Below are 56856 nucleotides of genomic sequence, written 5' to 3'. Positions count from 1 at the left end.
GGCCCATCTGGCGCTACCTGCTCAACGGGCTGTGGGCCACCGTGCGCGCAGCCGCCGCGACCGCGGTGCTCAGCGCCGCATTCGGGCTGATCCTGGCGCTCGGCCGACTGTCGACGCGTCGACCGCTGCGCTGGCTGGCCGGCGCGTACGTGGAGATCTTCCGAACCGTACCCACCCTGCTGCTGATCTACGTGACGCTGTTCGCCCTGCCGCAGTACGGCCTGAACTTCCCGCTGTTCTGGAAGCTCGTGGTGCCGCTGGTGGTCTCCAACTCGGCGGCGTTCGCCGAGATCTTCCGGTCCGGCATCCTGGCGCTGGACCGGGGACAGACCGAGGCCGGCCTCGCCGTCGGGCTGCGCCGCGGGCAGGTGATGGCGCTCGTCGTCCTGCCACAGGCGTTGCTCCAGCTCGCCCCGTCCCTGGTCAGCCAGTTGGTCGGGCTACTCAAGGACACCTCGCTCGGCTTCGTGGTCAGCTACACCGAGCTGCTCTACAGCGGGCAGGTGCTCGCCTCGTACACCCACCTGCTGATCCAGACGTTCCTGGTGGTGGCACTGATCTACCTGGTGGTCAACGCCTCGCTGTCGAAGTTCGCCCGCGTACTCCAGGCCCGCAACGGCCGCTTCGGTGGCCGGCGCGGACGGCGGACCGCTGAGCTGCCCCCGCCACTTCTCGAAGGGAACACTCCCCGGTGACCATCTTCCGCTACGCCGAACTGGCCCGGGTCGTGCGCAACGGCTTCGTGGAGAGCCGGCACTACGGCAGCGTCGTCGTACTCGCCCCGGACGGGACCGTCGCCCTCGCCGCCGGCGTACCCGACGAGCCGGTCCTGCCCCGCTCGACCCTCAAGCCGGTGCAGGCGCTGGCCTGCCGGGTCGCGGCGGGTGACGAGCTGACCGGCCCGGCGCTGGCGCTCGCCGCCGGCAGCCACACCGGTGACGACCGGCACGTCGAGGTGGTGCGGGCGATGCTGGCCGGGGCCGGCCTGACCGAGGACGCGCTCGGCTGCCCGCAGGACTGGCCGGAGGACGAACCGACCCGGGACCGGCTGATCCGCGCCGGCGGACAGCGCGAGCGGATCCGGATGAACTGCTCCGGCAAGCACGCCGCGATGCTCGTCGCCTGCGTCGCCCGGTCCTGGAACACGCACGACTACCTCGACCCGGACCACCCGGTGCAGCGGGAGACCGCCGCCGCCGTCGCCCGGCTCGCCGGCACGCCGATCGCGCACCACGCTGTCGACGGATGCGGCGCACCGCTGTTCGGGCTGCCGCTGACCGGCCTGGCCCGCACCTTCCAGGCCCTGGTCAGCGCGCCCGCCGGCAGTGACGAGGCGCTGGTCGCGCAGGCCATGCGCCAACACCCGGAGTACGTCGGCGGCTGGAACGGGCACCCCAACACCGACCTGATGCGGGCGCTGCCCGGCGTTCTCGCAAAGGGCGGAGCTGAGGGTGTGCTCGGGGTGGCCGCACCGGACGGTCACGCCGTCGCGGTGAAGGTGGTCGACGGATCACCCCGAGCCACCACCGCGATCGCCCTCGCCGCCCTCGACGCCGTGGGCGTACCCGTGGGTGGGGCCGACGCGCTGCGCCAGGTGCCGGTGCTCGGCGGCGGCGCACCGGTCGGCGCCGTCACGGCCGTCATCGACTGGACCACGTCTCGGACCGAAGCGGCACCGCCACGCACGGAAAAGGAAGAATCATGAACACATTCGAGATCTGCATCGACAGCGTCGAGGGGGCGGTCGCCGCTGAGGAGGCCGGCGCCGACCGGGTGGAGCTGTGCTCCGCGCTCTTCGACGGCGGGCTGACCCCCAGCCTGGGCACCATCGAGACGACACTGCGCGCCGTCAACCGGATCCGGGTCCACGTGATCGTCCGGCCGAGGGCCGGCGACTTCATCTACTCGCCGTTCGAGATCGAGGCGATGGAGCGGGACGTGCGGGCCGCGGTGGCGGCCGGCGCGCACGGCATCGTGATCGGTGCGCTGACCGCCGAGGGTGACGTCGACGTGCCGACCACCCGCCGGCTGATCGCCGCCGCAGGCGACGTCAGCATCACCTTCCACCGGGCGTTCGACATGACCCGTGACCCGCACGCGGCGCTGGAGCAGCTGATCGAGCTGGGAGTGCACCGGGTGCTCACCTCGGGCCAGGAAGTCAGCGTCCTGGAGGGTGCCCCGCTCATCGCCGACCTGGTGCGCCGCGCCGCCGGCCGGATCGTCGTCATGCCGGGCGGTGGCATCACCCCGCGCAACATCGCCCGGATCGTCGAGGCGACCGGCGCTGACGAGTACCACTTCGCGGCACTGGTCAGCTCGGACAGCCCAGCCGTGCACCGCAACCCGGCCCCACTGATGGGCGGCAGCCTGAACCGGCCCGAGTACGAGCGTTCGGGCACCTCCGGCGCGCTGGTCGGCCAGGTGCTCGCCGCCGCCCGCGCCTGACCATCCGCTACCGCTGACGAGCGGTGGTCCCGGGGGACGTTTCGGTTTCCTCCGTGGCCACCGCTCGCGCCGTACCGGAGCCGGTTCGCCGGTCAGCCGGTGGCGAGGTTGATGGCGACGCCGATCGGGATGGACGCCGCCAGCCCGGCGACCAGCCACCACAGCTGTTCCCGCCTGGCGTTCCGCTGTGCCGACTGGAGCCCGCTCTGAATCTGGGTCAGGCTGTTCGCCACCATCGCCATGTCCTTGGCCCGGCGGGAGTCTTCGCCGCTGAGGGAACGCCGCAGCACAGAGCGGCGAAGCCGGCTCGTCGTCGACAACGTCAGCTGATGCCGACGAACCCGACGCGACGCGAGAATCGTCGACCCCGGGTCTGCGAAGTCCGGGCCGCCCTCGTCCGGATCCTCGTCGGCCTCGGGCCCGCGGTAGTAGCCGATCGGGAACAGGCGTGACCACAGCCGCGTCCACCGGTCCTTCCACCAGAGGCCACCGCCGACGCCGAGCAGCACGAGGTCCGCGACGATCGCGGCGATCGCCCACCCGTCGGTGACGAAGAAGCCGACGGCACCGACGGAGCCGGCCGTCAGGATGAGCGCCTTCGCCGCCGCCCTGCCGCTGATCCCCCGCATGCCCGCCATTGAACCGGCCCCACCCGCCCGACGTGATCCCTGCTATCCGGAAGACGACAGCAAAGTCCTCTCGGGACAGTTCGTGGCCCGAGAGGAGAGCGCGGTCCGACGGTCTGCTCGCGGGCCGCCCCGGTCACCCACCTCCGGCCGTCACGACCGATCGGCCGGGCTGCCGGCCACGGGAAGCGCGATCCCACGGGCGTACCGGATCGCAGCCGGGGTGTCCGGGAAGACCAGTTCCTCGCGGCGCAGGTCGTCGGCGACGCCGAGGGTGGCGAGGACCTGGTCGTGGGCGGGGGTGATGCCGGAGAGCAGGACGGTGATCCCGCGTCCGCGTAGCCGCCGGATCGCGTCGCCGAGGACGTGCGCACCGGTGGCGTCCATGGTGGTCACCCGGGACATCCGCAGGATGACCACACGGACGTCGCTGACCTCGGAGAGTTCGAGGAGGAAGGTGTGGGCGGCAGCGAAGAAGAGCGGCCCGTCGAGCCGGTACGCGACGATGTGTTCGGTGAGCAGCGCGTACTCCTCGGCGCTGTGTTCCCCCTGGTCGAGGGGCACCTGTTCCAGTCGGGCGCTGCGAGCCACCGCACGCAGGGCGAGCACCACGGCGACGCCGACGCCGACCGCGACGGCGGTGACGAGATCCCAGATCACGGTGACGGCGAAGGTGAGTACCAGCACGAGCGCATCGCCCCGGGTGGCCCGGGCCAACGCCCACAGCGAACCGGCCTCCACCATTCGGACGGTGGTGGCGAGCAGCACCCCGGCCAGGGCGGCGAGCGGGATCCGGCCGACCAGCGGCGCGGCGGCCAGCACGATCGCCGCGAGGGCGACGGCGTGGGTGAGGGCCGCCAACTTCGAGGCCGCGCCGGCGCGAACGTTGACCGCTGTCCGGGCGATGGCGGCGGTGGCCGGGATGCCGCCGAAGAGGGGGGCGGCCAGGTTGGCCAGCCCCTGACCGAACAGTTCCCGGTCCGGGTCATGTCGCTCACCGACGGTCATGCCGTCAGCGACGGTGGCGGAGAGCAGGCTCTCCAGGGCGGCGAGCGCGGCGACGGCGAGAGCGCTGGGCAGCAGCACACCGAGCGCGGCGAGGTCGAGGAAGCCGAGCGAGGGTGCGGGCAGGCCCTGCGGCAGCGCGCCGATCCGGGCCAGATCGACCGGAAGGACCTCGGCGAGGACGGTGGCGGCCCCCACGCCGAGCAGGGAGAACGGCAGGCCGGGTCGCCACCGCGCGCCGAGCAGCATCAGCGCCGCGACGGCGAGGGCCACCACGAGCGCGGCGGGCTTCGGGTGTACGAGGAAACGGGCGACCGCGTCGAAGGCGACGGCCCAGACCTTCTCCCCGTGCGCGTCGCTGACGCCGAGTGCGGCGGGCACCTGTTGCAGCGCGATGACCACGGCGATGCCGGCGGTGAAACCCTCCAGCACCGGGGTGGGCAGGTAGCGGACGTAGCGGCCCAGACGGGCCACGGCGAGCGCGATCAGCACCAGGCCGGCCATCGCCCCGACCATCAGCACGCCGGTGGCTCCGAACTGCTGCACCACCGGCACCAGCACCACTGTCATCGCCCCGGTCGGCCCGGAGACCTGGAGGTTGGAGCCGCCGAAGACAGCGGCCACCGCGCCGGCGACCACGGCGGTGATCAACCCGGCCTGGGCGCCCAGCCCGGAGGTGACGCCGAACGCCAGGGCCAGCGGCAGCGCCACCACCGCCACGGTGAGCCCGGCCAGCAGGTCCCGGCGCGGCGAGCGGTGGACCGCCGCCCAGTCGGCCCGGCCGGGTAGCAGCCCGAGGAACCGCGCTCGGGCCACCGGGATGACGCGGCTCACCGGTCCGCGCCGGTGGCGCGCAGCTCCCCGAGGAGGCCGTCCCGGTCGGTGAGGACCGCGCCGAGGATCCGACGCCCGGCAGCCAGCAGGTCGGCCACGTCCGGGGTGCTGAGCGCGTACACGACAAGGGGCCCGTCGCGGTGTGAGGTGACCATCCCGGCGCGGCGCAGCACGGCGAGCTGCTGGGAGAGGTTGGAGGCCTCGACCTCGATCGCGGTGAGCAGGTCACGGACCGGCTTCGGGCCGTCCTGGAGCAGTTCGAGGACCCGGATGCGCACCGGGTGCCCGAGGGTGCGGAAGAGTTCCGCCTTCGCCTGGTACAGCGGGACCGACATGAGCACCTCTCCCGATCGATGCGAAGACTTTATCACTTGAAGAAGTCTTCAATCGGCGGGTGTGCGGTGACACCGTCCCTCCACGTCGTCGGCGTTAAGCAGTCCGTCCGATGTCGTTGACGCAGCGCAGCACTGGTCGGTTGGTCAGCGCCCGGTCGTCCAGCGCGGTGTGCGCGCGCACGGTGAAAGTGGCCGACTCGCCCGGCAGCAGGGTGACCAGGGCCTTGTCCACGGTGGCGGTGCTGTCCAGCCGATCCGGGAAGAGGGTCAGGTCGCGCAACACCGTGCGGGCCGTGACCCGGACCCGCTGCCCGCCGCCGATCGGCTCGACCGTCGCGTCCCAGGCCGCCGCCGGCCAGTCCACGTCCCGGTCCTCGGCGAAGAACCACAGCGCGCGCTCCGCGGTGCCACCGGCCTCCGCGACCAGCAACTCCTGCCGGCCCTCGTCCGGCCGCGCCAGGTCCGCCGGCAACGCCAGCACCACCGAGGAGTACGCCGGGACGTCGAGGTCGACCGAGGTCTTCGCCCTCGGCTCCCCGGTGAGCGTGCACCGGGTGACCGCGCAGGATGCCGTCCAGGCCTCGGCGGTTTCGTTGACGGCGACCACTGCCAGACCGCCGTCCCGGGGCTGCACGGTGAGGAGCCGGTCGGCGTACGCGTGTCGCAGCGCGTACCACAGGGGTTTGCGGCGGCCGTCGCCGTCGACGGCCGACCAGGAGGTGACCGGCCAGCAGTCGTTGAGCTGCCAGACGATGGTGCCGGCGCAGACGTCCCGGTGGGAGCGGAAGTGCTCCACCCCGAGCTGGATCGCTCGGGCCTGGTTGAGCTGCGTCAGGTAGTGCCAGTCGTCGAAGTCCGCCGGGGCGGGCAGGTGCGCGTCGAGGCCCCGCTGGAGTTTGGCGTCACCGTCGGCCGCCTTCTGGTGGTGCGCCATGCCCGGTGAGTCGTGCGCCAGGGGTTCGTCGCTCAGCGCCCGGCGCAGCGTGGCGTAGGACGGTGGGGCCTGGTAACCGAACTCGGCGACGAAGCGCGGCACGTACTCTCGGTACCTGGTGTAGTCGTCGGTGTTCCACACGTCCCAGATGTGGGTGGTGCCGTGCGCCGGGTCGTTGGGGTGGATCGCCTCGGTGCCCGACCAGGGGCTGCCCGGCCAGTACGGGCGGGTCGGGTCCAGCTCGCCGACGATCCGGGGCAGCACGTCGAGGTAGTAGCCACGCCCCCAGGTGCGCCCGGCGAGGTCCTGCTGCCAGTCCCAGTCGTGCCAGCCCCAGATGTTCTCGTTGTTGCCGGTCCAGAGCACCAGCGACGGGTACGGCGCGAGCCGGGTCACCTGCTCGGCGGCCTCGGCGGCCACCTCGGTGCCGAACGGTTCCTCCTCCGGGTACGCGGCGCAGGCGAACAGGAAGTCCTGCTGGACGAGGAGGCCGCGCTCGTCGGCGAGGTCGTAGAAGTCGTCCGACTCGTACCGGCCGCCGCCCCAGACCCGCAGCAGGTTGACGTTGGCGGCGACCGCCTGGTCGAACCGCTCGGCCAGCCGGGACCGGGTGATCCGGGTGGGGAACGCGTCGTCCGGGATCCAGTTGACCCCGCGCACGAAGACCGGGACGTCGTTCACCGACAACGAGAACGGGGTGCCGTGCTCGTCGGGTGTGGTGTCCAGGCGGACCGAGCGGAAGCCGATCCGGTGCGACCAGTTGTCCAGCAGGTCGCTGTCCGGCGCGTGCAGTGTCACATCGATCGGGTGACGCGCCTGGTCGCCGTACCCCCGGGGCCACCACAGCGCGGGCTCGCGGACCGTGAGGGTCAGCACGGCCGTGCGCTGCCCGGCCGGGATGACCACCTCGGCGTGGACGCCGGCCACGGCGGCGCGGACGGTCAGCGGGACGTCAGCGACCCGCTCCACCTCGACGTGCACCTCGACCCGGCCGTCGCGACCGTCCATGGTGACGAGGGGACGGACGGTGGCCAGCCGGGCGGTCGACCAGGCGTGCAGGCTGATCTCCTGCCAGATGCCGGCGGTGACCAGTGTCGGCCCCCAGTCCCAGCCGAAGTTGCAGGCCATCTTGCGAATGAAGTGGAACGGCTCCGGGTAGGCGTTCGGGCGATCGCCGAGCCGTTCCTGGTGTGCCTCGGCATAGCGGTACGCGGAGCCGAAGGTGACGACCAGGTCGTTGTCACCGTCGCGGAGCAGCGGTCGGACGTCGAACCGGTAGCCGCGGTGCATGTTCGCGGTGCGGCCCACCTCGACGCCGTTGAGGGTCAGCGTGGCGACGGTGTCCAGGCCGGCGCAGACCAGATCGACACGGTCGTCGTCGCCCGTCCGGTGGACGATCGTGGACCGGTAGACCCAGTCGGTGCGCCCGATCCAGGCCAGCGCCCGCTCGTTGTCGTCGAGGTAGGGGTCTTCGATCAGCCCGGCGTCGAGCAGGTCGGTGTGCACGCAGCCCGGCACGGTCGCCGGCACGGACCGGTCGGTGACCTCCTCGGGCACCTGTGCTCCGGGAGCCGCTCGCACTGTCCAACCGTCGTAGAGTGCCTGTCGGCGCAAGACCTCACCGCACCTTCCGCATCGAAAGACGTTTACTGAACCGGATAAGCTAGGCAACCGTACGTTTCGGCCCCCGCACGCGTCAACGGCCGTTGACGCCCACGGCAGCACGTCCGGGGCAGCACTCTCTCGCAGCAGCAAAGGAGCCCGCCGGTGAAGCGGCCCACCATTGCCGACGTCGCCCGACGCGCCGGGGTGTCCAAGGGTGCCGTGTCGTACGCGTTGAACGGGCAGCCCGGCGTCTCCGAGGCCACCCGGCAGCGCATCCTGGCCATCGCCACGGAGATCGGGTTCAGCCGGAGCAGCGCGGCCCGCGCCCTCTCGGCCGCCACCGCCGGTGCGATCGGCCTGGCCCTGTGCCGACCGGCCCGGACCCTCGGCGTCGAGCCGTTCTTCATGGCGCTGATCAGCGGCGTCGAAGCCGAACTCTCCGCCCGCTCGTACGCGCTGACCCTGCAGGTGGTGGCCGACCACGACGACGAGATCGCGGTCTACCGCCGTTGGTGGGGTGAACGACGGGTGGACGGGGTGCTCGTCTGCGACCTGCGCACCGACGACCGTCGCATCCCCGCACTCGAACAGCTGCACCTGCCGGCGGTGGTGATCGGCGGCCCCGGCGGCACCGGTGGGCTGGCGAGTGTCTGGTCCGACGACGCCGCCGCGCTGACCGAGGCGGTGGAGTACCTGGTCGCGCTCGGGCACCGCCGGATCGCCCGGGTCGCCGGCCTGCCCGACCTGCGGCACACCGAGATCCGCACCGACGCCTTCGCGGCGGTCCGCCAGCGGCTCAACCTGGACGACGCGGTCACCGTGTGGTCCGACTACACCGGCGAGGAGGGCGGCCGGGCCACCCGTCGGCTGCTCAGCTCCGTCCACCGGCCCACAGCGGTCATCTACGACAACGACGTGATGGCCGTCGCCGGGCTCTCCGTCGCCCAGGAGATGGGCCTGACCGTGCCCGGCGACCTGTCCATCGTGGCCTGGGACGACTCACCGCTGTGCCGCCTGGTGCACCCGCCGCTGACCGCGCTGGGCCGGGACATCCCGGCGTACGGGGCCCACGCCGCCCGGCAGCTGCTCGCCGTCGTCGCCGGGCAGCCGGCCGGCCGGGTGCAGGACGAGACGCCCCACCTCACCCCGCGCGGCAGCACCGCCCCGCCCCGAGCCAGATGAACCGGTTCAGCGCGATGCTGACGGAAACTCCTCGAAGTACGCCTCGACCCGCTCAGCCGTCGCCGGGCGGGCCAGCGCGAACCCCTGCCCGTACCGGCAACCGCCCCGACGTGCCCCCTCGACCTGGGTCGACGACTCCAACTCCTCGGCGACGATCTCGACGCCCAGCCGCTCGCCCACGTTGACCACCACGTCGATGAGCGGTGGTTGCCCGTCCGGCCGTGCGCCCACCAGCTCCGGGCCCACCTTGAGCAGGTCGATCGGCAGTCGGCGGAGCTGCGCCAGGGAGGCGTGCTCGGCCCGGAAGTCGTCCAACGCGGTGCGCACGCCCAGCGACCGGAGCCCCGCCAACCGGGCCACCACTGTCGACAGGTCACCGGCCACCCTCGGCTCGCTGACCTCCACCACCAGCCGCTCCGGCGGCACCCCGTACGCGGCCAGCACGGCCGCGAGCCGCTGCACGAAGTCGGGAGTGGTCAGCTCCCGGGTCGTCACGTTGACCGCCATCCACAGCTCCCGGGCGCCCACCGACCAGTCGGACAACCGCCGGCAGGCCCGCTCCAGCACCCACCACTCCAACTCACCGACCAGGTCGAGGTCCTCGGCGACCGGCAGCAACTCGGCCGGCAGCACCGTGCCGAGCACGGGGCTGCGCCACCGCAGCAACGCCTCCGCGCCCACCGGCTGCCCGTCGGCCAGGTCGACCACCGGCTGGTAGACGAGATCCAGTTCGCCACGCGCCACCGCACCGGGCAGCTCGCGCTCCAGGTCGAGCCGGCGGACCAGTTGTTCCTCAAGGAACGCGTCGTACCACTCCACCCGGTCCCGACCCAGTTGCACGGCCCGCCGTCGGGCCAGTTCGGCCTGCCGGAGCACGTCCGCCGGCCCCACCCCGCTCACCTCGGCCAGGCCGATGCTCGTCTGCACCCGCAGCACCGCGCCGGCCAGCCGGTAGGGCGGACTGAGCGCGCTCAACAGTCGGGTGCCCAGCGCGTACGCCAGCACCGGGCCGGCGGCCGTGACCACCGCGAAGCCGGTACCCGCACACCCGGTGACCAGATCGCCGGGGGCGATCACCGCGCGCGCCCGGTGCACCGCCTCGGCCAGCACGTCCTCCCGGGCCGTCGGGCCGATCCCCTCGGTGCCGTGCAGGTCGACCAGGAGCAGCGCGCCGGCCGGCACCGGAACGTCGCCGATCGCGGCCAGGGCATCCAGCAGGGCCGCCCGGTCGCCGGGGATGCTGCTCGCGGCCGCGAACTGTCGCCGGTCGAGCCCCGACCACGCGGCGCTGGGCTCAGGCGACCAGGTCGAGCCGGCACCGGTCCCGGGGGCCTCGGCCGCCGGGGTGTCGGGGCCCCGTTCGGGCGGCGGCTCCGGCGTGCCCGGCCAGCGTTCCGGGACTGAGCGGCGGTGCCGCAGCGACCGACCGGCCGGCCGACGATGGGCGGCCCGCCGAACGGACGTGGCCGCGTCACCGGCACGCAGCAGCTCGCGCAGCACCAGGGGCGGCACCGCCGCCAGGGCCAACAACACGCTCGTCCGGTCCGGTGCGCGCCCGGCGCCCAGGTGCAGACCCGACGCCAGCAGCAGCACCGCCGCCGGGAGCACCGACCGCGGCCAGGCCGCCGCCACCGGCTCCGCCGACTGCGCGTCGTCCGCCGCATCCGCGGCACCGACCGCGACGAGCAACATCCCGAACACCAACGGGGGTACGGCCAGCAGGGCCCCCCGCCCGGCCGGCGCGGACGGCGACACGGCCAGCAGGACCAACCCGCAGAGGGTGAGCAGGACGCCGCCCCGACAGATCGCCGCACCCGAGCGCCGCCACGGCCCCGCGAACGCGTTCAACGCGGCCATCCCCAACCCGCCGAGCGTCAACGCGCAACCCAGCCGAACCGGAACCGACAGACCGTCCCACGGCAGCAGCAGCCAGCCGGCGAGTGCCAGACCGACGGCCGGGCCGGTCGACTCGACCAGCCCGCGCAACCGGACCGGGGCCGCCGGCCGTGGGCGGCCGGGGAGCCGGTACAGACCGCTCGTCGAGAGGGCCGCCACGACCAGCGACCCGATCAGCACGGCGCGGGTGTGCCCGATGTCCGCCAGGGGCGGCACGACGGCGGTGAGACCGGCCGCCACCACCGCCGCGTCGAGCAGCACGCCCGCCGCGCGCGGTGGCGGGTCGGTGCCACGCCGGCTGGCCAGCCGGGAGAGTCGCAGCCCGGCGAGTGTGGCGCCGGCGCCGGCGCCGAGCGCGATCACCACCGAGGTCGGGACAAGGCCGGCGGCACCGGCGAGGAGAAGCAGCGCCACCGCCACGGACGTGGCGGCCTCGGGTGCCGCACGGCGGGGGACGAGGACGCGGAACGGGTACGCGAGAAGCACGGCGGACGCCTTCGTGAGGGGGCACGGGGGCGGTGCGGCGGTGCGGGGCACCGGACGTCGCGAGTCCGCTACCCACGATTGACAACGATGGACGGCCGAAGTGGTTACTTGCCGGTTACTCAGGGAAAACAACGACCGGTGTCACTGTACGGGGTACCCCCGGCCGGTGGCACCGCCCGGCGCGAGCCGAAACAGCAGGGAGTGGGATCATCGGAGGGTGAGTAAGCCCGACACGGTCCGTTTCCGGTACAACCAAGCCATCCTGGTGGCCGCGATCATCGCCTTCGTCGGCGCCCTGCCGCTGGCCAACGCCCGGGGCTACCTGCTGCCGGTGCTGCTCGTCCCGCTCGCCGTCGCGGTGTGGGCCTGGCGGGCCGGCACCGACGCCGACGCGCGGGAGCTGCGCCTGCGGGCGTTGGTCGGGCAACGCCGGATCGGCTGGGAGCAGGTCCTGGAGCTGGCCACCGATCAGCGGGGGCGCGCGGTGGCCCGGCTCGACGACGGCCAGCAGGTCACCCTGCCGGCCGTCCGTGGCGCGGACCTGCCTCGGCTGGTCGCGGCAACCGGCCAGCCACTGCCGGGCGCCCCGGCGGACGCGCCCGGTCAGTAGCCGTCGACCACCGTGTTGATCAGCGGTTGCCCGGCGGCGAAGCGGCGCACCTGATCGCCCACCAGTCGGTAGGCACGCGGCAGCAACCCCCGTACCGACCCGCCCACGTGCGGGGTGAGCAGCACGTTCGGCATGGTCCAGAGCGGGGAGTCGGCGGGCAGCGGCTCCGGGTCGGTGACGTCCAGCGCCGCCGAGATCCGACCGGTGCCCAGCTCGGCGACGAGCGCATCGGTGTGCGCCACCGGCCCCCGGGCGGCGTTGACCAACAGCGACCCGTCCGGCATCGCGGCCAGGAACGCCTTGTCGATCAGGCCACGGGTCTGGTCGGTGAGCGGCACCAGCACCACCACCACGTCCGCGTCGGGCAGCAGCCGGGGCAGCTCCTCGACGGCGTACACCCCCTGCTCCGGCCGGGCCGTCCTGGCGACCAGGGTGAAGCTCACGTCGAAGGGGGCGAGCCGGTCGCGCACCGCGGTGCCGATCGAGCCGGCGCCGATGATCAGCACGCGCTTGCCGGTCAGCTCGTCGGTCGGGGTGTGCTCCGCGTACGTCCAACGCCGCTCGGCCTGGGCGCGGACGAACGCCGGGAACGCCCGCAGCTGGGCGAGGATCGCGGTGACGACCCACTCGGCGGTGGCGGGGTCGTGCACGCCCCGGGCGTCGCAGAGCGTGACAGCCGGTGGGGTCCGGCCGGCCCAGGCGTCGGCCCCGGCGGAGAGCAGCTGCACCACCGCCAGATCGGGCAGCTGACCCAGCACGGTCGTCCCGTCCGCGCCGCCCAGGAACGGCGGCACCCAGAAGCGGACGCCGGCCGCCGCGGACGGCATCCGGTCGGTGTGCTCGAAGACCTCCACCGTCACGTCCGGGGGCAGCTCACCCATGAGGTTCAGGCCGGCCTGGTGCGGAATCCATACCTTCACGTCCGCCGACGATAGTCCCCGGCGGCGCGGACGGTGCGGGCACGGCGGTGAACCGACGCCAGGGTGGTGGCGCACGAGGCCACGGCGGGCGAGACTCAGCACACCGAGGTTCGATCCGGGCCCTCGCGAGGTATAAGGAAGGATCGGAGGGCCGTCCGCCTCCGCCCGGCAGACAGGTGCACGATGACCGACGGCTCCCCCGCCTCCCCCCGGCGTCCGATCGCGCCACCGATGACGCTCGGCGACCCTTCGCGGTTGCGCGCGCTCGCCGACACCGGGCTGGACGCCGCTCCGGACGAAGCGTTCGACCGGTTCGCCCGGTTGGTCAGCGACCTGTTGGACGTGCCGGTGGCGCTGGTCTCGCTGGTCTCCGCCGACCGGCAGTTCTTCCCCGGCGCGGTCGGTCTGCCGGAGCCCTGGTCGCAGCGCCGGCAGACGCCCCTGAGTCACTCGTTCTGTCAGCACGTGGTGGACATCGAGGTGCCGATGGTGCTGCCGGACGCCCGGCTCTACCCGCGCGTCCGGGACAACCTGGCCATCGAGGACCTCGGCGTGGTCGCCTACGCCGGGATGCCGCTGACCGACCTCTCCGGTCGGGTGCTCGGCTCGCTCTGCGCCATCGACAGCAAACCGCGCGCCTGGACGGCCGCCCAACTGCGGACCCTGGCCGACCTCGCCGCCGCCTGCTCGTCGGAGCTGCGGCTGCGGATCGCGCTCGACGGCGCGCAGGAGGCGCGGCGGCGGGTCGTGCAGGCGCACGAACGGCTGGAGCTGCTGGCCGGGGTGAGCGAGACGTTGGCCGGCACCCTGGACGTGGGCGTCGCCCTGCGCCGGCTCGCCGCCACCATGGTGCCGTTGCTCGCCGACTGGTGCCTGCTCACCCTGATCGGGCCGACCGGCCTGCCCCGTGAGGTGGTCTCGGTGCACCGGGACCCGGCCCGCGCCGCGGACGTCGACCGCTTCGGTGAGCTGCTGCGCACCGGGCTGGGCCCCGATTCGATAATCCGGGCGGTGCTGCGCACCGGCCAGCCCCGGCTCGGCAGCGTGGCGTCCCTGACCGACGTGGAGCGGGGCACCATCCACCCGGAAATGGTCTCCATCGCCGGTCGGCTGGGCATCGCCTCCTACCTGAGCGTGCCGGTGCGGGGTGTCGGCGGCACGGTGCTGGGGGCGATCACTCTCGTCAACGACGGCCACCGTCAGCAGTTCGACGACCGGGACCTGCTGACCGCGATGGACATCGGCCGCCGGGCCGGCCAGGCCGTCGGCAACAGCTCGATGTACGGCGAGCAGCGGCACGTCGCCGAGGTGCTGCAACACAGCATGCTGCCCCGGCTGCCGGTGGTGGCGGAGCTGGAGCTGGCGGCCCGTTACCAGCCGGCGGCCGACCGGGTGGAGGTCGGCGGCGACTGGTACGACGCCTTCGTGCAGCCCGACGGCGACGTGATCGCGGCGATCGGGGACGTCGCCGGGCACGACATCGAGGCCGCGGCGACCATGGGCCAGCTGCGCAACCTGGTGCGGGGCAACGCCTTCGGCCGGCCGGACGCGGTCGGGTCGCTGATGAGCGACCTGGACGCCGCCATCCGTGGCCTTCGGCTGCCGATCGCCGCCACCGCGACGCTGGTGCGGATCTGTCCGCAGCGCGCCGGTGCGCACGAGGTGACCTGGTCCAACGCCGGGCATCCGCCGGCCCTGGTGGTCCGCGTCGGCGGGGCGGTCGAGGTCCTGGCGGCGATGCCGGAACCGCTGCTCGGCCTGGCCCGCCCGATGCGGCGGAGCAGCCACTCGACCAGCCTGGCCACCGGTGACACCCTGCTGCTCTACACCGACGGGCTGATCGAACGGCGGGACCGGTCCATCGACGACGGGTTGGCCGAGCTGATGGGCCGCCTGGCCGGCACTCACACGCTGCCCCTCGACGACCTCTGCGACCTGCTGCTCGCCTCGACCCGGCACCGCGAGGACGACACCGCGCTGCTGGCCGTACGGGCCCGCTGACCGGTCCACCGGCACCCGTCCGGTGGGTCCGTTTGGCACCCTTGGATCTCGACGGGCCCGGTCGGGCCGCGCGGCGGGCTACCCTGGGCCGGGTGAGCGCCCGTCCCCCGTACCCTCGCATCCGCCGCCTCCGGGCGGCCCTCGCGGCGTCCTGCGCGGCGTTGCTGTTCACCGCCGGTTGCAGCTTCGGTGAGCCGGAGCCCGACCCGGCCGGCGAACCGCCCAACCTGCCGACCCCGTCCGCGTCGGCGAACCCCGGCGGTGCCGGTCAGCAGGCGGTGGCGACAGTGCTCGCCAAGGGCCTGCGGGTGCCGTGGGCCATCGCCTTCCTCCCGGACGGCGGCGCGCTGGTCACCGAACGGGACAACGGCCGGATCCTCCAGGTCGGGCCCGAGTCCGGGCCGGACGGGCTGCGGGTCCGACCGGTGCAGACCATCCCCGACGTGGCGGCGGCGGGCGAGGGTGGCCTGCTCGGCATCGCCGTCTCCCCCGACTACGCCCGGGACCGGACGGTGTTCGTCTACTACACCGCCGAACGGGACAACCGGGTCGCCCGGCTGCAACTCGGCGGGCAGCCCACCCCGATCCTCACGGGCATTCCCAAGGCCAACGTGCACAACGGCGGTGGGCTGGGCTTCGGCCCGGACAAGCAGCTCTACGTCAGCACGGGTGACGCCGGTCAGCGCCCGCTCTCGCAGGACGTGAAGAGCCTCGGCGGCAAGATCCTCCGGGTCACCCCGGACGGCAAGCCGGCCGCCGGCAACCCGTACCCCAACTCCCCGGTCTGGTCCGTGGGGCACCGCAACGTGCAGGGTTTCACCTGGGACGCCGCGAAGCGGATGTACGCCGTCGAGTTCGGCCAGAACACCTGGGACGAGGTCAACCAGATCACCAAGGGCGGCAACTACGGCTGGCCGGAGGTCGAGGGTAAGGCCGGCGACAAGCGGTTCACCGACCCGATCGCGCAGTGGCCGACCTCGGACGCGTCCTGCTCCGGGCTGGCCGCCACGGAGCAGCTGCTGGTCACCGGCTGCCTGCGCGGCAAGCGCCTCTGGGTGATGGAGCTGACCGACACCGGGACGCTGCTCGGTCAGCCCAGTGAGCTGCTCACCAACCGCTACGGCCGGCTTCGCGCGGTGGCCGCGGCACCGGACGGGTCGCTCTGGGTGAGCACCTCCAACCACGACGGGCGGGGTGACCCGGCGGGCGACGACGACCGGCTGCTGCGGGTGGTCTTCGCGGGCGGCGACGGCGGGCGCAGCTGATTCCGTCACCATCCGTTCAGGTTTACCAAGATCTTCCGACGGGCAGGCCAGACTTTCAGCATGGACGGGCAACACGACGAGCGACACGACGACGCCGATGACCGGGACGACCCGGTGACCGGCGACGATCGGGCGCGCCCGGGTTGGTGGGCCGGTGCCGTGGGCCCACTGCGCCGCCTCGGGCTGGTCGTCGCCGTCCTCGCCGTGGCCCTGGCCGGGGCGGTGCTCGGGGTGCTGGCCGGTGGTCAGGTGAGCACCGACATCGGCCCGTTCCGGGCCAACCTCAGCATCTCCCCCGCCCGCGACGGCGGCACCACCGTCGACATCCCGCCGCTGGGCGCGCTGCTGCTCGACAGCCACAGCGGGCCGACCCACCTCACCGTTCGGCTGGGCGCGCTCGACCAGGGGCGCACCGAGGCGCTGATCGACGATCCGGCCAGCATCAGCCGGGCCAGCCAGAGCGCCGTGGAGGACGTCCGCTCCGGGGTGATGCGCCTCGGCCTGCGTACCCTCGGCGCGTCGGTGCTGGTCACGTTGATCCTGGCCGGGCTGATCTTCCGCAACGTCCGGCGCACGGCCTGGGCGGGTGGGCTGGCGCTGCTGGTCACCGCCAGCAGTCTCGGCACGGCGGCGGCGACCCTCCGTCCGCAGGCCATCGAGGAGCCACGCTACGAGGGGCTGCTGGTGAACGCGCCGGCCATCGTCGGCGACGCCCGCCGGATCGCCAACGACTACACCAAGTACGCGGAGCAGTTGCAGCGCCTGGTCGGCAACGTCAGCCAGCTCTACACCACCGTCTCGGCGCTTCCGCTGTTGGAGCCGACCCCCGGCACCACGCGGGTGCTGCACGTCTCCGACATGCACCTCAACCCGACCGGCTGGCAGTTGATCCGGACGGTCGTGGAGCAGTTCGGCATCGACGTGGTGATCGACACCGGGGACATCACCGACTGGGGCAGCGAACCGGAGGCCTCCTTCGTCGGCTCGATCAGCCTGCTGAAGAAGCCGTACGTCTTCATCCGGGGCAACCACGACTCCGGCAAGACCGCCGCCGCGGTGGCCCGCCAGCCGAACGCGATAGTGCTGAACAACACCACCACGACCGTCGCCGGGCTGACCATCGCCGGCATCGGCGACCCGCGTTTCACCCCGGACAAGAACACCTCCCCGGCCGGCAGCGGACTGACCCAGCAGGTGGCCGACCAGGTGATCGGGGCCGGCAACCAGCTCGCCGTGACGATCCGCAACTCACCGCGACCGGTCAACATCGCTCTCGTGCACGACCCGGCGTCGGCCGGACCGCTCGCGGGCACCTGCCCGCTGGTGCTGGCCGGGCACACCCACGCCCGGCAGGTGTCCAAGCTGCCGGAGACACCCGGGCAGCAGCCCACCACGCTGATGGTGGAGGGCTCCACCGGCGGTGCCGGGCTGCGCGGCCTGGAGGGCGAGAAGCCCACCCCGCTGTCGATGAGCGTGCTCTACTTCGACCAGCAGAAGATGCTCCAGGCGTACGACACGATCACCGTCGGCGGCACCGGCCAGGCCCAGGTCAACCTGGAACGACGCCTGGTGGAGAACCCGAACGCCGGTGTCTCCGCCACGCCCACGCCCACCCCGAGCGGGGGAGCGCCCGCCACACAGACGCCCACACCCACGCCCACCCCGACCGGCTGAGCCCACGCCGGCCGGCGGCCCGGCGGGCGCGGACGGGTCAGCGCAGGGCGATCGCGGCCAGCGCGGCGTTGACGATGCTGCCGGGCAGCAGGTCGTGCAGCTCGTACAGGTCGGCGACGCTGCCGGACTGGCCGAACTCGTCCACGCCGAGCGGCACCGCCGGTGCGCCAACGGCCGAGCCGAGCCAGGCCATCGCGTGCGACGCGGCGTCGTGCACTGTCACCACCGGCACCCGATCGGCGAACGCGGAGCGCAGCGCGCCCGGCACGCTGGGCACCGTGGCCGTCCGTACGCCCTGCCGCAGGGTGCGCTGCCAGGCCCGGTAGAGCCGGTCCAGCGAGGTCACGTCCACCACGTGCGCGGCGATGCCCTCGTCGGCCAACTCCGCGGCGGCGGCCAGCACCTCGGGCAGCACCGCACCGGAGGCGGCCAGTTGCACCACCGGGGCGTCGACCAGGTGCGGGTACGCCTGGTGCGCGTCGACCAGCCGGTACGCCCCGGCGACGACCTGCCGGCGCAGCACCGCGTCGCCGAGCCGCGCCCGGGCCGCCTCGAACGGCGCCTGGTCCAGCGGTCGGGTGCTCAACCGGAAGTAGTACGCGCCGTCCTCGGCGGGCGCGGCGGTCGCGGCCGGGGCCGACCCCCCGGCGATCTGCCCGAGCGCGTCGCAGAGCAGCCAGTCGAGGGTGGCCGCGTACGCCGGCTCGACGAAGGTCACACCGGGCAGTTCCAGGCCGACCGACGCGGTGATGGTGGACTGGTGGGCGCCGCCCTCGGGGGCGAGGGTGATGCCGGACGGGGTGCCGGCCACCACGAACCGGGAGCCGGAGTAGGTGCCGTACAGGAACGCGTCGAGGCCGCGCAGCACGAACGGGTCGTAGACGGTGCCCACCGGCAGCAGCGGCTGCCCGGACAGGTCCCAGGAGAGCCCGAGCTGGCCGAGCAGCAGGAACAGGTTCATCTCCGAGATGCCCAGTTCGATGTGCTGCCCGGCGGGGCTCTCGGTCCAGCGCAGCATCCGGTCCTCGGTCCAGGATCGCTGCTCGGTGGGGGCGAACACCCCGGTCTTGTTGATGAACCCGGCCAGGTTGGTGGAGGTGGCCACGTCCGGGGCGGTGGTCACCAGGTAGCGGCCCACCTCCCGGTCCCGGGCCAGGTCCACCAGCACCCGACCGAAGACCTCCTGGGTGGAGATCGGCTTGGTTGCGCGTACTCCCGTGCTTTCCGGGACGGTGACCCCCAGCGCGCGCTCGCGGGGCGCGCGGGACAGCGCCTCCCGGCGGGCGCCGGCCCGGATCCCGGCGGGTGAGGCCGGGTCGAGGCGGTCCCACTCGGTCTCGGAGGTCAGCCCCTGCGCGGCGCGCAACGCGTCGACCTGCTCGGTGCTGAGCAGCGCGGAATGGTTGCGCGGGTTGCCGGCGATGGGCAACCCCCAACCCTTCACGGTGTACGCGAAGACGACGCTGGGCCGGTCGGTGACCGCGTCGCACTGGGCGTACGCGTCCAGCATCGCCTGCAGGTCGTGCCCGCCCAAATCGGTGACGAGCGGGCCGAGGTCCTCGTCGGTGATGCCCTCCACGAAGGCACCCACCTCGGCCGGCGCGCCGTCCAGGAACTGCTTGCGCAGCGCCGGCCCGGTCAGCCCGAACAGCGACTGGTACTGCTCGTTGGGCATCGCGTCGATCCAGTCCCGCAACGCCTCCCCACCCGGGCGGGCGTACGCCTCAGCGAGCCGGCGGCCGTACTTGACCTCGACGACGTGCCAGCCGGCCGCCTCGAACTGGCCCCGCCACTGGTTGATCCGGATGCCGGGGACGACCCGGTCCAGCGACTGCCGGTTGAAGTCGACGAGCCACATGACGTTGCCCAGTCCGGTGGTGGCCGGGTCGGCGACCGCCTCCCAGATGTTGCCCTCGTCCAACTCGGCGTCGCCGATCAGCGCCACGAACCGGGAGTGCGGCCGGGCGCCGAAGTGCGCGTCGACGTAGCGGCGGGTCGCGGCGGCGAACAGCGGCGCCGCCGCACCCAGGCCGACCGAACCGGTGGAGAAGTCCACTTCGTCCGGGTCCTTGGTGCGCGACGGGTACGACTGGAGGCCGCCCCGGGCCCGCAGTCGGGGCAGGTAGGAGCGGTCCAGGTTGCCGAGCAGGTACTGGATGGCGTGGAACACCGGGGAGGCGTGCGGCTTCACCGCTACCCGGTCCTCGGCGTCGAGGTGCGCGAACCAGAGGGCGGTCATCGCGGTGACCAGCGAGGCGCTGGACGCCTGGTGGCCGCCGACCTTCACACCGTCGCCGGTGGCCCGGTCATGGTTGGCGGCGTCCACGATCCGGGTGGCGAGCCAGAGCACCCGCCGCTGGATCTCGTCGAGGACATCAAGGTCGTGCCGGGTCACGGTAACTCCATCCAGGCGTCGCCGTTGACGCCCTCGCGAGGGGTGCAGTACGTGTTGATCATGAGGTTGACGGCAGCCGTGGATCTTCAAACCGCCGTCAACCTCTTGATCGACGCTGGGGCGTCGGGTCAGCCCTGGACGCCGAGGCGCTCCAGGATCAGCTCACGCAGGGTCTTCGCGTCGGCCTGCCCGCGGGTGGTCTTCATGACCGCGCCGACCAGCGCGCCGACCGCCGCGACCTTGCCACTGCGGATCTTGTCGGCGATGGCGGGGTTCGCGGCGATCGCCTCGTCCACGGCGGCGGTGAGCGCGCCGGTGTCCGACACGACCTCCAGGCCACGGCTGGTCATGATCTCGGTGGGCGAGCCCTCACCGTCGACCACACCCTCCAGCACCGTGCGAGCCATCTTGTCGTTGAGCTTGCCGGCATCGACCAACCCCTGCAGCTCGGCGACCTGAGCGGGGGTGGCACCGATCTCGGCCAGTTCCACACCGCTCTCGTTGGCCCGACGGGACAGCTCACCCAGCCACCACTTGCGGGCCGCCGCCGGGGTGGTGCCGGCGGCCACGGTGGCCTCGATCAGCTCGACCGCGCCGGCGTTCAACACCGACTGCATGTCCAGGTCCGACAGGCCCCACTGTTCCTGGAGCCGGCGCCGGTGCACCCGGGGCAGCTCCGGCAGGGCGGCCTTCAGCTCGGCCACCCACGCCGGGTCCGGCGCGATCGGCACCAGATCCGGCTCCGGGAAGTACCGGTAGTCGGTCGCCGTCTCCTTCGAGCGACCCGGGGTGGTGTCGCCGGTGTCCTCGTGGAAGTGGCGCGTCTCCTGGGTGATCCGGCCGCCCGCGTCCAGCACCGACGCCTGCCGCAGCATCTCCGAGCGGACCGCCCGCTCCACCGACCGCAGCGAGTTGACGTTCTTCGTCTCGGTACGGGTGCCCCACTCCTGCCCCGGCAGGTTCAGCGAGGTGTTCACGTCACAGCGCAGCGAACCCTCCTCCATCCGCACGTCGGAGACGCCGAGGGTGCGGATCACGTCGCGCAGCTCGGCGACGTACGCCTTGGCCACCTCGGGGGCGAGCGCACCGGTGCCGGTGATCGGCTTGGTGACGATCTCGACGAGCGGGATGCCGGCCCGGTTGTAGTCGACAAGCGACTCGGTCGCGCCGTGGATGCGGCCGGTGGCACCGCCGACGTGCAGTGTCTTGCCGGTGTCCTCCTCGAGGTGCACCCGCTCGATCTCGATCCGCACCGTCTCGCCGCCCACCTCGACGTCCAGGTAACCGTCGACACAGATCGGCTCGTCGTACTGGCTGATCTGGAAGTTCTTCGGCATGTCCGGGTAGAAGTAGTTCTTCCGGGCGAACCGGCACCACTCGGCGATCGAGCAGTTCAACGCGAGACCGATTCGGATGATCGCCTCGATGGCCGCCTTGTTGGCCACCGGCAGTGAGCCGGGCAGGCCCAGACAAACCGGGCAGACCCGGGTGTTGGGCTCGCCACCGAAGTCGGTCGGGCACCCACAGAACATCTTGGTGTTCGTGCCCAGCTCGACGTGGGTCTCCAGGCCGATCACCGGTTCGAAGCGCGCAACGACCTCGTCGTACGCGGGCAGTGTCGTCGTCATCTGAGCTCCAGGAGCGATCCGGACAGAACCGTTCCAGCCTAATCGGCTGGTCCGGCCACCCCGCTGCCGGGCGTCACTCGGGTGTGGCGAAGCGCCGACGCTGGTAGGCCAGCACGAGCAGAATGCCACCGACGGAGAACGCCAGGACGCCCATCAACAGCAGCACGAGGGGCGAACCCGGTCCGGTGAGCGGCAGCCAGCCGCCCTTCGACCGCGACGGCGTGGGCGCCGGCTGGGAGGTCGCCGGGTCGCTCTCCGATGGTGTGACGGCCGGATCGGTCGATGCCGTCGGGGTCGGGGTGGCCGTCGGGGTGGCCGTCGGGTCGGTCGGGGTCGCCGTGGGGGTGTCCGGGGACGCGGCGGCGACGACCAGCGACACGTCCCTCGTGGCACTGGTGCTGCGACCCGTCGCCTGGACAGTGAAGGTGAACGTGCCGGCGCTGCCGGGAACGCCGCTCAGCCGGCCCAACTTGTCGAGGGTGAGACCCCCGGGCAGGGCCCCACCGGCCAGGGCGAAGGCGATGTCCGAATCACCGTCGGCGGTGAACCGGAACGAGTAGGACCGTCCCACGGTGCCGGCGGGCGGGTCGCCGGAGGTGAACGTGGCAGCGGCCGTGGCGACGACGATGGTGGCGGCCTGCTCGTCGAAGAGCTTGTTCTTGTCGGTCATCCGCAGCGTGAACGGGTAGGTGCCCGGCGTGGTCGGCGCACCCCCGAGTGACGTGCCCACCAGCAGCATGCCCGGCGGCAGGCTGCCCGACACCACCGACAGCGCGTACGGCCCGGTGCCGCCGGTGGCCTCCACGGTGTGGATCGCGTACACCTGCCCGAGGTACATGGGTGACCGGGGCTTGCCCGAGGTGATGACGACCTTCTGTTGACGCACCTCGATCGTCGCCGTCTGCTCGCCGAAGAGACCGTTCTTGTCGGTCATCCGCAGCCTGAACGGGTAGGTGCCCGGCGTGGTCGGCGCACCCCCCAGGGACGTGCCCACCAGCAGCATGCCCGGCGGCAGGCTGCCCGACACCACCGACAGCGCGTACGGCCCGGTGCCGCCGGTGGCCTCCACGGTGTGGATCGCGTACACCTGCCCGATGTACATGACCGACCGGGGCTTGCCCGAGGTGATGGTGACGGTGTCGGCGGCGGTGGCTGGTTGCGCGGCACCCAGCAGCATCGCGACAACCATCGTCAGGGCCATGACCGGGCGAAGCGTCCCCATCGCACATCCAGGTCTTGATCGGAGCCGCTCGCGGCCGCCAGCGGACCAGAGTTCGTCGATCCAACAGACTCGGAGCTTATTCGACCAGTGCCACTGAACCCGGTCCATCCCCTGATCGGAGATCGTCGTGTCGCCGCGACGACAGCCGCCCGGCGCGGTCGTGGTGACCGCACCGGGCGCGTGACGACTTCCGGTACGAAGGCGGGCGACCTGCCCCCGTACCGGTGGGTCAGAGAGCCGGCGGGGTGAACGTGCCGACGGCGGACTCCAACGCGGCGGCGACCCGGTACATCCGGTCGTCGGCCATCGTCGGGGCCATCACCTGCAAACCGACCGGCAGCCCCTCGGAGAGCCCGCACGGCACCGAGATGCCCGGCCCGCCGTACAGGTTCGTCGGGATCGTGTACAGGTCGGCCAGGTACATCTGGTACGGGTCGGCGGTCCGCGCGCCCATCGGGAACGCCACCGACGGGGTGGTCGGGGAGATCAGCGCGTCGACCCGCTCGAACGCGGCGTTGAAGTCCCGGGTGATCAGCGTCCGGACCTTCTGCGCCTGCCCGTAGTACGCGTCGTAGTAACCCGACGACAGCGCGTACGTGCCGATCATGATGCGGCGCTTGACCTCCGGGCCGAAGCCGGACTCCCGGGTCAGCGACATGACCTCTTCGAGGGACCGGTTGCCGTCGTCGCCGACCCGCAGGCCGAACCGGACACCATCGAACCGGGCCAGGTTGGAGGAGCACTCGCTCGGGGCGATCAGGTAGTACGCCGGCAACGCGTACGCGAACGTCGGGCAGGACACCTCGACGACCTCGGCGCCCATCTTGGTCAGCGCGTCCACCGACTCACGGAACGCCGCCATCACACCCGGCTCGGCGCCCTCGCCGACGAACTCGCTGACGATGCCGAGCCGTACGCCGGTCAGGTCACCGGTCGCGCCGAGCTTCGCCGCCGCCACCACGTCCGGTACGGGCTGCGGGATCGAGGTGGAGTCACGCGGGTCGTGGCCACCGATCACCTGGTGCAGCAGGGCCGCGTCGAGCACGTTGCGGGCACACGGGCCGGGGGTGTCCAGCGACGACGAGAAGGCCACCAATCCGTAGCGGGAGGTGCCGCCGTAGGTGGGCTTGGCGCCCACCGTGCCGGTGACCGCCCCGGGCTGACGGATCGAGCCGCCGGTGTCCGAGCCGATCGCCAGCGGCGCCTCGTACGCGGCCAGCGCGGCGGCGCTACCACCACCCGAGCCACCCGGGATCCGGCTCAGGTCCCACGGGTTGCGCGTCGGGCCGTACGCCGAGTACTCGGTGGAGGAGCCCATCGCGAACTCGTCCATGTTGGTCTTGCCGAGCATCACCGTGCCGGCGTCGCGCAGCCGCTGCACGATCGTCGCGTCGTACGGCGGGCGCCAGCCCTCCAGGATCTTCGACCCCACGGTGGTCGGCACACCCCGGGTGGCGAGCACGTCCTTGACCGCGACCGGCACACCCGCGAGCGGGCCCAACTCCTCGCCGGCCGCCCGACGCTCGTCCACCGCGCGGGCCGCGGCGAGCGCGCCCTCGGTGTCCACGTGCAGGAAGGCGTGCACCCGGTCGTCGACCGCGGCGATCCGGTCCAGGTGCGCCTGGGTCACCTCGACAGCGGAGGTCTCGCCCCCGGCGACCAGGCTCGCGATCTCCGTCGCGGTCATCTTGATCAAATCGCTCATGCCGTCACTCCGCTTCGCTCCGCGACGCCATGAGGCACCACCGCACCGCACTGCTGATTCGCTCGCTGGCGCTCGCTCATGAGGCCACGTCCTCGCTCAGGATCCGCGGTACGCGGAACCGCTGGTCCTCGGCGTCGGGCGCGCCCGACAGCGCTTCCTCCGGGGTCAGACACGGCGTGACGACGTCCTCGCGGAAGATGTTGGTCAGCGGCACCGAGTGCGAGGTCGGCGGGATGTCCGCGGCGGCGACCTCGCCGACCTGGGCGACCGCCTGGAGGATCACGTCGAGCTGGCCGGCGAACATGTCCAGCTCCTCCTCGGTGACGGCGAGCCGCGACAGGCGCGCCAGGTGCGCGACCTCCTCGCGGGAGATGGCGGCCATCCGTGCCCCCTTCTGAATTCCTGCTGGTCGGGCGGTGTGCCGGCCGCGCGACAGGTGGAGCGTGACACGCGGTGACCGGAGCGAGTCTATTGTTCCGCTCCGGTGCCGCGTCCCCGACTCCCCCTCCCCCGCCCTCGTGCCGGGTCAGCGGGTGGGGCGGCGGGCGACGTCGGGCTGCGGGTGCCCGCCGGTCGGGCGGACCGGCCGGTACCGGGCCAGCCAGGTGACCAACTCCTCGGCCGGCATCGGCCGGGCGTAGAACCAGCCCTGAGCGGCGTCGCAGCCGGCGGTGTGCAGCATCCGCCAGGTCCGCTCGTCCTCGACACCCTCGGCGACCACCCGCAACCCCAGCGCGCCGGCCAGCTCGATCATCGACCGGACGATCGCCGCGTCGTCGGCGTCGTCGGCCATGCCGAGGACGAACGACCGGTCCACCTTCACCTCGGACAGTGGTAGGCGGCGCAGATGCTGAAGCGAGGAGTAGCCGGTGCCGAAGTCGTCCAGCGAGATAGCCACCCCGATCCGGTGCAGCTGGGAGATGGTGGCCAGCACCCGGCGCGGGTCGGCCATCAACGCGCCCTCGGTGATCTCGACCTGCAACCGCTCGGCGGGCACCCCGTAGCGGGCCAGCCGGTCGGCGATCTGATCGGCGATCTCGCCGGTGTGCAGGTCGCGCACGCTCACGTTCAGCGCCGCGCGCAGGCCGATGCCGGCCGCCGACCACTTGGCGAGCTGCTCCACCACGTCGTCGACGACCCGACGGGTGAGCAGTCGCATCACGGCGCTCTGCTCGGCGACCCGGATGAGTTCCTCCGGGTCGACCATGCCCCGCCGGGGGTGTCGCCACCGCAGCAGGGCCTCGACGCCGACCACCTCACCTGTCGCGATGGCGATCTGCGGCTGGTAGTACATGGTGATTTCCCCGGCGTCGTCGGCCGGTTCGTCGTCAGCGTGCGCCCACCCGGTCGATTCGGTGGGCTGCCCCGGTGTACCCGGTCCGACGTCCCGGCGCGCCCCGCCACGTCCCCTGCCCACCACGCTCCCGTTCGGGGACCGGCGACCGTTCCCGCCGCCGGCGCGCCGCTCCCGGACCGAGCCCGAACGGGTGCCGTCGACGGTGGCCCGGGCGTTGCGGCCCCGGATCGGGTCGGCACCGGTGGCGATCTGGTTGATCAGCTCATCGGAGTGCAGCAGCTCGGCGTCGGTGCGTCGACGGCGTACCCACCACCGACCACCGTGCGGCGTCGCCGTGGCGACCGCCGGGTCCGCGGCCGACGCGGGCCGGGCCGGCGCTGCGCTGGGCAGCGCCGCCCCGTCACCGCCGCGCACCTCCGCCGTCGCGACAACTGGTACGTCGACAGCCGGCTCGGCGTTGACCGGCGCCTCGGCCGACGGGCCGACCTCCAGCACGCGGCGCAGGTCGGCGAGGAGGCCGAGTCGCTCGGCGGAGTTGTGGTCGGACTCCGGGGCGTACACGGCCACCGTGTCGTTGCGGTGTTTGGCGTCGTACATCGCCACGTCGGCGTGGCGCATCAGGGTGGCGAAGTCCTCGCCGTGCTCGGGGAAGAGGGCGATCCCGATCGATCCACCCACGTCCAACGGCAGTCCGTCGAGCGGCACCGGCTCGGCCAGCGCCTGGACGACCCGGTCGGCCAACTCCCGCGCCTGACCGACGTCGGTCAGCCCGGTCATCACGATGGCGAACTCGTCACCGCCGAGCCGGGCGATCATCTGCGGCCGGGGCTGCACGTCGGTGAGCCGGGCGCTGACCTCGACCAGCAGCCGGTCACCCACGGCGTGCCCGAGGGCGTCGTTGACGTTCTTGAAGCGGTCCAGGTCGAGCAGCAGCAGCGCCAACTGCCCGTCGGGTTCACCGCGGGCGGTCCGCTCGGCGTGCACGTGCACCTGCTCCGCCACCTCGGCGAGCAGGGCCTTGCGGTTGGGCAGCCCGGTCAGCGGGTCGGCGGCGGCGAGATGCTGCTGTTCGTTCGTCAGCCGCGCCATCCGGTAGACGGCGAAGAGCGGCACCAGCACCAGCGGAATCAGCGCGGCACTGACCCGCGCCGCGGCGACCAGCACCGGGGCGAGCAGCAGCAGTGAGCCGGTGGAGAGCAACTCGAAGCCGAGGCCCTGACGGACGGTGGGCCACCAGCGATCGCCGAAACGCAGCCGCACCGCCCAGCTGACCAACCCGTAGTTGACGACGAACCAGGCCAGCGCGGCGCCGCCGACAACGGCCACGTCGGTCCAGTGCAACCGCCCGCCGGAGAAGATCGTGCCCGACCCGAGTTGGATCACCCCGTACGCGGCGGCGAGGGCACACGCGTACTGGCCGACGTTGAACGCCGTACGCCACGCGGCGTGCCGCATCCGCCAGCCCGAGACGACCACCCCCACCGCCTGCACCACCACCGCCGGGCCGAGACCCCAGCCGAGCAGGATCGCGAAGGTGAAGCAGGTGGACGGGAACACCGCCGAGGTCTGCCGGCGCCCCGGTGGCACGAACGGGCGCGCGTCGCAGACCACGGCGAGCGCGGCCATCGTCCAGAACGCCACCGGCAGCCGGGGCAGGTCGTCGGGGAGCGTCGCGAGTGGAACGGCGGCGGTCAGCGCGGCGACCGCCAGGATGCTGGCGACGAAGGCGGCGAACGGTGCGACCCGTCCCGCAGGTAGCGAGTTGCGTGGGTCGGCGACCTCCACCACACCTCCCGACCGACCAGGGGCGTGCCGGTGCGCACGCCGTGACCCAATGAAACGCCCTCGGCCCCCAGTTTCCCGGTATGACAGTCACGAATCGGTCGTAGTCGTAATTAAGTTGGTATACGCGGCCAGTCCCCGTGGCCAGCCGTCGGCGGGGTCAACCGCCCAGCTGGGCGACGTCCCGCGCGGCGTCCGGGCCCGCGTCCAGCAGGAGCCGGAACCCGTCCTCGTCGAGCACCGGCACCTTGAGGCTGGCGGCCTTGTCGGCCTTCGAGCCGGGGTTGTCCCCCACCACCACGAAGCTCGTCTTCTTCGAGACGGACCCGCTGACCTTGCCACCCCGGCTCTGCACGGCCTCGGCGGCCTGATCGCGCGAGAACCCGGCGAGGGTGCCGGTCACCACCACCGTCAACCCCTCCAGCGGGCGCGGCCCCTCGTCGACCGCCTCCTCGGCCATCCGTACGCCCGCCTCGGCCCACTTGCGGACCACCTCGCGGTGCCAGTCCACCGCGAACCACTCCCGGATGCTGGCCGCGATGGTCGGACCGACCCCGTCGACCGAGGACAGCTCCTCCTCCGAGGCCGCGTCGATGGCATCCATGGAACGGAAGTGCCGGGCGAGCGCCTGGGCCGCCGTCGGGCCGACGTGCCGGATGGAGAGCGCCACCAGCACCCGCCAGAGGTCCCGTTCCCGGGCAACCGCGAGATTGTCCAACAACTTGGTGGCGTTGCTGCCCAGGCTGCCGTCCTTGTTGACGAAGAACGGCGACCGGGACAGCTGCTCGGCGTCGAGCTGGAACAGGTCGCCCTCGTCGCTGATGATCTCCGCGTCGAGGAGGGCTGCCGCACCCTTGTAGCCGAGCACCTCGATGTCGAACGCGCCCCGGCCGGCGAGGTGGAACACCCGCTCCCGCAACTGCGCCGGGCAACTGCGGGTGTTGGGGCAGCGGATGTCGACGTCGCCCTCCTTCGACGGCGCGAGCGGGGTGCCGCAGGCGGGGCAACTGGTCGGCATGACGAACGGCCGGGCGTCGGCGGGCCGCAGGTCGACCACCGGGCCGAGCACCTCGGGAATTACGTCGCCGGCCTTGCGCAGCACCACCGTGTCGCCGATCAGCACGCCCTTGCGCTCCACCTCACGGGCGTTGTGCAGGGTGGCGAGCGCCACTGTGGAACCGGCCACGCGCACCGGCTCGAGCACGGCGAACGGAGTGACCCGGCCGGTGCGCCCCACGTTCACGTCGATGTCGAGCAGCTTGGTGGTGACCTCCTCCGGCGGGTACTTGAAGGCGATCGCCCACCGTGGCGCGCGACTGGTCGAGCCGAGCCGGCCCTGGATGGAGACCGGGTCGACCTTGACCACCACTCCGTCGATCTCGTGCTCGACGTCGTGCCGGTGCTCGGCGTAGTAGGCGATGAACTCGACCACGCCGGCCAGGTCCGGGACGACCCGCCACCGGTCGCTGGTGGGCAACCCCCACGACTTGAGAGCCGCGTACGACTCGGACTGCGCCGTGGGCTGGAATCCCCGGCGGGCGCCGATGCCGTGCACCACCAGGCGCAGTGGCCGGGTGGCGGTGACCCGTGGATCCTTCTGCCGGAGGCTGCCGGCCGCGGCGTTGCGCGGGTTGGCGAAGGGTGCCTTGCCCTGCTCCACCAGGCCCGCGTTGAGATCGGCGAACGCGGCGATCGGGAAGTAGATCTCGCCCCGGACCTCCACCAGCTCGGGAACGTCAGGGAACTCGGCGGACGGGGTGAGCTGGCTGGGCACGTCCCGGATGCTGCGCACGTTGGCGGTGACGTCCTCACCGGTGCGCCCGTCGCCGCGGGTGGCGGCCCGGACCAGTCGACCCTTCTCGTAGGTCAGGTTGATCGCCAACCCGTCGACCTTCAGCTCGCACAGGTAGGGCACTGGGCCGCCCGCGTCCCGTTCGACCCGCTCGGCCCAGGCCGCCAACTCCTCGTCGGCGAAGGCGTTGTCGAGCGACAGCATCCGTTCGGCGTGGGTGACCGGGGTGAAGTCGGTGGAGAACGTGCCGCCCACCCGTTGGGTCGGCGAGTCGGGCGTCCGCAGCGCCGGGAACTGGGCCTCCAGCGCCTCCAGCTCGCGCAACTGCCTGTCGAAGTCGGCGTCGGGGATGGTCGGCGCGTCCAGGACGTAGTAGCGGTACTGGTGCTCGGTCAACTCCTGGCTGAGGGCGGCATGCCGCTCCCGGGCCTGCGGCGTCGGCTCGGCCCCGGCCGCCGCCTCCTGCGCCGGGCTGACCTGCTGACCGATCTGCTCCTCGGACACACCGCCACCTTCGGACACGCCTGCGACCTCCCTGATCACGCTACTCCGGCACCGTATCGGGCCGGTGGGACAATCCGACGCCCGCCCGCGCCGGGAGCGACGTCGCCCTCAGCCGGGATGCCCGGTGGGTGTCGACGAGCCGCCCCGACCGCCCACCACCAGATGATCAGGTGAGGCCCCGGGCTTCGGCTCGGGGTGATCGGGCAGCCGCGGTGTGGTTGGCGGGCGGCACGGGCCACGGCGTGCAAGGATCGCCGGACGGTGCGACCGGCGGGTCGCCGGGAGGCGGAGGTACGGATGCCCGAGGCACTGCTCTGGGCGGTGGCGATCCTGCTGGCGGTGGCCGCCGGCTGGGCGTGGAACAGTTGGCGGCACCGGGTGGCCAACCGACGTCCGGGCACCCGGCCGGGTCGGGCCAGCACCGGCGGGCGTCGTCCCAGCCCGCCACGCCCCCGGGGCGGCGAGCGCCCGTCCACCCCGTCCCGCCGCCGCGACGCCGACCGGCACGACGACACCCCCGCGCCCGGTGAGATCTGGTGGGCCGACGTGCCGTACGCCGACGGCAGCGGGTCGAAGGTACGCCCGTGCCTGGTGCTGCGCGCGGACTCCAAGGGCGCCGACGTCCTGAAGATCACCAGCCAGGACAAGAGCGACCGGGACGACCACGTCCGGATTCCCACCCGGGACTGGGACCCCGGCGCGGAGCACGACAGTTACCTCAGCCTCACCGAGCCGATCCGACTCAACCCGGCCGCCTTCGCCGACCACGCCGGCCGCTGCGACGCGAACCTGTGGCGAAAGGTGCGCAGCCTGCGACACCTCCCCACCACCTGACGATCCCTCGGCCACCCCCCGTTCCCGACCACCCGCCCACCCGGCTGGCCAGCGTGATCGACTCGGGTTCCTGAAAGTCGCGGTATGCCGAGGTCCCGAACACCCCGGTTTTCAGAACCCCGAGTTGATCAAGCCCGGCGGGCGCCACCGCACGTCCGGCGGGCGCGCCACCCCACGCCCGACGGGCCGCGCCGAGGTCAGTCCCAGGCCGCACCCAGGGCGGCGAGCTGGTCCGCGTACTCGATGCGGTCGGCCCACTCGCGCGGCCAGGCGGTCATGCCGACGGCCGCGCCCACGAAGGCGCCGGCGAGGGCGGCGATCGAGTCGGAGTCCCCGGCGGTGGTCGCCCCCCGCGCCAGCGCCGAAACCGGATCGTCGGCGTGCCGTACGGCGCAGAGCAGCGCGGTGGCCAGCGCCTCCTCGGCCACCCAGCCCTCGCCGGTGGCCCGACACGGGTCAGCGCCGTCGTCCGGCTGGGCCAGGGCGGCGGTCAGTCGGCGCAGCACCGCCAGGCACTCGTCCCAGCCCTGGGCGATGAACTCCTCAGGAGCTGCGGAACCGGCGCGTTGCCAGAGGTCTCCCAGCCACCGCTCCCGGTAGACCAGGCGCTGCGACAACGCCCGCTCGGTGAGCACCCCGGGAAGGTCGGCCAGCCCGACGCCGGTACGCAGCGCGAAGACCGCGTACGCGGTGAGTTCGCTGGCGGCCAGCCCGGTCGGGTGGCCGTGGGTCAGCCCGGCCTGCAACTGGGCCAACCCGGCGAGCGTGTCGAGGTCCGTGTCGAGCAATCCGACCGGGGTGACCCGCATGTTGGCCCCGCAGCCCTTCGAACCGACCACAGTCGCCTCCTGCCAGCGCGTCCCACGGCCCAGTTCGGCGCAGGCGCGCAGGCAGGTAATGCCCGGGGCACGGTTGTTGTCCGGGCTGACCGACCAGGCCAGGAAGCGTTGTCGCAGCAGCGGCTCCACCGCCTCCGGAGTCAACGACGGCGTCTCGTGCAGCGCCCAGCCCACGGCAAGCGCCATCTGGGTGTCGTCGGTGACCGGCGCGGGCTCGCCGGACAGCTCACGCGGGCCGGCCGGGCCGTACCGGCGCTCGATCTCGGCGACGGTCAGGAACTCGGTCGGCTTGCCCAACGCGTCACCGTAGGCGAGGCCGAAGAGGGAGCCGGAGGCGCGCAGCGCGGAGGTGTGGATCACGGCGGCCATCATGCCCGGCCGCCGCAACCCACTGCGGGCTCAATCCCAGCAGAGGCAGAACGGGTGGCCGACCGGGTCGGCGTAGACCCGGAACCCCTCGCCCTCACCCGGCAGCCGCCGGGCCCCGAGCGCCAGCGCCGCCTTCTCGGCGGCCTCGATGTCGTCCACCGTCACGTCGAGGTGGAACTGCTGTGGGCGCTCCGGGTCCGGCCAGGACGGCGGCCGCAGGTTGAGTGCCTGTTGAAAGGCCAGACGCGGCTGGTGACCGGGGGGCCCACCGAGCACCACCCACTCGTCACCGTCGGACTCACCCTCGGCGAGCGGTATGCCGAGCAGCTCGGAGTAGAACGTCGCCAACGCCCGCGGATCCGGGCAGTCGAGCACCACTGAACGCAGCTGTCCAATCATGACCGTCATCCTGCCCACCCGGTACGACAGGAAACCTCAGGCTTCGGCGAAGCGCCGGCCGGCGTCCCGGCACGTGGCGAGCACGGCCCGGGCGTACTGCGGGGTCGCGCCGGCGAGGCCGCAGGCCGGGGTGACCACCACCTGCTCGGCGAGTTGCCGACGGGGGAAACCGAGGCGGTCCCAGAGTTGGCGTACCCGGTCGGCGATCTGGGCGGAGGTCGGCGCGCCACCGATCGACGGCGGCCGGGTCGGCGCGGCCCCGGCCAACAACCCGAGGCCGGCGTCGATCGCCTCGCCCAGCGGGTCGAGGTCGGTGACGAGGTCCAGGTCCAGGGCGACCGCGACGGCGCCGCTGGAGCGGATCAGCTCCAGCGGCACGTCCGGGGCGCAGCAGTGCACCAGTGTCGGCACGCCGACCGCGTCGACGACCGTGCGCAGCAGGGCGGCGGCGTCCACCGACTCGACCGCCCGGTACGCGCCCAACCCACTCTCGGTCGGCACCCGCCCGGCCAGCACGGTCGGCAGTGACGGTTCGTCCAGTTGCAGCAGCACCGACGCCTGGGGCAGCCGGCGGGCGACCGCCTCGACGTGCGCTCGCAGCCCCTCGGCGAGGGAGCCGGTGAGGTCGCGGACCGCGCCGGGATCGCGCAACAGACGGCCGCCGATCGGCAGTTCCAGGGAGGCGGCCAGCGTGAGTGGACCGGCGGCCTGCACCTTGATCGGCCCGGCGTACCCCTCGGCCTGCTCGGCGAGCTGGTCCAGGTCACGTTCCATCAGGTCACGGGCTCGGCGCAGGTCGCGGCCGGGGCGTGGGGCGACCCGCCACCGCCCCGCGTACACCTCGACGGGGAATTCGACGAGCAGCCCGGCGGACCGGCCGATCATGTCCGCGCCGGGACCACGGGCCGGCAACTCGGGCAGGTGGGGCATCTCGGGCAGCTCACCGAGGACCACCCGCTGAGCCTCGCCGATGTCGGTGCCGGGCAGCGAACCAATTCCGGTTGCCGCGCCGGCCGGCCAGGGCCACGCCTGATCTGTCACGAGCGAAGGCTATCCCGCGGGCACCCGGGCGGTGCGGTCAGCCGGCGATGGTCGCGGAGCCGAGGACCACGTCGCCGGCCGGGTCCGGCCGGTACGCCACCACGGCCTGGCCGGCGGCGACGCCGCGTACCGGTCGGCGCAGCTCGGCGTGCAGCCGGTCACCGTCGAGGACGACGGTCGCCGGCACCACGTCGCCGTGCGCGCGCAACTGCACCTCGCACTCGACCGGAGCGTCCGGACGTGCGCCGCCGGTCCAGACCGGACGGACCGCATGCACGTCGGACACCTCCAGCGCCTCGGCCGGCCCGACCGTCACCGTGTTGGTCTTCGGGGTGATGGAGAGCACGTAGCGCGGTCGGCCGTCCGGGGCGGGCCGGTCCAGGTGCAGCCCGCGACGCTGCCCCACCGTGTACGCGTACGCGCCGCTGTGGCTGCCGACGACCGCGCCGGTGGTGGCGTCCACCACGTCGCCGGGCGCCTCACCGAGGCGACCGGCCAGGAAACCGCGGGTGTCCCCGTCGGCGATGAAGCAGATGTCGTGCGAGTCCGGCTTGTCGGCCACCGCCAGGCCACGCTCGGCGGCCTCCGCGCGGACCTGCGCCTTGGTCGAGTCACCGAGCGGGAAGATCGACCGGTCGAGCTGCTCGCGGGTGAGCACGGCGAGCACGTACGACTGGTCCTTGGCCAGGTCGACGCTGCGTCGCAGCAGCCCGTCCGCGCCGAGGCGGGCGTGGTGCCCGGTCACCACCGCGTCGAAGCCCAGGGCCACCGCCCGGTCCAGCACCGCCGCGAACTTGATCTTTTCGTTGCAGCGCAGGCAGGGGTTCGGGGTACGACCGGCGGCGTACTCGGCGACGAAGTCGTCGACCACGTCCTCGTGGAAGCGGTCGGCCATGTCCCAGACATAGAACGGGATACCGATCACGTCGGCTGCCCGTCGGGCGTCGCGGGAGTCCTCCAGGGTGCAGCAGCCGCGCGCCCCGGTCCGATAGGTCTGCGGATTACGGGCCAGCGCCAGGTGCACGCCGGTCACGTCGTGCCCGGCCGCCACCGCCCGCGCCGCCGCCACGGCCGAGTCAACCCCACCCGACATCGCCGCCAGAACCCTCACCGACGCACTCCCTTCCCCACCGCCAGCCTACCCACCAGCCCCGCAACCCCCCGAACCCGTTCCACGCCCACCCCACCCCACCCCCGCCTCGCCCTCGCCCTCGCGATCTTGCACTTTCTGTCGCGACAAAGCGGGGCTAGCCCGACAAATCGACAACCGAAAGTGCAAGATCGCGGGGGCAGGGCGGGGGCGGGCGGGGGTTAGCGGGGGGTGCGGAGGGCGGCGGCTCGGCGGGCCCGGTCGACCGCCGCCGGGAGGGCCGCGATGAGGGCGTCGACGTCGGCCTGGGTGCTCGTGTGGCCCAGGCTGAAGCGCAGCGAGGAGCGGGCGCGGTCGTCGTCGGCACCCATCGCGAGCAGCACGTGCGAGGGCTGGGCCACCCCGGCGGAGCAGGCCGACCCCGTCGAGCAGGCGATGCCCTGCGCGTCGAGCAGCAGCAGCAGGGCGTCGCCCTCACAGCCCGGGAAGGAGAAGTGCGCGTTGCCGGGCAGCCGGTCGGCCGGATCGCCGTTGTAGATCACCTCGGGCACCGCCCGGCGGACCCGTTCGATCAGGTCGTCGCGGAGCGCGGCCACCCGGGCCGCGTACTCCTGCTGGCCCTTCACCGCCGCCTCCACGGCGACGGCGAAGGCGACGATGCCGGCCGTGTCCAGCGTGCCGGAACGGATGTCGCGCTCCTGACCGCCACCGTGCAGCAGCGGCGTCGCCGGTACGTCCCGGGCGAGCAGGAGAGCACCCACGCCGGTCGGGCCGCCCAGCTTGTGGCCGGTGACGGTCAGCGCGGCGACCCCGCTGGCGGCGAAGTCGACGGGCACCTGACCGACCGCCTGGATGGCGTCGGTGTGGAACGGCACACCGTACTCGGCGGCCACGGCGGCCAGCTCGGTCACCGGCTGGACCGTGCCCACCTCGTTGTTCGCCCACATGGCGGTGACCACGGCGACGCGGTCGGCGTACGCGGCCAGCTCGGCGCGCAGGGTCTCCGGGTGCAGTCGCCCGGCGTCGTCCACCGGCAGCAGGCCGACCTCGGCGCCCTCGTGCGCGACGATCCAGTCGACCGCGTCCAGCACGGCGTGGTGCTCGACGGCGCTGGAGACCACCCGGCGACGGTCCGGGGAGGCGTCCCGGCGGGCCCAGAAGATGCCCTTGACCGCCAGGTTGTCGCTCTCCGTCCCGCCACCCGTGAAGATCACTTCGGATGGCCGGGCACCGAGAACGGCGGCGACCCGCTCGCGGGACTCCTCGACCCGGCGGCGGGCACGGCGACCCGCCGCGTGCAGGGAGGACGCGTTGCCGACCTCGCGGGCGGTGGCGACGTACGCCTCCAGTGCCTCGTCGAGCATCGGAGTCGTCGCCGCGTGATCCAGGTAAGCCATCACCGTTCAGCCTACGGCCGTGTGGTCGGGACGCGGAGGCCGGAGGGGCCTCCCGCGCAACGGCCGGGGTGGGATCCCCACCCCGGCCGTTCGCCTGCGTACCCGCTCAGGCGGGCACCGCGGTGACGACGATGTTGTCGCGGTACTTGCGGGCCTTGGCGTCGAACGGCCCACCGCAGGTGATCAGGGTCAGCCGCGGCTTGCCGTCCCGGGCGAAGTAGCGGTCCAACGGAATCTTGGTCTTGTCGTACTCCTCCCGGGCCACGACCCGGTACTCGCGAGCCCTGCCGTCGCTGCCGGTCGCGGTCAGGGTGTCGCCCTGGTCGAGCTCCCGCAGCCGGAAGAACGCGCCCTTGCCCTGCTGGGCGCTGTCCACGTGACCGGCGATGACGATCGAGCCGGCGTCCGCCTCCAGGCCGGGGCCGTACCGGTACCAGCCGATCTCGTCGACGCTCGGCGGCACCTCGAACTCGTTGGTCCGCTTGTTGATGCCCACCGCGTTGATCGTGGCGGTGACGTCGATAGCCGGGATCGCCAGCCGGACCGGCTCGACGGTCTCCGCCCCGGCCGGCAGCTCCCCGGTGGTCACCGGGACCGCGGGGCCCTCGGTGCCGGCGGCCGACGGGGTGGCGGTGGCGAGCTGGGCCGCCTCGTCGGCGCCCACGTCCTCGGCCGGCTGGGAGCCGCACGCCACCAGGGTGGCGACGGTGAGCGCGGCAACGCCGGCGGCCAGGGCCGCCAGCGCGCCGCGGTTGCGCACCGTCACTTGCGGCCGGTCCGCGCGGTGGCCATCCGCACCCCACCACCGAGCAGCAGGAGTACGCCGGCACCGGTCAGCGCGTACCACCAGGTGTTCACGCCGGTGCGGGCCTGGCCGCCGTCACCGCTGGGCACGCCGCCCGGGGAGGAGTGCAGACCGGTGATGGTCTGCGCCACCACGTCGAGGGTCTTGCCCTCGGCGGAGCCGATTGCGTAGACGATCGTGGCGGTGCCCTCCTTGAGGTTGAGGTCCGCCGGACCGATGGCCACGGTGTCGGTGCCGGCCAGCACCACGTCCGCCTTCACGTTGCCCGCGTCGACGTCGCCCTTGGCCTCGTTCGGGTTGGTGAGGTCCTCGAAGACCGGGGTGCCACCGGCGCGGACGTCGACCGCCGGGGCGGCGGCGGTGTGCCGGACGATCAGCCGGGCCTTGCCGGCGTCGACCTTCGAGACGTCGTTCACGAACGGGGTGATCTTCGGCTGGCCGGCGGCGTCGAGGTGCGCGGCGATGCTGATGTTCGCCCCGCCCGGCACCGCGGCGTTGTCGACCTTGAGGATCGCGCTGCCGATCGGCTCGCCCGGCTTGGTGAGGGCGATGTCGTAGTCGCCCTCCTCCAGGTTCAGCGGGCCGGCGACATCGCCGGGCTTGAAGTTGTCGAGCGTCTTCTCGCCGTTGACGTAGACGTCGACGGGGGTGTCCGGGATGCCGTGCACGACGGAGACCTTCGACGTGGCGGCGTACGCGGGGGTGGCGGTGAACGCGCCGACGCCGGCGAAGGCCAGCGCGGCGACGGCGCCGCCCGCGGCGACCCGACGGAAGTACGAGAGCTGCATGTCTGCCTCCTGGTGATTACTGCTGATTCGTCAGGCCTGGCTTGCAGAACGGGTTACGCCGGCTCCGCAGCGGACGGATGCGCCCCGGACGAACTTTTCTTTTCCGGCGTCACCCGCATCCGTTTCCGGGTCGGCGGACGAAGAGCAGGTGAGATGACATCGACCGGGAAAGTGGGGCGGGGGCTGTGGCAGCTACAGTCGGGTATGCCCCATCGAAGGCGAGCGGCCTGATGACGGCGCCCCCCGAGAATCCAGACCCCCCGGTGGACGACACCGCCCTCCGGTTCCGTGCTGGCGACGAAGCGGCGCTGCGCGAGGCCTACGACCGTTATGGCCGTGCCGTGCTGCACCTGGCCACCACCATGCTGGCCAACCGCGCCGACGCCGAGGACGTGACCCAGGCGACATTCGTCGCCGCCTGGCTGGGAAGGGACACCTTCGATCCCGCCAAGGGGTCGCTGATCGGCTGGCTGCTCGGCATCGGCCGGCGCAAGGTGATCGACCGGATGCGGGCCTCGGCCCGGGAGACGCGGGTCGTGGAGACGGTCCGGCAGCTGCCCGAGCCGGCGCAGACCGGCCCGGACCCGGACCGGGTGGTGGACCGGCTGGTCATCGCCGACGAGCTGGCCCAACTTCCGGACGACCAACGACGCATGCTGGAGTTGGCGTTCTACGACGACCTGACACACCAGCAGATAGCGGCGATGACAGGTGTGCCGTTGGGCACCGTGAAGAGTCACATCCGACGCGGTATGGCGAGCTTGAAACGCAGATGGGAGGTGGACGGTGCAGCACCTGGACCACGACCGGCTGGTCTTTCTGGCGCTCGGTGAGAGCGAGGCGGACAACGGCGAGAGCACCCACCTCGGCAGCTGCGCGCACTGCCGGCGGGAGATGGAGACGCTTCAGCAGGTGGCCGGCCTCGGCGCGGAGACGCAGGGTCTCGGCGACCTGCCCGACCCGCCGGAGCACATCTGGCAGGGCATCGCCGCGGAGGTCAGAGCGGCGGAGGCTTTGCCGTCGCTCACCGACTCCCGGCGGCAGCACGTGCTGCCCGAGCAGCCGAACGGCACGACGGCCGAGCCGACCACCGCCACTGTCGCCCGCCTGGATCCGACCGACCGGCCCCGCAGGGGCCGAGGCTGGTCCCGTTGGGCGTCGGTCGCGGTGACCGCGGTCGCCGCCGCGGCGGTCGGGGTGGTGGGCACGGCCTCCGTGCTACGCCCGGACGACCCGGCTCCGACCCCGCCGCAGGCGGTGGTCGCGAGCGCGCCGCTGGCGGCGTACGGGGCGACGCCTGCGGCGGCCACCGGTGACGCGCGCGTTCTCCAGGACGGCCAACTGCATCTGCATGTGGCGAATCTCCCGAGCGTGCCGGGGTACTACGAGGTCTGGCTCATCAATCCGACGACGATGGAGATGTTCTCGGTCGGCACCCTGGGGGGCGGCTCGGATGCCCTGCTTCCCCTGCCGCCGAATGTCGACCTCAAGAGTTACCCGGTGGTCGACGTCTCCGCCGAGCAGTACGACAACAACACCCGCCACTCCGGCGACAGCCTGTTGAGGGGCACCCTGACGGGCTGATCGGCGGGCCGGCTCAGCTCCCCGGCCCGCCGATCAGCTCCCCACACGGCAGTGGCCGCCCGTTCGCACGGGCGGCCACTGCTGTTGTCGCTGGGTTACTTGCGCTTGCGGATCTCCTCCGCGGCCTGCGGGACGATCTTGAACAGGTCGCCCACCACACCAAAGTCGGCCAGCTCGAAGATCGGCGCCTCGCCGTCCTTGTTGACAGCGACGATGGTCTTCGAGGTCTGCATCCCGGCCCGGTGCTGGATGGCGCCGGAGATGCCGAGGGCGATGTAGAGCTGCGGGGAGACCGTCTTGCCGGTCTGGCCCACCTGGAACTGGTGCGGGTAGAAGCCGGAGTCGACGGCGGCCCGGGACGCGCCGACCGCGCCACCGAGCAGGTCGGCCAGCTCCTCGACCAGCTTGAAGTTGTCGGCGTTGCCGACGCCCCGGCCGCCGGAGACGACCACACCGGCCTCGGTCAGCTCGGGGCGGGAGCCCTTCTGCTCGGCGACCCGCTCGACGACGGTGGCCAGCTTGTCGGTGTCGGTGACCGACACGCTGAGCTGCTCGATCGCCGGGCTGGCCGCCGCCGGGGCGGGGGTGACCGAGTTCGGCCGGACGGTGACCAGCGGCAGGCCCTTGGTGACCTTGGACTTGACGATGGTGGAGCCGGCGAAGGCGACCTGCGTCGCGGTGCCGTCGGCGTCCAGACCGACCACGTCGGTCAGGATGCCGTTGTCGAGCTTGACGGCGAGCCGGGCGGCGATCTCCTTGCCCTCCTGGGCGGAGGCCAGCAGCACGGCGGCCGGTTGCACCCGCTTGACCAGCTCGGCCAGCACCGTCGCCTTGGGGGCCACCAGGTAGCCGTCGATCTCGTCACCCTCGGCGGCGTAGATCTTCTCCGCGCCGTACTCGCCCAGCTTGCCGCTCAGCGCCTCGGCGGCGCCGGCGCCGCCGAGCACCACGGCGCTCGGGGTGCCCAGCTCACGCGCGAGGGTGAGCATTTCCAGGGTGACCTTCTTGACGCCGAATTCCTTGGTGGCTTCGACGACGACGAGAACCTCAGACATGTCAGATCCCCCTCTCACACGAACTTCTCGGTGGCGAGGAACTCGACCAGCTTGACGCCGCCCTCACCCTCGTCAGTGATCTTGACGCCGCCGGAGCGCGGCGGGCGCTTGGTGTGCTCCACGACGGCGCTGGTGGCACCATCGAAGCCCACCTCGTTGGCGGCGACGCCCAGGTCGCCCAGCGAGAGCGTCTGCACCGGCTTCTTCTTGGCGGCCATGATGCCCTTGAAGGAGGGGTAGCGCGGCTCGTTGATGGTGTCCCAGACGGAGACCACGGCCGGGGTGGAGGCGGTGACGACCTCGTAGCCCTCCTCGGTCTGCCGCTCGACGGTCAACGTGGCGCCGTCGACGGTGAGCTTGCGGGCACCGGTGAGCGCCGCGACGCCCAGCCGCTCGGCGATCATGTGCGGCATGACCTGGACCCGGCCGTCGGTGGACTCGGCGCCGCAGATGACCAGGTCGGCGTTCAGCTGACCGAGTGCGGCGGCGAGCACCTTCGAGGTGGCGACGGCGCAGGAGCCGTGCAGGGCGTCGTCCAGCACGTGCACGGCCTTGTCCGGGCCCATGGAGAGCGCCTTGCGGATCGACTCGGTCGCCCGGTCCGGACCCATGGTCAGGATGGTGACCTCGCCGCCGTGCGCCTCCTTGATCTTCAGCGCCTCCTCGATGGCGTACTCGTCCATCTCGTTGATCACGTTGTTCGCCGAACCGCGGTCGACGGTGTTGTCGTCATTGCGCAGGTTGCGGTCCGCGCCCGAATCAGGCACCTGCTTGACGAGTACGACGATGTTCATCGCGCTTCGACGACCCTCCTGTGTGGTGTTGCGATTCGCTCGCCCGGTCTGGGGCGCAGCGTCGCGCGTCGGTCGACACCAGGTCAACCGAGGGCGGCTGTGCAGTTGCCCACGGCGCAATGTTACCTGCCAGTAGGTTGCGCCCCCGCAGCACTCAGGGTGACACAGCTCACCGACCGGTCGGCGATCAGGCTGGCTCGGTCAACGCGGCCCGGATCTGGTCGATGGCCGCCGCCTCGGTGGGCGCCACCCCGTCGTGCGCCCGGGCCACCCGGTCCGCCGCCGCCAGCACCAGCGCGCGGTACGCGTCCACGTCCTGCGGGGACTTGTCGCGCAGGATCCGCACCGCCCGCCCCAACGCCGGCAGCACCACCGACTCGACTTCCAGCTGCGAGTCCCGAGGAAGTCGCGGCAACGGGCCGGTGGTCAGCGCCTCCTTGACCGCGCCACTGGCGTCGGCCAGCGCGCCGGACGCGGCGATGCTCTCCCGGATCACCCCCAGGACACCGGGATCGGCGTTGGAGACCAGGAAGACCGCGCCGAAGGCACCGGTCTTGAGGGTCAGCCGCTCCTCGTCCGTCAACCGCTGCTCCATGATCACGGAGTGTAGACGTACGGGGTGGTGGTGGTGACCGGGACGAGGCCGAGCCGCTGGAGGATCGGACGGCTGTCCTCGGAACAGTCGACCTGCATCAGCGTCCGGCCCCGCTGCTCGGCCAGCCGCGCCCGGTAGTTGACCAGCGCCCGGTAGATGCCCTTGCGCCGCCACTGTGGGAGGGTCGAGCCACCCCACAGCGTGGCGAAGCCGGTGTTCGCCGGGAACCGCACCCAGCCGGCGCTCACCACGGTCCCGTCCGCCTCGGCCACCACCACGGTGATCGAGTTCGGGTCGGCGTCGATCTCCTTGGCCAACCCCCACACCAGGTGCGAGCGGTCCGCCTGCCAGACCTCCTCCTCCATGGCGGCGATCCGCTCCAGGTCCTCCCGGGCGGTCACCTCACGCAGGCGTACCCCCTCGGGAACGACCGGCAGCGCGGCGGCCAGCGGCGCGACCGGACCGACCACGACGGTCTCCCGGTCCTCCGGCACGAAGCCTGCGGCGCGCAGGCGCTCGGGCAGGTCCGCCGGTTCGTCGTGCTCGTTGAGTTTCCACTCGACCGACTGGCCGCGCTCACGGAACAGCCGCACCTGCCGGGAGATCAGCTCGTCCAACGCGTCGCCGGTCAACCCGCCCAGGTCGCGGTAGGTGAGGAAGCCACCGGCGTCGAGACCGATGATCCGGACCAACGGCCCGTCCCGCTCCACCGTCACCCCGGCCGGAACCGGGTCGGGGATCTCCGGGCGGAGTTGGTTGTCGTAGGCGTCGCGCAGGGTCTGTACGTCGAGATCAGTCACCGGCCCAGGCTAAGCCGGAGGGGAAGCGGTTATTCTCCCACTGTGTGGGAGGTGATCAGGCGCTGGTTCGACCCGGCCGAGCTGGGCTCGGTCGGTGAGACGCCCGACTACCGCTTCTCACTGGCCAACGAACGGACCTTCCTCGCCTGGCTGCGCACCGGGTTGGCGCTGGTCGGTGGCGGGTTGGCCGCCGCCCAGTTCCTGCCCACCCTGCCGATGAGCCACCTGCGCGAGGTGATCGCGGTGGCGTTGCTGCTGCTCGGCGCGGCGGTCGCGATCCGCGCGGTGGACCACTGGGCACGTACCGAACGGGCCATCCGACTCGGTGAGGAGCTGCCCGCGTCCCGGTTCCCCGCCATCCTGGCCCTCGCCGTCGGCGGCGGCGCGTTACTGCTGGTGGTCGCCGTCCTGATGCGGGCGGTCGGCGGTCGGTGAGCACCGGACGCGACCCGGGGCTGCAACCGGAGCGGACCCGGCTGGCCTGGCGACGCACCCTGCTCACTGTGACAGTGGTGACCGCGCTCGCCGTCCGGCTGGCGTCGACCGGCGACCCGACCGGCGCGGTGCTCGCCGGCGGGGTCGTGCTGGTGTGGGGCGCCCTGCTGGCGCTTTGCTGGCCCCGCGGCACCGGCACCGGTCCGGCCCGCACCGGCGGCCGGACACTTCCCCTGGTCACGGCGGGCACGGTGGTGCTCGCGTTACTGGGAGTGCTACTGGTGCTGCGCGGACTGTGGTGACGGGATCCGGTGCGCCATGATGGGTGCATGGCCCGGCTTGGCGTACTTCTCTTCCTGGTGCAGATCGTTCTCGCGGTCTGCGCGCTGATCAGCTGTCTCTCCGCCGAGGAGGGCCAGATCCGGGCCCTGCCCCGGATCGCGTGGGTGCTGATCATCTTGTTCTTCCCGCTGGTCGGCTCGATCGCCTGGTTCATCGCCGGCCGCACGCCCAGCCCCGGTGCCCGCACGGGCTGGCCGGGCGGCACCGGCGGCGCCCAGCGGCAACGCCCCCGACCGGTGGCCCCCGACGACGACCCGGAGTTCCTGCGTTCCGTCGAGGAACGCGCCCAGCAGCAGGACCAGGAGCTCTTCCGCCGCTGGGAGGAAGACCTGCGGCGGCGCGAGGACGACCTGCGCCGCCGGGACGGTGAGCCGCCGCGTGAGGGTGACCGACCGGAGGTGTGAACGCGCCGCCGCCGCCGGCGCGCCGGCGACGGCGGCGGCGGGTCCGACTCAGGCCAGGTTCGACGACCGGGGGTACGCGTCGGTCGGGTCGGTGAGCACGTTCACCAGGTACGGCACTCCGGAGTCGAACGCGCGCTGGAGCGCCGGGCCCAGGTCGGCGGCCTTGGCGACCGTCTCCCCCGCTCCGCCGAGCGCGCTGACCACCGTGTCGTAGCGCAGCTCCGGCTGGAGGTCGGCAGCCACGTCGTAGCCGTACATGGCCCGCATCGGGTGCTTCTCCAGCCCCCAGATGCCGTTGTTGCCGACGACGATCACCACCGGCAGCTTCTGGCGGACCAACGACTCGACGTCCATCAGCGAGAAGCCGGCCGCGCCGTCGCCCATCAGCACACAGATCTGCCGGTCCGGGTGACTGACCCTGGCCCCCATCGCGTAACCCATGCCGGTGCCCAGGCAGCCGTACGGGCCCGGGTCCAGCCAGGTGCCGGGCTGGGCCGGCTCCAGGTACCGGCCCGCGTACGACACGAAGTCACCGCCGTCGCCGATCGTGATCGCGTCCGGGGCCAGCACCCGACGCAGCTCGCCGTAGATCCGGGCGGGGCGGATCGGGTCGGTCTCGGCGGCCATCTCGGCGGCGTCGCGGGCCTTCGCCGCGTCCTCGGCGACGCGCAGGTCCGCGATCCAGTCGGTGTGGTCGGCCCGGTCGCCGCTGTGGTCGGCCAGCGCGGAGAGGATCAGGCGCAGGTCACCGACGGGGGCGACGGCCGGCTGCACGTGCGTCGCCCGCTGGCTGGGGGCGTCGACGATGTGCACCACCTTGGCGTCACCGAAGTCACCGAAGCTGAGCCGGAAGTCCAGTGGAGTGCCCACCACCACGACCACGTCGGCGCCGGAGAGCGCGGCCCGGCGGGCCTTGGCGAAGGCGAGCGGGTGCTCCGGCGGCAGCGAGCCGCGACCCATGCCGTTGGTGAAGACCGGCACCTGCAACGCCTCGGCGGCCTCGCGCAGGGCGGCGACGGCGTCCCCCGCGTACACGTCGGAGCCGGCGATGATGACCGGCCGCTGCGCCCCGGCGATGAGCAGCGCGGCGCGGCCGACCTCCTCCGGGTCCGGCGCGATCGGGTCGACACCCGTCACGGTGGGCAGTTCGACGTCGGCGACCGAGAAGACCGTCTCCAGCGGAAAGTCGAGGAAGGCCGGGCCGCGGTGCGGGGTGAGCGCGGCGTGCAGCGCCGCGCCCACCGCGCGCGGGATGTCGTCGGTGCTGAACACCGTCTCGGCGTGCTTGGTGACCGGCGCGACCAGCGGCAGGTGGTCCATCTCCTGGAGGCTGCCGGAACCCCAGCGGAACGCGGGCGCGCGGCCACCGAGCACCAGCACCGGTGAGGCGTTGAAGAAGGCGCTGGTCATGCCGGAGATGCCGTTGGTGACACCGGGCCCGGCGGTGAGCACGGCGAGACCGGGGCGGCGCTGGAGCTTGGCCACCGCCTCGGCCGCGAAGACCGCTGACTGCTCGTGCCGGACGTCGTAGATCGGGAAGTCGGTCTTGTACGCGGCGTCGTAGAGCGGGAAGACGTGCCCGCCGGACAGCGTGAACATCTCCCGTACGCCGTGCGCGCGCAGTGCCGCGAGCGCCAACTCGCCGCCGTGACCCTCGATCCGCTCCGTCATTCGCCGCTCCCCTTCGTCCCTGCTGACCGAGGCCCCACGCTACTGGCCGGTAGGAGCAATGTGAACCGTTCTCGACTAATCGTCAGCGGCCGGTGAAGTCCGGCTTGCGCTTCTCGACGAAGGCCGCCATGCCCTCGCGCCGGTCGTCGGTGGCGAACAGCGCCGCGAACAACTGACTCTCCCAGGCCAGGCCCGAGTTCAGATCCATGTCCAGGCCGCCGTCGACCGCCAGCTTCGCGGCGCGCAGCGCCTGCACCGGCCCGGTGAGGTACGGGGTGATCAACGCGACGGCCGTGTCGTACACCTCGGCGGCCGGGACCACCCGGTCGGCCAGGCCGATCCGCAGCGCCTCCTGCGCGTCCACCATCCGCCCCGACATGATCAGGTCCTTGGCGCGGGCCGGGCCGACCAGGCGGGCCAGCCGCTGGGTGCCGCCCGCCCCCGGGATGATGCCCAGCTTGATCTCCGGCTGGCCGAGCTTGGCGTCCTCGGCGACGACCCGCCAGTCACAGGCCAACGCCAGCTCACAGCCGCCGCCGAGGGCGTACCCGGTGATCGCGGCGACCACCGGCTTGGGGATCCGGGCGATCGCGCCGAGGGCGCTGGACAGGTTCGCGGCCCGCTCGGCCATGTCCACGTAGGACATCTCGGCCATCTGCTTGATGTCCGCGCCGGCGGCGAAGACCTTCTCCCCGCCGTACACGATGACGGCGCGGACCTCGGGGTCGGCGGTGGCGGCCGTGGCGGCGGCGCGCAACTCCTCCTGCACCTGCGTGTTGAGCGCGTTCATCGGCGGCCGCTCCAGCCGGATCGTGCCGATGCCGTCAGTGGTCTCCAGCCGAACGAACTCGCCCACGCTGCCCTCACTTCCTCGTCGAAGTCGCGTGCCAACCTTACGACCCGGGTCGTTTGGGTAAGTAGTGTGGTGTCAGCCCCGTGGGCGGGAGTTCAACGATGGTCACGTACTACGACGACAGATCGGTGCAGGTCACCTCCACCGGCGTCCGCGTCGACGGTCGCAGTTACGCGCTGGCCGACATCACCATGATCTGGCATCGCCGTGGCACCCGTTCCTGGCGCGTACTGGTGGGGCGGGGTGCCATCGGCGCCGCGCTCGCCGGCCCACTGGTCGCGGCGGTGCTCGGCATCGGCGTGGCCGTCTGGTTGCACCGCTCGCCCACAGTGACGATCGCGATCGTCGGCGCGTCGGTGCTCGTCGGTTTGGCGGTGGGGCCGGTCGCCGACTTCCTCTTCGAACACCTGGACCGCTCGTACGCCCGGGGCAGCCGGCAACTGGAGATCTGGGCCCGCTGGCGAGGTCAGCCGGTGCGGCTGCTGCGCACCGGTGACGCGTTGCGCTTCGGGCAGATCTACCGGGCGGTGCAGCGCGCGGTCGAGCACAGCCAACCGGTCCGCCCCGGCATCCGCCGCTAGGAGCGCCTGATCCCCGACACCGCCTGATCGGGCGGGGCCCACCCTCGATCGTCAGCGCGCGCATGGTCGATCCATCCCCGACCCGGCGGGGTCAGCGCGGGAGGGGTGCCGCTGCGCTGCGGGGAGCCTTTGGAGTTGATGTCGCAAACGAATCAGGCGGCGGACGCCGCTTCGACCCGGGTTCTCGGGGGCGGGACAACGCCCTGATGTCGTAGGCGATTCAGCTCCAAAGGACGACCGCACCACCCCGCGTTCCGGCGCGCTCAGGATGGGACAGGCGAGGCGAGGGTTGCCCGTCGGTGGTTAGGCTTAGTGATGACCCTCTATTACCGGGACGACGCGGTGCAGGTGACCTCCGAGTCGATCCGGGCCGGCGGTCACGTGATCGCCCTGTCCGACGTGACGTTCGTCTGGCACGCCCGGGGGCAGAAGACCCTGGCCGTACGCGGCCGGGTGCTGGGTCGCGGTGTCCTGGTCCTGCTGCTCTCGCTGCCACCGCTGGTCGCCGTGGTCTGCGTGCTGTCACTGGCCTGGTCGGCACAGGACCGGGGAAACTGGCAGCTCGCGCTGATCATCCTCGCCGCCTGCGCCGTGGGGGCGCTGGCGTTGCTGCCGTTCCTGGAGATCCCGTTGGGCTGGCTGGACCGCTCCTACGAGCGCGGCAGCCACGTGCACGAGCTGTGGGTGCAGCACCACGGCCGGGAAGACCTGCTGGTACGCACCCCGGACGCGCTCCGGTTCGGGCAGATCTACCGGGCCGTGCAGCGTGCCGTCGAACAGCAGGGCGACCATTGACGGCCACCCGCCGCTGATCTGGTGGGGCGCGTCGCCCGCGCCGGCCAGCAGACCCGACGTCAGGCAGCTCGCCGGGCGGTTGTGGTGCGGCCGACGCACACTTGATCCCATGGCGATTCCCCTCCCCACCCCGTCCGCCGTGGTCGGCCTGACCCGCTCCGCTCTCGACCAGGCACTCGGCTCGGCCGCCTCGTTCGCCGCCGTGCCCACCCGCGCGTTCGCGGTGCTGGACGGGGTGGAAGCGCTGCTGGCCCGGATCAACGGCGTGGTCGACCGCATCGAGACGACCCTGGACCGGACCGACCAGGTGCTCACCGACGCCGAGGCGGCGGTCCGTGAGGTGGCCGTCATCAGCGCCGCCGCGACCACCGCCATCGACACCGCCACCACCGTGGCCACCGCCGCCGCCAACGTGGTCGCCGACGCCGACCGGGTCTCCCGGACCGCCGCCACCGTGGTCGCCAAGGCCGACGGGGTGGCCGGCCGGGCCGCCGTCACGGTGGGCACCGCGGCGGAGGCCGCCGCCACGGCGGCCGAGCTGATGACGGCGTACGAGCCGGCGTTGCGCCGGGCCGCACCGATGACCGAGCGCTTCGTCGAGCAGCTCAGTCATGAGGAGATCACCGCGGCGATCCATCTGATCGACGAGCTGCCCAAGCTCAAGGAACACCTGACGGCCGACATCCTGCCGATACTGGCCACCCTGGACCGGGTCGGGCCTGACCTGCACGACCTGCTCGACGTGACCCGCGACCTGAAGCTCGCCGTGGCCGGCATCCCCGGGCTGGGCATGCTGCGCCGACGCGGCGAGAAGCTCGCCGACGAGCCCGCCGGCTGAGCCCCCGACCTCCCGCGCCGGGGGTCAACAGTCGCAGGTGATCGTCGCGGTGGGGGCGGTCAGGTCGTCGACCGGTCGCCGGGTCAGCCCGGTCTCCGTCACCACCGGCAGCCCCTCCCGCACCCAGTACTCGAACCCGCCGAGCATCTCCTTGACCGGGTAGCCGAGCACTGCGAACTCCAGCGCCGCCCGGGTCGCGCCGTTGCAGCCCGGACCCCAGCAGTAGGTGACCACGGCCGAGCCGGGCGGGATCAGCTCCGCCGCCCGGGCCGCGATCTCGGCGGTGGGCAGGTGCACCGCGCCCGGTAGGTGCCCCTGGGTCCAGGCGGCCGCGCCCCGGGAGTCGACCACCACCAGGGCGGGCGTACCCGCCGACAGGTCGGCGTGCACGTCGCTGACGTCGGTCTCGACGCTGAGTCGGGTGCGGAAGTGGGCGGCGGCGGTGGCCGGGTCGGCCGGCGCAACGGCGAAGGTGAAGGTCATGCACCGATCATCGCCAGTGCGAATGACCGCAACGAGTGGCGCGGACGACGTCCTGCGCTAACATCCCGCCATGCCGATCCCGGCCGGCACCACCGGCTCACGCCCGCTGCCGACTCCCCGACGCCCGGCCGCCGCGCACCGGGTCGCCGTGCTCGCGTACCCGGGGATGTCGGTGTTCGAAACCGGCATCGTCACCGAGGTGTTCGGGCTGGCCCGGCCCGAGTTCGACGTCGACTGGTACGACCTGGTGCTCTGCGCGGAGCAACCGGGGCCGGTGCCGGTGGTCGGCGGCGCGAGCCTGCACACCCCGTACGGCCTGGCCGAGCTGGCGGCGGCCCGGACGGTGATCGTGCCCGGCGTGGCGGACGTGACCGCCGACCCCTCCCCCGAGCTGGTGACCGCGCTGCGTCAGGCGCACCGTCGTGGCGCCCGCATCATGTCGATCTGCTCCGGCGCGTTCGCGCTGGCGGGTGCCGGGCTGCTGGACGGCCGGCGGGCCACCACCCACTGGCGGTACGCGGAGCTGCTGGCGCGGCGTTACCCGCGGGTCGAGGTGGACCCGGACGTGCTCTACCTCGACGACGGCGACCTGCTCACCAGTGCCGGCAGCGCGGCCGGGCTGGACCTCTGCCTGCACGTGATCCGGGGCGACCACGGCGCGGCGATCGCCAACGCGGTCGCCCGACGGCTGGTGATCCCGCCGCACCGCGACGGTGGGCAGGCCCAGTTCGTCGAGGCTCCGGTGCCCACCGACCCGGACGACGACCGGATCGCCGGCAGCATCGACTGGGCGCTGGCCCACCTCGCCGAACCACTGACCGTGGCCCGGCTCGCCGCGCGAGCGCACATGTCGTCCCGCACCTACCTGCGGCACTTCGCCCGAGCCACCGGGACCAGCCCGATCCGCTGGCTGATCGACCAGCGGATCCGCGCCAGCCTGGCAATGCTGGAGGAGACGGACCTCGCTGTCGAGCAGGTCGCCCGGGCGGTGGGCTTCGACACCCCGGTCACCTACCGCCACCACTTCGGTCGGTCCATGCTGACCTCACCGACGGCGTACCGTCGGGCCTTCCGCACCGGCGCGGGCCAGCGGGCCTGACACGCCGTTGCGACCAGGCCGCTACAGCGGGCGAGCGACGCGGTCAGGCCGGAGCGTACAGCTCGTCGATCTCGGCGCGTTGCGGTAGCGCCACCGACGCGCCGAGCTTGCGGACGCACGCGGCGCCGGCCGCCGATGCCCAGCGCACCGCGTCGACGACGTGCCGCCCCTCGCCCCAGCCGACGGCCAGCGCGGCGGTGAACGCGTCACCGGCGGCGGTGGAGTCGACCACGTCGACAGGTACCGCCGGCACGTGCACCTCGGTGCCGTCCCGGTCGACATACCAGGCGCCCGCACCGCCGAGAGTGAGCACGGCCCGAGGGGTCAGGTCGAGCAACGCCCGCGGTTCCTCCCGGCCACGACCGGCGAGCGCCTGCGCCTCGCCCTCGTTGACGACCAACAGGTCCACCGCGGCGAGCAGCTCGGGCGGGAGGTCCCGCGCGGGGGCGGCGTTCAGGATGACAGTGGTGCCGGCATCGCGGGCGGCCACCGCGGCGGCGGTCACGGTCTGCACCGGGATCTCCAGTTGCGCGACGAGGACGTCCGCCGCGCGCACCGTGGCCAGCTCCTCCTCGGTGAGACCGAGCAGGGCGTCGTTGGCGCCCGGGGTGACCACGATGGCGTTCTCCCCCTGGGCGTTGACCATCACCAGCGCCACCCCGGAGGCGCCGTAGACCACGCGCAGGTGACTGGTGTCCACACCGGCCGCGGTGATGCGGGCCCTGAGGGTGACACCGAAGGCGTCCGAGCCGATCGCGCCGAGGAAGGCACACGAGGCGCCGGCCCGGACCGCGGCCACCGCCTGGTTGGCACCCTTGCCGCCGGGCACCATCACGAAGTCGGTGCCGAGCATGGTCTCGCCCGGTCGCGGCAGGGCGGGTGCCATCGCCACCAGGTCCATGTTGGCGCTGCCCACCACGGCGACCCGGGTCTGCGCCACGATCGTCTCCGCCGGTCCGGCGCTCAGGCGGCGCGGGCCGTGAAGCGGTCGCCGGACCGCTCGACCACCAGCGGCAGCCCGAAGGTCTTGGACAGGTTGTCACCGGTCAGCGTGTCGGCGAGCAGGCCCTGGGCGACCACCCCACCCTCGCGCAGCAGCAACGCGTGGGTGAAGCCGGGCGGGATCTCCTCGACATGGTGGGTGACCAGCACCATCGCCGGGGCGTCCGGGTCGTACGCCAGCTCGGCCAGCCGCGCGACCAGGTCTTCCCGACCGCCCAGGTCGAGCCCGGCGGCGGGCTCGTCGAGCAGCAGCAGCTCCGGGTCGGTCATCAGTGCCCGGGCGATCTGCACCCGCTTGCGCTCGCCCTCGGAGAGGGTGCCGTAGCGGCGTTCGGCGAGGCCGCCGACGCCGAGTTGACTCAGCAGTGACAGCGCCCGCGCCTCGTCGCCGCGGTCGTAGTTCTCCCGCCAGCGGCCGACCACCGACCAGGCGGCGGTCACCACCACGTCGCTGACCCGCTCGTCGGCGGGCAGTCGTTCGGCGACCGCGGCGGTGGTGAGCCCGATCCGGGTACGCAGCTCGTTGACGTCGGTGCGGCCGATCCGCTCGCCGAGCACGTGCGCCACACCCGTGGTGGGGTGCAGCCGGCCGGCGGCGAGGTTGAGCAGTGTGGTCTTGCCCGCGCCGTTGGAGCCGAGCACCACCCACCGCTCGTCCAACTCGACACGCCAGGTCAGGTCCTGCAGGAGGGCGGTGCCAGAGCGGCGTACGCCGACGCCGTCGAGGCTGACCACCAGATCCGGGTCCACGAGAGCGGCGGCAGGCGCGGCACCGGCAGCGCCGGGGATCAGGTCACCAGTCACCACACCATCCAACCACGCAGCGCCCGGGTGCCCCCCATGGGCGGCGCCTCGGCCATAGGGTGAGGCACCGTGTCGTTGATCACCAAGTCTGAAGGACGGCCCATGCCCCGTCGACGTACGGAGCCACGCGGATGAGCGCGGTCATCGAGATCGAGGGTCTGCGCAAGACCTTCCACAGCCTCCGCAGCGGCCGACGGGTGGCGGTGGACGGCTTCGACCTGCTGGTGGAGGCGGGCCAGGTGCACGGGTTCCTGGGTCCCAACGGCTCGGGCAAGACCACCACCCTGCGCGCCCTGCTCGGGCTGGTACGCGCCGACAGCGGGCGGATGACGGTGCTGGGCGAACCGTCGCCGGAGCTGCTGCCCCGGGTGGCGGGCCAGGTCGGGGCCATCGTGGAGAGCCCGCAGTTCTTCGGCAACTTCACCGGTCACCGCACGCTGCGGTTGTTGGCCCGTGCCGGTGGGGTGCCGGTCTCGCGGGTGGAACAGGTGCTGGATCTGGTGGGTCTGCACGACCGGGGCGATGATCGGGTCAAGAGCTACTCGCTGGGCATGAAGCAGCGCCTGGCGGTGGCGTCCGCGCTGTTGAAGGACCCGCGGTTGCTCATCCTGGACGAGCCGGCGAACGGGCTGGACCCGGCGGGCATCCGGGAGATGCGGGACCTGATGCGGTCGCTGGCGGCCAACGGTGTGACGGTGCTGGTGTCCAGTCACATCCTGGGCGAGATCCAACTGATCTGCGACCACGTCACGATCATTTCGCGGGGACGTCGGGTGGCGGCCGGCCGGGTGGACGAGGTGCTGGCGGGTCACGACCGGCATGAGTACCTGGTGCGGGTGGCCGAGCCGGAGCGGGCCGTCGAGCTGCTGCACACGGCCGGCCTGACGGCGGTCGTCGACGGCGAGGCGCTGGTGGTGAGCGGGGTGGATGACCCGACGGTGGTCAGCCGGGTGCTCGGTGAGCAGGGGCTGTGGTTGGGCGAGCTGACGCCGCTGCGGCCGGATCTGGAGAGCGTCTTCCTGGAGCTGACGGGCGCGTACGGGCATCCGTCGGTGCCGCGGCAGGTCGACGACTCGTCGCCGCCGCACGATGGCGCTGTTATCGACCTCGATCGGGGAGTGGACGCGTGAACCTGGTTCGTGCCGAGTTGGAGCGGCTGTCCGCGCGCCGCTTCGTGCAACTCATGGTCGTCCTGTTGGTCTTCGCGTTCGCCGTCACGGCGGCGACCACGCTGGCCGGCTCGCACAAGCCGACCGCCAGTGAACTGAACTCGGCGCGGCAGCAGGCCGTCGACGCGCGTCGGAACATGGAGACCACGCACCAGGAGTGCCTGGCCCGCCTGCAGGAAAGGTCGCCGACCGACACGAGCGAGTACTTCGCCGACTGCGCGGATCTCGACCCGGTCCGGCAGGACCGGCTGCCGATCGCCGCCGACTTCCTGCCGGGGGTGTTCAGCTTCGCCGAGCAGGCCGAGTCGCTGCTCTATTTCCTGATCGCGTTCCTGGTGCTGTTCGGGTTCCTGGTCGGCGCCTCCTACATCGGCGCGGATCTGAACTCGGGCGGCGTGGTGAATCTCCTGCTCTGGCGACCGCGCCGGTTGACGGTGCTCGCGGCCAAGTTGGGCACCCTGCTGGGCTCGGTGCTGGCCCTGTCCCTGCTGGCATCGGTGGTCTACCTCGCCACGTTCTGGGTGATCGGGCAGAGCGCCGGGTTGCCGGGCCGGTTGGACGGTGACTTCTGGCGTTCGCTCGGTGCGGTGCATGGCCGGGGCATGGTGCTGGTGTTGCTGGCCTCCGCGGTGGGCTTCGCGATCGCCACGCTGGGTCGGCACACGTCGGCGGCGCTGGGGGCGGTGGCGGCGTACGCGGTGGTGTGGGAGTTGGGCGGTCGTCTGGTGCTGCAGATCATCGACGCCCGACGGCCGGACCGGCTGATGCTCTCCAGCTACATCGGGGCGTGGCTCAGCGGCGAGTCACGGTTCTTCGACCCGCAGCTCTGTGCCGGCACCGCGGGCACCGGCTACTGCTCGGGCCTCTACACCCTGACCTGGGCCCCGGCGCTGCTGGTGCTGCTCGCGCTGACCGGCGGGCTGACCGCTGCGGCGTTCGCGGTGTTCCGTCGCCGCGACCTGATCTGACGCCGCACCGGGCCGCCCGTCCTGCGATGGGCGGCCCGGCGGACCGGCGGGCCGGCGGGCCGGCGGGCCGGCGGACCGGCGGGCCGGCGGACCGGCGGGCCGGCGGACCGGCGGGCCGGCGGGCCGGCGGGCCGGTACGCGGCAAGGGCTTGCAACTCACCGAGACGCGGTGAAATATTCCTTCACATGACCGCCGTAGCGGGCTCAGCCGACGGTGGAGCCGAACACCTCGTCGCGCACCGCGTCCAGGGCGGTGCGCAGCGCGCCGCGCAGGATCGGCTCCTCGGTCAGCCCGGTCGGCACCACCCGCGGCTGGACCAGGGTGATCGCGGCGACCTCCTGCTGCACCCGGTCGGCGAGGGCCGCCCCACCGGCCTGGCCCACCTCGCCGGCGAGCACGACGAGCGGCGGGTCCAGCACCACGCAGGTGCTGGCCACGCCGAGCGCGAGCCGACGGGCCAGCTCGTCGAGCATCGGGCCGCCGTCGGCGCCGGCCGCGACGGCCGCGCGGACCGCCTCGGCGGCGTCGGAGTCCGGGTAGCCGTGTTCAGCTGCCACCGCGCGCACCGAGTCCGCACCGACCAGCTGCTGGAAGGCCGGCTTGGCGCGCCGGGAGACATCGCGCGGAATGGGCGCGCCGGGCACCGGCAGGTAGCCGATCTCGCCGGCCGCACCGCTGCTGCCGTGGTGCAACCGCCCGCCCAGCATGATCGCCAGGCCGACGCCGGCACCCACCCAGACCAGCACGAAGTCCGCCAGCCCCTGGGCGGCGCCGGACTGCGCCTCCGCCACCGCGGCCAGGTTGACGTCGTTCTCGAAGACCACCGGCGTGTGCAGGTCGTCGCGCAGCGCGGCGAGCAGGCCGCTGTGCCAGCGGGGCAGGTTGAAGGCGAAGGTGATGTCACCGGTGCCGGGGTCGACCAGGCCGGGCGTGCCGAGCACGATGCGTCGTACGCTGCTCAGCTGCGCCTGGGCGCTGCTCGCCGCCTGCACGACGGCGTTGTGCACCACGCCCACCGGGTCGTCGGTGTCCCGGGTCGACTGTTCCACCCGGCCGATCACGGCACCGGTGATGTCGGCGCACGCGGCCACCACCCGGTCCGGCCCGACGTCCACGCCGACCACGTGCGCGCTGCCCGGTCGGACCGCGTAGAGCTGGGCGTTCGGCCCGCGCCCGCCGGCCTGCTCGCCGACCCGCGCGACGAGGCCGCGCTCCTCCAACCGCTCGACCAGTTGCGAGGCGGTGACCTTCGACAACCCGGTCAGCTCGCCGAGTCGGGCCCGGGTCAGCGGGCCGCGCTCAAGGAGCAGCTCCAGTGCGGCACGGTCGTTGAGCGCCCGCAACAGGCGGGGGGTGCCGGGCAGCCGGGTCGCACTCATGACACGTCCTCTAGTTTTAGTAAACTTTGCTAACTGTAAACCGACCTGCGAACGGGTAGCCGTAGCGTAACGGCCACCCGGCGGTGGGACGCTCGGCCAAGTCGGCAGGGCCACGACCACCACCGGTACGACGTTTCGTACCCGCGGGACACCGAAGGGGGAAGATCACGTGGGGTTGGATCCAGGACTGCGCCGGCTGGCGCTGGGCACGCTCCTCGCCGCGTACCCGGGACCGGTCCCGCCGGACTGGGCGGTCGACCTGCTGGCCGACGGCCTGGCCGGGCACACCCTGTTCGGCACCAACGTGCACGACCCCGCCCAGGTGGCGGCGAGCACCGCCGCGCTGCGCGCCGGTCGGCCGGACGCGCTGATCGCCATCGACGAGGAGGGCGGCGACGTGACCCGGCTGGCGCACGCCACCGGCAGCCCGTACCCCGGCAACGCCGCCCTCGGTGCGATCGGCGACGTGGCCCTCACCCGGCGGGTCTACCAGTCGATCGGCGCCGAACTGGCCGCGCTCGGCATCACCGTCAACCTCGCCCCGACCGTCGACGTGAACACCGCCGACGACAACCCGGTGATCGGCACCCGGTCCTTCGGCGCGGATCCGGTGCGGGTGGCCGCCCACTCGGCCGCCGCCGTGACCGGGCTGCAGGCCGCCGGCGTGGCCGCCTGCGCCAAACACTTCCCCGGGCACGGCGCCACCGTCACCGACTCCCACCACGAGCTGCCCACCGTGGACGCTCCGCTGAGCCTGCTCCGCCAGCGGGACCTACCGCCGTTCGCAGCCGTCGTCGCCGCCGGGGCGCGCGCCGTGATGACCGCGCACATCCGGGTGCCGGCGCTCACCGGCGCCGACCCGGCCACCTTCAGCCGAGCCGTCCTGGTCGACCTGCTGCGCACCGAGTACGGCTTCACCGGCACCGTGATCACCGACGCGCTGGAGATGAAGGGGGCCGCGGTGGCCGCCGGCGGCGTCGGGCCGGCCGCGGTCCGGGCCCTGAGCGCGGGCGCCGACCTGCTCTGCATCGGCGCGCGGGTCGACGCCGAGCTGGTCGAACGGGTGGCCGCCGAGATCGTCGACGCGCTCGCCGACGGCCGGCTCGCGAGGGCGCGGGTCGAGGAGGCGGCCGGTCGCTCCGCCGATCTCGCCGCCTGGACCCGGGCCGCCGGCGGGTCGCCGGGCACCGAGGACGCCGACCTGGGGTACGCGGCGGCGCGCCGGGCGGTCCGGGTGGACGGCCTGCTCACCGGCCTGGAGCAGGCACTGGTGGTGCAACTGCACACCGAGTCGACGATCGCCGAGGGTCGGGTGCCGTGGGGCCTCGGTCCACACCTGGACGGGGTGCCGGAGATCCGGGTGATCGCCACCGAGACCGACCCGGCCACGCTGCGCGGGTTGGCCGGCGACCGTCCCATCGTGCTGGTCGGGCGACACCTGCACCGCCTGCCCGGCGGAACGGAGCTGATCGCCGACCTGGCCTCCCAGCACCCGGTGA

At 72.8% G+C, this 56856-nt stretch carries 51 protein-coding genes (2 of these 51 running past the window's edge); 21 read left to right on the top strand and 30 right to left on the bottom strand.

Annotated features, from left to right (window positions below):
* The 3 genes in view from QSK15_RS07255 to QSK15_RS07245 are tightly spaced (each overlapping or abutting the next) and all read left to right on the top strand, a layout consistent with a single transcriptional unit that may run on beyond the window.
* Positions 1-695: the 3' portion of an amino acid ABC transporter permease gene (locus QSK15_RS07255; protein ID WP_285793467.1), read on the top strand. It extends 175 nt beyond the left edge of the window; 695 of the gene's 870 nt are visible here — the last part of the coding sequence; its start codon lies beyond the left edge, outside the window; the stop codon is at positions 693-695.
* Positions 692-1705 (top strand): asparaginase, encoded by a 1014-nt coding sequence (locus QSK15_RS07250; RefSeq protein WP_285793466.1) that lies wholly within the window; start codon positions 692-694, stop codon positions 1703-1705. The genes QSK15_RS07255 and QSK15_RS07250 overlap by 4 nt, the downstream gene beginning before the upstream one ends.
* A complete protein-coding gene (locus QSK15_RS07245) occupies positions 1702-2445 on the top strand; it encodes a copper homeostasis protein CutC (RefSeq protein ID WP_285793465.1) in 744 nt (247 codons plus the stop codon). The genes QSK15_RS07250 and QSK15_RS07245 overlap by 4 nt, the downstream gene beginning before the upstream one ends.
* A 92-nt stretch (positions 2446-2537) precedes the next feature.
* Here the strand turns inward: QSK15_RS07245 and QSK15_RS07240 are convergent, their stop codons facing one another.
* From QSK15_RS07240 to QSK15_RS07225, 4 genes are all read right to left on the bottom strand, one after another.
* Positions 2538-3074 carry a hypothetical protein gene (locus QSK15_RS07240; protein ID WP_285793464.1) on the bottom strand — a complete coding sequence of 179 codons (537 nt, stop codon included), beginning with the start codon at positions 3072-3074 and terminating at the stop codon, positions 2538-2540.
* A 150-nt stretch (positions 3075-3224) separates the two neighbouring features.
* Complete coding sequence (locus QSK15_RS07235; protein ID WP_285793463.1) at positions 3225-4910, bottom strand: SulP family inorganic anion transporter; 1686 nt, start codon at positions 4908-4910, stop codon at positions 3225-3227.
* Positions 4907-5245 carry an ArsR/SmtB family transcription factor gene (locus tag QSK15_RS07230; protein ID WP_285793462.1) on the bottom strand — a complete coding sequence of 113 codons (339 nt, stop codon included), beginning with the start codon at positions 5243-5245 and terminating at the stop codon, positions 4907-4909. The genes QSK15_RS07235 and QSK15_RS07230 overlap by 4 nt, the downstream gene beginning before the upstream one ends.
* Before the next feature lie 94 nt (positions 5246-5339).
* The gene (locus tag QSK15_RS07225) at positions 5340-7793 is read right to left on the bottom strand and encodes a glycoside hydrolase family 2 protein (RefSeq protein WP_377622052.1); all 2454 of its coding nucleotides are present in this window, start codon (positions 7791-7793) and stop codon (positions 5340-5342) included.
* A 153-nt stretch (positions 7794-7946) separates the two neighbouring features.
* On the opposite strand from QSK15_RS07225, the gene QSK15_RS07220 reads away from it, so the two are divergent.
* Positions 7947-8966 carry a LacI family DNA-binding transcriptional regulator gene (locus QSK15_RS07220; protein WP_285793460.1) on the top strand — a complete coding sequence of 340 codons (1020 nt, stop codon included), beginning with the start codon at positions 7947-7949 and terminating at the stop codon, positions 8964-8966.
* A gap of 6 nt (positions 8967-8972) precedes the next feature.
* Here the strand turns inward: QSK15_RS07220 and QSK15_RS07215 are convergent, their stop codons facing one another.
* The gene (locus QSK15_RS07215) at positions 8973-11348 is read right to left on the bottom strand and encodes a GGDEF domain-containing phosphodiesterase (RefSeq protein WP_285793459.1); all 2376 of its coding nucleotides are present in this window, start codon (positions 11346-11348) and stop codon (positions 8973-8975) included.
* Between the two features lie 217 nt (positions 11349-11565).
* Between QSK15_RS07215 and QSK15_RS07210 the strand changes: the two genes are divergently transcribed.
* On the top strand, positions 11566-11958 hold the full coding sequence (locus QSK15_RS07210) for a PH domain-containing protein (protein ID WP_285793458.1): 393 nt from the start codon (positions 11566-11568) through the stop codon (positions 11956-11958).
* Here the strand turns inward: QSK15_RS07210 and QSK15_RS07205 are convergent.
* A complete protein-coding gene (locus QSK15_RS07205) occupies positions 11952-12878 on the bottom strand; it encodes a 2-hydroxyacid dehydrogenase (RefSeq protein ID WP_285793457.1) in 927 nt (308 codons plus the stop codon). The genes QSK15_RS07210 and QSK15_RS07205 overlap by 7 nt on opposite strands.
* Before the next feature lie 183 nt (positions 12879-13061).
* Between QSK15_RS07205 and QSK15_RS07200 the strand changes: the two genes are divergently transcribed.
* The 3 genes from QSK15_RS07200 (at position 13062) to QSK15_RS07190 (ending at position 17818) form a co-directional block, all read left to right on the top strand.
* On the top strand, positions 13062-14879 hold the full coding sequence (locus tag QSK15_RS07200) for a SpoIIE family protein phosphatase (RefSeq protein ID WP_285793456.1): 1818 nt from the start codon (positions 13062-13064) through the stop codon (positions 14877-14879).
* 92 nt (positions 14880-14971) lie between these two features.
* Positions 14972-16144, top strand: coding sequence for a PQQ-dependent sugar dehydrogenase (locus QSK15_RS07195; protein ID WP_285793455.1), 1173 nt, complete (start codon positions 14972-14974; stop codon positions 16142-16144).
* A gap of 60 nt (positions 16145-16204) precedes the next feature.
* Positions 16205-17818, top strand: coding sequence for a metallophosphoesterase (locus tag QSK15_RS07190; RefSeq protein ID WP_285793454.1), 1614 nt, complete (start codon positions 16205-16207; stop codon positions 17816-17818).
* 37 nt (positions 17819-17855) lie between these two features.
* On the opposite strand, the gene QSK15_RS07185 is transcribed toward QSK15_RS07190, so the two are convergent.
* The 7 genes from QSK15_RS07185 to ligA form a co-directional block, all read right to left on the bottom strand.
* Positions 17856-20213 (bottom strand): thiamine pyrophosphate-binding protein, encoded by a 2358-nt coding sequence (locus QSK15_RS07185; protein ID WP_285793453.1) that lies wholly within the window; start codon positions 20211-20213, stop codon positions 17856-17858.
* 128 nt (positions 20214-20341) lie between these two features.
* Positions 20342-21841 carry an Asp-tRNA(Asn)/Glu-tRNA(Gln) amidotransferase subunit GatB gene (gatB, locus tag QSK15_RS07180; RefSeq protein ID WP_285793452.1) on the bottom strand — a complete coding sequence of 500 codons (1500 nt, stop codon included), beginning with the start codon at positions 21839-21841 and terminating at the stop codon, positions 20342-20344.
* 73 nt (positions 21842-21914) lie between these two features.
* Entirely contained in the window at positions 21915-23063 is a 1149-nt protein-coding gene (locus tag QSK15_RS07175; protein WP_285793451.1) for an Ig domain-containing protein, read from the bottom strand.
* A 229-nt stretch (positions 23064-23292) separates the two neighbouring features.
* Positions 23293-24768 (bottom strand): Asp-tRNA(Asn)/Glu-tRNA(Gln) amidotransferase subunit GatA, encoded by a 1476-nt coding sequence (gene gatA, locus QSK15_RS07170; RefSeq protein WP_285793450.1) that lies wholly within the window; start codon positions 24766-24768, stop codon positions 23293-23295.
* A 76-nt stretch (positions 24769-24844) separates the two neighbouring features.
* Positions 24845-25150, bottom strand: coding sequence for an Asp-tRNA(Asn)/Glu-tRNA(Gln) amidotransferase subunit GatC (gene gatC, locus QSK15_RS07165; RefSeq protein WP_030337175.1), 306 nt, complete (start codon positions 25148-25150; stop codon positions 24845-24847).
* A gap of 144 nt (positions 25151-25294) precedes the next feature.
* Positions 25295-27850, bottom strand: a complete 2556-nt coding sequence (locus tag QSK15_RS07160) for a putative bifunctional diguanylate cyclase/phosphodiesterase (protein ID WP_285793449.1) — start codon at positions 27848-27850, stop codon at positions 25295-25297.
* Between the two features lie 157 nt (positions 27851-28007).
* On the bottom strand, positions 28008-30143 hold the full coding sequence (gene ligA, locus QSK15_RS07155; protein WP_285793448.1) for an NAD-dependent DNA ligase LigA: 2136 nt from the start codon (positions 30141-30143) through the stop codon (positions 28008-28010).
* Positions 30144-30440: 297 nt separating this feature from the next.
* Here ligA and QSK15_RS07150 point away from each other — a divergent pair, with 297 nt between their 5' ends.
* Entirely contained in the window at positions 30441-30977 is a 537-nt protein-coding gene (locus QSK15_RS07150; protein ID WP_285793447.1) for a type II toxin-antitoxin system PemK/MazF family toxin, read from the top strand.
* A gap of 197 nt (positions 30978-31174) precedes the next feature.
* Here the strand turns inward: QSK15_RS07150 and QSK15_RS07145 are convergent, their stop codons facing one another.
* The 7 genes from QSK15_RS07145 to QSK15_RS07115 all read right to left on the bottom strand — a co-directional run bounded on the left by QSK15_RS07145 (position 31175) and on the right by QSK15_RS07115 (position 37705).
* On the bottom strand, positions 31175-32185 hold the full coding sequence (locus tag QSK15_RS07145; protein WP_377622084.1) for an ADP-ribosylglycohydrolase family protein: 1011 nt from the start codon (positions 32183-32185) through the stop codon (positions 31175-31177).
* 30 nt (positions 32186-32215) lie between these two features.
* Positions 32216-32584: a VOC family protein gene (locus tag QSK15_RS07140; protein WP_285793445.1), complete on the bottom strand. Its 369-nt coding sequence runs from the start codon at positions 32582-32584 to the stop codon at positions 32216-32218.
* Between the two features lie 36 nt (positions 32585-32620).
* Positions 32621-33625, bottom strand: coding sequence for a uroporphyrinogen decarboxylase/cobalamine-independent methonine synthase family protein (locus tag QSK15_RS07135; RefSeq protein ID WP_285793444.1), 1005 nt, complete (start codon positions 33623-33625; stop codon positions 32621-32623).
* Between the two features lie 37 nt (positions 33626-33662).
* Positions 33663-34736, bottom strand: coding sequence for a tRNA 2-thiouridine(34) synthase MnmA (gene mnmA / locus QSK15_RS07130; RefSeq protein ID WP_285793443.1), 1074 nt, complete (start codon positions 34734-34736; stop codon positions 33663-33665).
* Positions 34737-34936: 200 nt separating this feature from the next.
* The gene (locus QSK15_RS07125) at positions 34937-36112 is read right to left on the bottom strand and encodes a cysteine desulfurase family protein (protein WP_285793442.1); all 1176 of its coding nucleotides are present in this window, start codon (positions 36110-36112) and stop codon (positions 34937-34939) included.
* 106 nt (positions 36113-36218) lie between these two features.
* Entirely contained in the window at positions 36219-36878 is a 660-nt protein-coding gene (locus QSK15_RS07120; RefSeq protein WP_285793441.1) for a class F sortase, read from the bottom strand.
* Entirely contained in the window at positions 36875-37705 is an 831-nt protein-coding gene (locus tag QSK15_RS07115; protein ID WP_285793440.1) for a DUF4397 domain-containing protein, read from the bottom strand. The genes QSK15_RS07120 and QSK15_RS07115 overlap by 4 nt, the downstream gene beginning before the upstream one ends.
* A gap of 230 nt (positions 37706-37935) precedes the next feature.
* Between QSK15_RS07115 and QSK15_RS07110 the strand changes: the two genes are divergently transcribed.
* The gene (locus QSK15_RS07110; RefSeq protein WP_210865191.1) at positions 37936-38538 is read left to right on the top strand and encodes an RNA polymerase sigma factor; all 603 of its coding nucleotides are present in this window, start codon (positions 37936-37938) and stop codon (positions 38536-38538) included.
* On the top strand, positions 38492-39289 hold the full coding sequence (locus tag QSK15_RS07105; RefSeq protein ID WP_285793439.1) for an anti-sigma factor: 798 nt from the start codon (positions 38492-38494) through the stop codon (positions 39287-39289). Before QSK15_RS07110 ends, QSK15_RS07105 begins: the two co-directional genes overlap by 47 nt.
* Before the next feature lie 95 nt (positions 39290-39384).
* Here QSK15_RS07105 and QSK15_RS07100 read toward each other — a convergent pair whose 3' ends face one another.
* From QSK15_RS07100 to QSK15_RS07085, 4 genes are all read right to left on the bottom strand, one after another.
* Positions 39385-40344, bottom strand: coding sequence for an electron transfer flavoprotein subunit alpha/FixB family protein (locus QSK15_RS07100; RefSeq protein ID WP_285793438.1), 960 nt, complete (start codon positions 40342-40344; stop codon positions 39385-39387).
* Positions 40345-40358: 14 nt separating this feature from the next.
* Entirely contained in the window at positions 40359-41138 is a 780-nt protein-coding gene (locus QSK15_RS07095; protein WP_285793437.1) for an electron transfer flavoprotein subunit beta/FixA family protein, read from the bottom strand.
* A 187-nt stretch (positions 41139-41325) separates the two neighbouring features.
* Positions 41326-41739: a hypothetical protein gene (locus QSK15_RS07090; RefSeq protein ID WP_285793436.1), complete on the bottom strand. Its 414-nt coding sequence runs from the start codon at positions 41737-41739 to the stop codon at positions 41326-41328.
* Positions 41736-42533 (bottom strand): GNAT family N-acetyltransferase, encoded by a 798-nt coding sequence (locus QSK15_RS07085; protein WP_285793435.1) that lies wholly within the window; start codon positions 42531-42533, stop codon positions 41736-41738. The genes QSK15_RS07090 and QSK15_RS07085 overlap by 4 nt, the downstream gene beginning before the upstream one ends.
* 42 nt (positions 42534-42575) lie before the next feature.
* On the opposite strand from QSK15_RS07085, the gene QSK15_RS07080 reads away from it, so the two are divergent.
* Genes QSK15_RS07080 through QSK15_RS07070 form a run of 3 tightly spaced genes read left to right on the top strand, consistent with a single transcriptional unit; the run spans position 42576 to position 43714 of the window.
* The gene (locus QSK15_RS07080; RefSeq protein WP_030331099.1) at positions 42576-42968 is read left to right on the top strand and encodes a YidH family protein; all 393 of its coding nucleotides are present in this window, start codon (positions 42576-42578) and stop codon (positions 42966-42968) included.
* Positions 42965-43270 carry a DUF202 domain-containing protein gene (locus tag QSK15_RS07075; protein WP_285793434.1) on the top strand — a complete coding sequence of 102 codons (306 nt, stop codon included), beginning with the start codon at positions 42965-42967 and terminating at the stop codon, positions 43268-43270. Before QSK15_RS07080 ends, QSK15_RS07075 begins: the two co-directional genes overlap by 4 nt.
* 27 nt (positions 43271-43297) lie before the next feature.
* A complete protein-coding gene (locus tag QSK15_RS07070) occupies positions 43298-43714 on the top strand; it encodes a PLD nuclease N-terminal domain-containing protein (protein WP_285793433.1) in 417 nt (138 codons plus the stop codon).
* A 48-nt stretch (positions 43715-43762) separates the two neighbouring features.
* On the opposite strand, the gene QSK15_RS07065 is transcribed toward QSK15_RS07070, so the two are convergent.
* Together QSK15_RS07065 and QSK15_RS07060 are read right to left on the bottom strand one after the other, a co-directional pair.
* Entirely contained in the window at positions 43763-45385 is a 1623-nt protein-coding gene (locus QSK15_RS07065; protein ID WP_285793432.1) for an acetolactate synthase, read from the bottom strand.
* 82 nt (positions 45386-45467) lie between these two features.
* A complete protein-coding gene (locus QSK15_RS07060; protein ID WP_210857847.1) occupies positions 45468-46241 on the bottom strand; it encodes an enoyl-CoA hydratase/isomerase family protein in 774 nt (257 codons plus the stop codon).
* A 98-nt stretch (positions 46242-46339) separates the two neighbouring features.
* Here QSK15_RS07060 and QSK15_RS07055 point away from each other — a divergent pair, with 98 nt between their 5' ends.
* The 3 genes from QSK15_RS07055 to QSK15_RS07045 all read left to right on the top strand — a co-directional run bounded on the left by QSK15_RS07055 (position 46340) and on the right by QSK15_RS07045 (position 48452).
* A complete protein-coding gene (locus QSK15_RS07055; RefSeq protein ID WP_285793431.1) occupies positions 46340-46819 on the top strand; it encodes a DUF6232 family protein in 480 nt (159 codons plus the stop codon).
* 315 nt (positions 46820-47134) lie between these two features.
* Positions 47135-47614: a DUF6232 family protein gene (locus tag QSK15_RS07050; RefSeq protein WP_030331106.1), complete on the top strand. Its 480-nt coding sequence runs from the start codon at positions 47135-47137 to the stop codon at positions 47612-47614.
* Positions 47615-47723: 109 nt separating this feature from the next.
* Positions 47724-48452 carry a hypothetical protein gene (locus tag QSK15_RS07045; RefSeq protein ID WP_285793430.1) on the top strand — a complete coding sequence of 243 codons (729 nt, stop codon included), beginning with the start codon at positions 47724-47726 and terminating at the stop codon, positions 48450-48452.
* Positions 48453-48476: 24 nt separating this feature from the next.
* On the opposite strand, the gene QSK15_RS07040 is transcribed toward QSK15_RS07045, so the two are convergent.
* Positions 48477-48935, bottom strand: coding sequence for a rhodanese-like domain-containing protein (locus tag QSK15_RS07040; protein ID WP_285793429.1), 459 nt, complete (start codon positions 48933-48935; stop codon positions 48477-48479).
* 70 nt (positions 48936-49005) lie between these two features.
* On the opposite strand from QSK15_RS07040, the gene ftrA reads away from it, so the two are divergent.
* Positions 49006-50034 (top strand): transcriptional regulator FtrA, encoded by a 1029-nt coding sequence (gene ftrA / locus QSK15_RS07035; RefSeq protein ID WP_285793428.1) that lies wholly within the window; start codon positions 49006-49008, stop codon positions 50032-50034.
* A 43-nt stretch (positions 50035-50077) separates the two neighbouring features.
* Here ftrA and QSK15_RS07030 read toward each other — a convergent pair whose 3' ends face one another.
* Complete coding sequence (locus QSK15_RS07030) at positions 50078-50974, bottom strand: ribokinase (RefSeq protein ID WP_285793427.1); 897 nt, start codon at positions 50972-50974, stop codon at positions 50078-50080.
* Between the two features lie 23 nt (positions 50975-50997).
* Entirely contained in the window at positions 50998-51840 is an 843-nt protein-coding gene (locus QSK15_RS07025; RefSeq protein WP_285793426.1) for an ABC transporter ATP-binding protein, read from the bottom strand.
* Between the two features lie 131 nt (positions 51841-51971).
* Here QSK15_RS07025 and QSK15_RS07020 point away from each other — a divergent pair, with 131 nt between their 5' ends.
* Both QSK15_RS07020 and QSK15_RS07015 read left to right on the top strand, forming a co-directional pair.
* The gene (locus QSK15_RS07020) at positions 51972-52970 is read left to right on the top strand and encodes an ABC transporter ATP-binding protein (protein WP_285793425.1); all 999 of its coding nucleotides are present in this window, start codon (positions 51972-51974) and stop codon (positions 52968-52970) included.
* Positions 52967-53977: an ABC transporter permease subunit gene (locus QSK15_RS07015; RefSeq protein ID WP_285793424.1), complete on the top strand. Its 1011-nt coding sequence runs from the start codon at positions 52967-52969 to the stop codon at positions 53975-53977. Before QSK15_RS07020 ends, QSK15_RS07015 begins: the two co-directional genes overlap by 4 nt.
* A gap of 204 nt (positions 53978-54181) precedes the next feature.
* Here the strand turns inward: QSK15_RS07015 and QSK15_RS07010 are convergent, their stop codons facing one another.
* Entirely contained in the window at positions 54182-55357 is a 1176-nt protein-coding gene (locus QSK15_RS07010) for an ROK family transcriptional regulator (protein ID WP_285793423.1), read from the bottom strand.
* A gap of 169 nt (positions 55358-55526) precedes the next feature.
* Here QSK15_RS07010 and QSK15_RS07005 point away from each other — a divergent pair, with 169 nt between their 5' ends.
* Positions 55527-56856 carry the 5' portion of a glycoside hydrolase family 3 protein gene (locus QSK15_RS07005; protein WP_285793422.1) on the top strand. It continues 125 nt past the right edge of the window, so only the first 1330 of its 1455 coding nucleotides appear in the window; it begins with the start codon at positions 55527-55529; the stop codon falls past the right edge of the window.

Source organism: Micromonospora sp. NBRC 107095, from assembly GCF_030269705.1.
Taxonomy (GTDB): Bacteria; Actinomycetota; Actinomycetes; order Mycobacteriales; family Micromonosporaceae; genus Micromonospora; species Micromonospora parva.
Note: the sequence above shows the minus strand (reverse complement) of the source record. Positions and strands in the feature narration are given on the sequence as shown.

Excerpts from the sequence above, each read along its gene's own strand:
- QSK15_RS07245 (WP_285793465.1), top strand. The coding sequence starts at position 1,702 with ATGAACACATTCGAGATCTGCATCGACAGCGTCGAGGGGGCGGTCGCC.
- QSK15_RS07240 (WP_285793464.1), bottom strand. The coding sequence starts at position 3,074 with ATGCGGGGGATCAGCGGCAGGGCGGCGGCGAAGGCGCTCATCCTGACG.
- QSK15_RS07230 (WP_285793462.1), bottom strand. The coding sequence starts at position 5,245 with ATGTCGGTCCCGCTGTACCAGGCGAAGGCGGAACTCTTCCGCACCCTC.
- QSK15_RS07200 (WP_285793456.1), top strand. The coding sequence starts at position 13,062 with ATGACCGACGGCTCCCCCGCCTCCCCCCGGCGTCCGATCGCGCCACCG.
- QSK15_RS07190 (WP_285793454.1), top strand. The coding sequence starts at position 16,205 with ATGGACGGGCAACACGACGAGCGACACGACGACGCCGATGACCGGGAC.
- gatB (WP_285793452.1), bottom strand. The coding sequence starts at position 21,841 with ATGACGACGACACTGCCCGCGTACGACGAGGTCGTTGCGCGCTTCGAA.
- QSK15_RS07175 (WP_285793451.1), bottom strand. The coding sequence starts at position 23,063 with ATGGGGACGCTTCGCCCGGTCATGGCCCTGACGATGGTTGTCGCGATG.
- gatA (WP_285793450.1), bottom strand. The coding sequence starts at position 24,768 with ATGAGCGATTTGATCAAGATGACCGCGACGGAGATCGCGAGCCTGGTC.
- gatC (WP_030337175.1), bottom strand. The coding sequence starts at position 25,150 with ATGGCCGCCATCTCCCGCGAGGAGGTCGCGCACCTGGCGCGCCTGTCG.
- QSK15_RS07150 (WP_285793447.1), top strand. The coding sequence starts at position 30,441 with ATGCCCGAGGCACTGCTCTGGGCGGTGGCGATCCTGCTGGCGGTGGCC.
- QSK15_RS07145 (WP_377622084.1), bottom strand. The coding sequence starts at position 32,185 with ATGGCCGCCGTGATCCACACCTCCGCGCTGCGCGCCTCCGGCTCCCTC.
- QSK15_RS07140 (WP_285793445.1), bottom strand. The coding sequence starts at position 32,584 with ATGATTGGACAGCTGCGTTCAGTGGTGCTCGACTGCCCGGATCCGCGG.
- QSK15_RS07125 (WP_285793442.1), bottom strand. The coding sequence starts at position 36,112 with ATGGCTTACCTGGATCACGCGGCGACGACTCCGATGCTCGACGAGGCA.
- QSK15_RS07115 (WP_285793440.1), bottom strand. The coding sequence starts at position 37,705 with ATGCAGCTCTCGTACTTCCGTCGGGTCGCCGCGGGCGGCGCCGTCGCC.
- QSK15_RS07110 (WP_210865191.1), top strand. The coding sequence starts at position 37,936 with ATGACGGCGCCCCCCGAGAATCCAGACCCCCCGGTGGACGACACCGCC.
- QSK15_RS07100 (WP_285793438.1), bottom strand. The coding sequence starts at position 40,344 with ATGTCTGAGGTTCTCGTCGTCGTCGAAGCCACCAAGGAATTCGGCGTC.
- QSK15_RS07095 (WP_285793437.1), bottom strand. The coding sequence starts at position 41,138 with ATGAACATCGTCGTACTCGTCAAGCAGGTGCCTGATTCGGGCGCGGAC.
- QSK15_RS07070 (WP_285793433.1), top strand. The coding sequence starts at position 43,298 with ATGGCCCGGCTTGGCGTACTTCTCTTCCTGGTGCAGATCGTTCTCGCG.
- QSK15_RS07065 (WP_285793432.1), bottom strand. The coding sequence starts at position 45,385 with ATGACGGAGCGGATCGAGGGTCACGGCGGCGAGTTGGCGCTCGCGGCA.
- QSK15_RS07055 (WP_285793431.1), top strand. The coding sequence starts at position 46,340 with ATGGTCACGTACTACGACGACAGATCGGTGCAGGTCACCTCCACCGGC.
- QSK15_RS07050 (WP_030331106.1), top strand. The coding sequence starts at position 47,135 with ATGACCCTCTATTACCGGGACGACGCGGTGCAGGTGACCTCCGAGTCG.
- QSK15_RS07045 (WP_285793430.1), top strand. The coding sequence starts at position 47,724 with ATGGCGATTCCCCTCCCCACCCCGTCCGCCGTGGTCGGCCTGACCCGC.
- QSK15_RS07040 (WP_285793429.1), bottom strand. The coding sequence starts at position 48,935 with ATGACCTTCACCTTCGCCGTTGCGCCGGCCGACCCGGCCACCGCCGCC.
- ftrA (WP_285793428.1), top strand. The coding sequence starts at position 49,006 with ATGCCGATCCCGGCCGGCACCACCGGCTCACGCCCGCTGCCGACTCCC.
- QSK15_RS07020 (WP_285793425.1), top strand. The coding sequence starts at position 51,972 with ATGAGCGCGGTCATCGAGATCGAGGGTCTGCGCAAGACCTTCCACAGC.
- QSK15_RS07010 (WP_285793423.1), bottom strand. The coding sequence starts at position 55,357 with ATGAGTGCGACCCGGCTGCCCGGCACCCCCCGCCTGTTGCGGGCGCTC.